The following is a 56,931-nucleotide window of genomic DNA, read 5'->3' on the forward strand; positions in this document are numbered from 1 at the left end:
GACAACCTTCAGGCCAAAGTCAACTGGCAGTTCACGACCAAGGATGCCCGCACCAAGCTCAAAAGGCTTTACCCGACAACTACATCATGACGCGACACTAGGCAGTGTCCCACTTAAACACCTGTCCTAAATTCCGGGTCCACTTCAAAGTCAGTGACAATATCCCAGATACGGCAGCAAAGTGGCACAATCCTTCTTGTTTCTGAAGGTCCTTCCTTGCCACAGTCGCATCCGCTAATCGGTTCAGCCGTGTTGCGGAAGGTTAATCAACCAAGCTTTAACCAGCTAATGTTTCCCTAAGGGAAACGGAGGTCAGCGGATATGAGTTCAAACTCGCAGTCATCTGCGTCTGTCTATACAGCCTATCAAGGCAATACCCATCTTTTTGGCGGCAATGCGCCTTATGTCGAAGAGATGTACGAAAACTATCTTGCCAATCCCGGGAGTGTGACCGACAACTGGCGCGAATATTTTGATGCGCTTCAGCATGTTGCGGCAACCGATGGCAGCAACGCCAAGGACGTTCCACATTTGCCGGTGGTCAATGCCTTTGCCGAGCGGGCCAAGCAAGGGCAAACCAAGGTTGTGGTTGCCAGCGGTGCAGACTCCGAAATGGGCCGCAAGCGCACCTCCGTTCAGCAGTTGATTGCTGCGTACCGCAACGTCGGTGCGCGCTGGGCCGATCTTGATCCACTCAAGCGTGCCGAGCGTGACAACATTCCCGAACTGGACCCCGCTTTTTACGGTTTCACCGATGCCGACCAGGAGATTGTGTTCAATACCAGCAACACATTCTTTGGCAAGGAAACCATGAGCCTTCGGGAATTGCTCAATGCACTTCGCGAAACTTATTGCGGCACGATCGGCGCCGAATACATGTACGCCACCGACCAGAATCAGAAGCGCTGGTGGCAGCAAAAGCTCGAAAGCATACGCAGCAAACCGAATTTAACCAAGGAAAAGAAGCTTCATCTTCTGGACCGGCTCACCGCAGCTGAAGGGCTTGAGCGGTTCTTGCATACCAAATATGTTGGACAGAAACGTTTTTCGCTGGAAGGCGGCGAAAGCTTCATTGCTAGCATGGACGAGTTGATCCAGCGTGGCGGCGAAATCGGCGTGCAGGAAATCGTGATCGGCATGGCGCACCGGGGGCGCCTTAATGTGTTGGTCAACTCCCTGGGAAAAGTTCCGGCCAACCTGTTTGCCGAGTTCGACCATACAGCGCCTGAAGACCTGCCCAGCGGCGACGTGAAATATCACCAGGGTTTCAGTTCTGACGTGACGACGCCTGGCGGTCCGGTTCACCTGTCGCTGGCGTTCAATCCGTCGCACCTTGAAATCGTGAACCCGGTGGTCGAAGGCTCTGTCCGTGCCCGCATGGACCGCCGTGCCGACCCGAAAGGCCTGCAGGTGTTGCCGGTGCTGGTGCATGGCGACGCGGCGTTTGCCGGGCAGGGCGTGGTCATGGAAACACTGGCACTGGCTGAAACCCGTGGTTATTCCACGGGTGGCACGGTCCACCTGGTCATTAACAATCAGATTGGCTTTACCACCAGCGATCCGCGCGACAGCCGTTCCACCTTGTATTGCACCGACGTTGTCAAGATGATTGAAGCGCCTGTGCTGCACGTCAATGGCGATGATCCGGAAGCGGTGGTACTGGCGACACAGCTGGCGCTTGAGTTCCGCATGGAATTCCAGAAAGATGTCGTGGTTGACATCATCTGCTTCCGAAAATTGGGCCACAACGAGCAAGACACTCCAGCGCTGACCCAGCCGCTGATGTACAAAAAAATTGCGCAGCATCCTGGCACGCGCCGCATCTACGCCGACAAGCTGACGGCGCAAGGCTTTGGCGAAACGCTGGGCGACGACATGGTCAAGGCCACGCGCGCCGCGCTGGATGCAGGCAAGAGCACGTTCGATCCGGTCCTGACCAATTTCAAGAGCAAGTACGCCGTGGACTGGAGTCCCTACGTTGGCAAGAAGTGGACCGATGCGGGCGACACCGCTATTCCCATGGCCGAGTGGAAACGACTGGCCACAAAGATCACAACCATTCCTGCAACCGTGTCGCCGCATAACCTGGTCAAGAAAGTGTACGACGACCGTGCCGCGATGGGCCGGGGCGACATTCCGGTGGATTGGGGCATGGGCGAGCACATGGCTTTTGCATCCTTGGTGGCCAGCGGCTATCCGGTGCGCCTGTCAGGTGAAGATTGCGGGCGGGGAACTTTCACGCACCGCCATTCCGTGATTCACGACCAGAGCCGTGAAAAGTGGGATACGGGCACCTACGTGCCGCTGCAGAACGTGGCGGACAATCAGGCTCCGTTTGTCGTCATCGACTCGATCCTTTCGGAAGAAGCTGTGCTGGCTTTTGAGTATGGCTATGCGTCCAACGATCCCAGCACCATGGTGATATGGGAAGCGCAGTTTGGCGACTTCGCCAATGGCGCACAGGTAGTGATTGACCAGTTCATCGCGTCTGGCGAAGTCAAGTGGGGCCGCGTCAACGGCATCACGCTGATGCTGCCACACGGTTATGAGGGTCAGGGCCCGGAGCACAGTTCGGCGCGTCTTGAACGTTTCATGCAATTGTCGGCTGATGCCAACATGCAGGTGGTCCAGCCGACCACCGCCAGCCAGATTTTCCATGTGCTGCGCCGCCAAATGGTGCGCAACCTGCGCAAGCCGCTGATCATCATGACGCCGAAATCGCTGTTGCGTAACAAGGACGCGACCTCGCCGCTGTCCGAGTTCACCAAGGGCGCTTTCCAGACTGTTATTCCTGAAAACAAGGAAGAAATCACCAAACGAGCCGACAAGGTCAAGCGCGTCATTGCCTGCTCGGGCAAGGTCTATTACGACCTGGTGAAAAAGCGTGAAGAAAAAGGGTTTGACGATGCCGTGATTTTGCGTGTGGAGCAGCTCTATCCTTTCCCGCACAAGGCTTTCGCTGGTGAGCTGAAAAAGTACCCGAACGCTACGGACATCGTATGGTGCCAGGACGAGCCGCAAAATCAGGGTGCCTGGTTCTTTGTGCAGCATTACATCCATGAGAACATGCTTGATGGCCAAAAGTTGGGCTATTCGGGACGCGCTGCGTCGGCTTCCCCTGCCGTCGGTTATTCACATCTGCATCAGGAACAGCAAAAGGCGCTGGTGGACGGCGCATTTTCCAAGTTGAGGGGTTTTATCTTGACCAAATAAGGGTCAATTTATTTCCTGAAATACAAGAAAACACTCGAAAGAATCAAAATGGCTATCCTTGAAATTAAAGTTCCCCAACTGTCCGAGTCCGTAGCCGAAGCTACTATGCTGCAATGGAAAAAGAAGGCGGGCGACGCAATCGCGATTGACGAAATCCTGATTGAAATTGAAACCGACAAGGTCGTCCTTGAGGTACCAGCGCCTTCAGCCGGCGTGCTGGTTGAACTGGTGGTTGCCGATGGCGGCACGGTGGTGTCGGACCAGGTGATTGCAAGAATCGATACCGAAGGCAATGCAGGCACTACTGCACCCGCTGCGACGGCGCCTTCAGCCACGACGTCTTCCGTGCCGGCATCCATACCGGTCTCATCTGCCGGCGGCTCCATGGCGGGCGTTCCAATGCCCTCCGCTGCCAAGTTGATGGCAGACAACAGCCTGGTCCCCGGCACGGTACCAGGCACGGGTAAGGACGGCCGCGTCACCAAGGGTGATGTTCTGGGGGCGACTGCTGCAGGAGCTCCTAAAACAGTAGCTGTCAATGCAATACCAACGGGCGCGCCGACCGTTTCCTTGCCTAAAGTGGCATCGCCAGTGAAAGCTGCTGACCTGGGTGACCGACCCGAGCAGAGGGTTCCCATGAGCCGCTTGCGCGCCCGTATTGCTGAGCGTCTTTTGCAGTCGCAATCGACCAATGCCATTTTGACAACCTTCAACGAAGTCAATATGGCGCCCGTGATGGAAATGCGCAAGAAGTTCCAGGACGCCTTCAGCAAGGAGCACGGCGTCAAGATCGGCTTCATGAGCTTCTTCGTCAAGGCTGCGGTGCATGCGCTCAAGAAGTTCCCGATGATCAACGCATCGGTCGATGGCAACGATATCGTCTATCACGGCTACTTTGACATTGGCATTGCGGTAGGTTCGCCGCGTGGCCTGGTGGTGCCGATACTGCGCAATGCAGACCAGATGAGTTTTGCAGAGATTGAGAAGAAAATTGCTGAGTTCGGCCAGAAAGCCAAGGACGGCAAGCTGGGCATTGAAGAAATGACCGGCGGCACCTTCTCGATTTCCAATGGCGGCACTTTTGGCTCGATGCTTTCAACGCCGATCATCAACCCGCCACAGTCCGCCATTCTGGGCGTGCATGCCACCAAGGACCGTGCGGTGGTCGAAAATGGCCAGATTGTGATTCGTCCAATGAATTACCTCGCCATGAGCTACGACCACCGCATCATTGACGGCCGTGAGGCCGTGCTGGGTTTGGTCGCCATGAAAGAGGCGCTGGAAGATCCTGCCCGCCTGCTGTTTGATATCTAAACCCTGTTGGGGCAGCGCCAACAGCCATGCGGCTGCGCGCCCTTGCCCCCTATTTACTGGAAAAGAACATGTCCAAACAATTTGACGTGATCGTCATCGGCGGCGGTCCCGGCGGCTACATAGCGGCCATTCGCGCTGCCCAGCTGGGCTTTAACGTTGCCTGTATTGACGAGTGGAAGAATGCCAAGGGCGGCCCTGCCCTTGGTGGAACCTGCACCAATACGGGTTGCATTCCCTCCAAAGCGCTGCTGCAATCCTCGGAGTATTTTGAGCATGCGGGCCACCACTTTGCCGACCATGGCATTGAGGTCAAAGGCCTGGGTCTCGATGTTGGGAAAATGCTTGGCCGCAAGGATACGGTCGTCAAGCAAAACAACGACGGCATCGTTTACCTGTTCAAAAAGAACAAGGTCACTTTTTTCCATGGTCGCGGCTCTTTTGCTGCCGTCAAGGATGGCATCTACGAGGTCAAAGTCGCAGGCACAGCAGAAGAAACCATCTCTGGCAAGCACATCATTGTGGCGACAGGCTCCAATGCCAGAGCCTTGCCGGGTGCGCCTTTCGACGAAGTCAACATTTTGTCGAATGACGGTGCCCTGCGCATCGGCGCGGTTCCCCAGAAACTGGGTGTCATCGGCTCGGGCGTCATTGGTCTGGAAATGGGTTCGGTCTGGCGTCGCCTGGGTTCCAACGTGACAATTTTGGAAGGGTTGCCCACTTTCCTCGGCGCGGTTGACCAGCAGGTTGCCAAGGAGGCCCACAAGGCACTCACCAAGCAAGGCTTGAAAATTGAGTTGGGGGTAAAAGTCGGTGAGATCAAGAATGGCAATAATGGCGTGTCCATCGCTTATGCCGATGCCAAGGGCGAAGCGCAGATGCTGGAAGTTGACAAGCTCATCATTTCCATTGGCCGCACTGCCAATACCATCGGATTGAACCCGCAAGCCGTGGGCTTGAGTCTGGATGAGCGCGGTGCGATTGTGGTCGACGGCAATTGCAAGACCAATTTGCCCAATGTGTGGGCAGTAGGCGACGTCGTTCGCGGTCCGATGTTGGCGCACAAGGCCGAAGAAGAAGGTGTGGCGGTCGCTGAGCGCATTGCCGGCCAGCATGGCCATGTCAATTTCAACACCATTCCGTGGGTGATCTACACCAGTCCCGAGATTGCATGGGTTGGCCAGACCGAGGAACAACTGAAGGCAGAAGGACGTGCATACAGGTCCGGCTCTTTCCCTTTCATGGCCAATGGCCGGGCAAGGGCGCTAGGCGATACCACTGGCATGGTCAAGATGCTGGCAGATGCCGCGAGCGACGAAATCCTAGGGGTCCACATTGTCGGACCAATGGCCAGTGAGTTGATTGCCGAATGCGTCGTGGCGATGGAATTCCGCGCCAGCAGTGAAGATATCGCCCGCATTTGCCATGCCCATCCTTCGCTTAGCGAGGCCATTAAAGAGGCCGCGCTTGCTGTTGACAAGCGCACGCTCAATTTCTAGGGGCTAAGCGCAGTGTCAAATCCGGTTCGGTCAGCTTACGACGCTGAACTATCAGCACGGGGCTATACAAGTGACCCCGCCCAGTTGCTTGCGATTGATGCGCTGGAGCGCTGCGCCACAGAGTGGGCAGCATATAAAGGGCAGAGGTCAAATGCGTTCAAGAAACTGATCCATCGCCCGCCCATCCCGCGTGGTGTTTACATGTTCGGAGGGGTGGGGCGCGGTAAAAGCTTTTTGATGGACTGCTTCTTCAATGCAGTGCCACTCAAGCGAAAAGTACGGCTCCACTTTCATGAATTCATGCGAGAAGTCCACCGCGAACTGCTGGATCTGCAAGGCACTTCCAATCCCCTGGATGCACTGGGAAAGCGGATTGCGAAGCGGTTCAAATTGATCTGTTTTGACGAATTTCATGTAGCCGACATCACCGACGCCATGATCCTTCATCGCATGCTTGTGGCTCTGTTTGACAATGGCGTTGGATTCGTGACGACATCGAATTTTCATCCTGACAAGCTTTACCCCAACGGCTTGCATCGGGACCGCATTCTTCCGGCTATTGAACTCTTGAAGATGCATATGCAAGTCATCAATGTTGACAATGGCACCGACTATCGCCGGCGCACGCTGGAACAGGCCAGGCTCTATCATTCTCCGCTAGGTCCGGAGGCCGATGCTGAAATGACGGAAACTTTTAACCGGCTCGCGGCCTCGCAGGATGAAAATCCGGTGCTTCAGATCGAATCCAGACAGATACTGTCAAGGCGAAAAGCAGGCGGAGTGGTATGGTTTGACTTCAAGACTTTGTGCGGAGGGCCGCGTTCTCAGAATGATTACCTTGAAATTGCAACCCAGTTCCATACGGTTTTGGTCAGTGACGTGCCTTGGATGCCGGTCCGAATGGCCTCGGAAGCCCGGCGTTTTACATGGCTCGTGGATGTGCTGTACGACCGTCGGGTAAAACTGATTCTTTCTGCCGCTGTGCCGCCTGAAGCTTTGTACACCGAAGGTCCTCTAATGCATGAGTTTCCTCGAACTGTTTCGCGGCTCAATGAAATGCAGTCCATGGAATTTCTGGCTCTGGAGCACAGAACGGTGGATACGACGTTGACATGAAATCTTTCGTCATTGCATCTTTGCTATTTACGATAGGTGGTTTTGCCGCATCGCAAATCGGTCCTGTGAACGTTCAAACTGCCGATATCGACGCGCAGCGAGTCGCTATTGCCACCGAGCGGAACAGACTGGAAGCTGGTTTCATGAGCGAAGATGCTGCCTGCTACAAAAAATTTGCCGTCAACAATTGTCTTGAGAACGTCAATGCCAGGCGCAGGGCCGTCATGGCAAACCTCAGGAGGCAGGAAATCTTGCTCAATGACGCGGAGCGAAAAAGCAAGGCTGAACAGCAGATCCGGAAAAGCCAGGAAAAGTCATCTCCAGAAAGCTTGCAACAGGACAGCAACCGCCGTACCCAAGCCATTGAAGATTTTCGAGGCCGGCAAGGGCGTCACCAGGAAAATGCACAGCAGCACAATGCCGCTGTTGCGAATGAAGTGGAAGCCCGCGATGCAAAAGCGGTACGGCTTGAAAAACACGAGAAAAGAATTCAGGGACGCGCAGACAAGCAGGCCACTGCAGTGGAAGAAGCAAGAAAATTCAAGGACCGTCAGATCCAGGCGCAGGAACGTCGAGCCCAACACAAAACTGATCAGGAAAATCGTGTCAAACCTGCCTCGAAACCGTTACCCCTGCCCCAGTAGCAGAGGTGGCTTACTCTAGCGCCTCGAACTTGACAATCACCAGCGACAAGTTGTCGCCTGCGCCCCGTGCGCGCTTGCATGCTTTCTGAATCAGGAATTCGGTGCCTTCGCGTGGCGACAGCATAGACAAAGCAGACCCCATTTCACTGGTGTTGAAGTAGTGCCAGACGCCATCGCTGCAAGCCATCAACACGTCATCTGGCTGAAGTTTTGGAATGCAATGCTGGGCAATCGGAGGGGCTTCTTCCGCTCCCAGGCAACCCATGAGAATATTTGACTGTGGGTGGTTATTGGCTTCTTCCTCACTGATCTCGCCTTTGTCCACCAGCGTTTGAACATAGGAGTGGTCCACAGTTCTGTGGACCAGCTTACTGCCATGGTAGTGGTAGATCCGCGAATCCCCGGTGTGCACCCAATGGCATTCACCCCTGGGATTAATCAGGAACGCCGCCAGCGTACTGTGGGGTTCCTGTTCTGAGGAAATCGCTGTCAACTTGATGACAATATGAGCTTCTTCGACAATCTGCCTGAGCATCGAAGGGCCGTCGTCTGTATCAGGTGAATAGCGGTCAAAAAGCTGCTTTGCCGTAAGCATCACCTGGTCGGATGCTTTGCGTCCTCCGCTCCGACCGCCCATTCCATCGGCCACGATGCCTAAAATACACTCAGGAACCCGGTGATGGCTCAACAGGCTGACCTGGTCCTGCTGATAGTCACGGTCTCCCTTGTGGATACCCGTAGAGGCTGTAATGCGATAACTTTTGGTCATTATGAGAGTGGCAGCTTCGCTGTTTCGCGTTGTTTATGATAACAACGGCAATCAACCTATTATCAAGTGGCGTAAACGGAAAAATTCATTGATCCTAAATCATTCCACTCCCCATCGGCTGCTGATACAGCTCAAAATCGAACATGCAAACCTGAACGCACTCGCAGACAAAGCAGTGCACGCTCCGCACATCGACGAATTACTGCTCAAGCGGCTTAAAAAACGCAGGCTTCAGCTTCGTGACCGCATCTCACGGCTAGAAGCTTCCTTAACGCCTCCCGAGCCTGCCTGATGAATCTCACCTCCCAAGTGGATCAGGCGTTTTCGCCTGAAGGCGTCTTGTCGCGGACGACAAAGCATTTTGTTTCCCGCAGTGGCCAGAAGGAGATGGCACAGGCGGTTTCGCAGGCCATTGAGGGTGGGTATTCGCTTGTCGTTGAGGCGAGCACCGGTGTTGGCAAGACGTTTTCGTATCTGGTGCCGGCCCTGCTCAGCGGCGAGCGGATACTTTTGTCCACTGCAACCAAGGCCTTGCAGGATCAACTGTTTGCACGCGATTTGCCTCGTCTGGTTGAAGCGCTTGAATTGCCAGTGAAGACTGCGTTGCTCAAAGGCCGGGGCAGCTACCTTTGCCTCCATCGGATGGAGATGGCCAGACAGGAGCGTTTTTTGCCTGAGGGCGTATCGATACGTTCGCTTGCCCGGGTGGAGGAGTGGTCGCAGGTTACGCGAACAGGTGATCTGGCCGAACTTCCCGGCCTTGATGAGCGTTCACCCATGATTCCCCTGATTACTTCGACACGGGACAATTGCCTAGGTTCGCAATGTCAGCGTTTTCGTGCCTGTCATGTCAATATTGCCCGCAGGGAAGCCATGGCGGCGGATGTTGTTGTCATCAACCATCATCTTTTTTTTGCCGATCTGGCTGTTCGTGAATCAGGCGTGGCAGAGTTGTTGCCTTCGGTGCGGATTGCCATTTTTGATGAAGCGCATCAGCTGAATGAAACCGGCGTGCAGTTTCTGGGAAATAACCTGAGCACTGGCCAACTGCTTGATTTTTCTCGAGACATGCTGGCAGCAGGCTTGCAACTGGCGCGCGGGCTGGTTGACTGGCAAGAAGTGGTCGCGGCCACCGAACAGGCGGCCCGGGAATTGCGCCTTTGCGCCGGAAAGCACTCTCCCGGCACGAAGCTTAGATGGACTGCTTCGGTGCCCGAAGGTTTGTCCTCAAGTGATTGGCATCAAGCCCTGCACTCTGTTTACTCTTCATGCCTTCTAGCTTGCGCAGCACTTGACACGGTTAACGAGATTGCACCTGATTTTGTCAGGCTTCATGAGCGGGCTGTGCAGTTGGTTGAACGGGCCGAAAGCTTTTCCAATGCCTGCCAGATCGGTTTTGTTCGCTGGGTTGATGTGGGCACACAGCTGCGGCTGGTCGAGTCGCCGCTCGATATTTCGGTAGCTGTGAAAAGCAAAATGCTGGGCACGTCAGGCGATGATGTGAAGACATGGATATTTACCTCGGCAACCCTGGGCGATGATGAAAAACTCAGTTGGTTCACACAGCCTTGCGGGCTTGAAGAAGCCAGCGTGTTGCGGATTGGAAGTCCATTCGACTACCAACGCCAAGCTGCTCTCTACGTTCCGACCAGCTTTCCCAAGCCTGGCGACCCGGCTCATCCTGTCAAGGTGGCCGAATCTGTGGCGACATGGTCACGCCAGTTGGGCGGACGCACAATGGTGCTGACAACGACCTTGCGCGCATTGCGAACCATCGGAGAGGCGCTGGTTGCTGCTCTCACCCAGGCAGAGGACCCGTTGGTGCTAGTGCAAGGCAGCATGCCAAAACGTGCACTGATAGAACGTTTCCGCGAAGGCGATTCACTCGGCGGGAAAGGCTGCGTCCTAGTGGCATCAGCATCGTTTTGGGAAGGCATTGACGTTCCCGGCGATGCACTGCAATTGGTGATCATCGACAAACTCCCGTTCCCTCCGCCCAATGATCCACTGGCCGAGGCCCGGGCCAAGATGCTGGAGTCGCAAGGGCGCAGTGCGTTCACCGATTATTTCCTGCCCGAAGCCGCCGTCGCGCTTAAGCAGGGTGCGGGTCGCCTGATCCGCAGGGAGACAGATCAAGGCGTGCTTGTGGTCTGCGACAGCCGGCTGGTTTCTATGGGGTATGGACGACGGCTGATCAGGGCATTGCCACCGATGCAAAGACTTGCATCTGAGCAGGCGCTGATGGACAGGCTGGCCAGTCTCACCAGAACTTGTACCACGGGTTCTCCGCCGTCCTGAAGCCTTTGCTCATGTACTGGCTTTGGGGATAGCTTTTTTCCAGGATGCGGCGCATATCGTCGCGCAACTCGGTCATGCCAAGGGCGTCGTAGGATTTATAGAGAATGAAGGTGGCTTCTTCAAGCGCCGGAACGTCGCGATAGTCGGCAATGGCGCTTTGCGCGCGGTTGATGGCGGCCACATAGGCGCCACGTGAGTAATAGTAGCGCGCCACATGGACTTCCGACTGTGCCAGGGAATTGACAATGTAATTCATCCGCAGACGTGAATCAGGCGCATAGCGTGAATCGGGAAACCGGGCGACCAGTTCCTTGAACGACTCAAACGACTCCTTTGCTGCATTCTGGTCACGCTCGGAAAGGTCCTGACGCGAGATGAATCCGAAAAGGCCCAGGTTGTCATTGAAGTTCACCAGCCCCTTGAGGTACAGGGCGTAGTCCATGGCCGGGCTGGCAGGGTGAAGCTTGATGAAGCGGTTCAGCGTGGCCAAGGCTTGAGCCTGTTCTGCGCCTTTATACTGGGCATATGCCTTGTCGAGTTGCGCCTGCTGCGCCAGGGGTGTTCCAGCCGCGCGGCCTTCGAGCTTTTCGTAAAGCGGAATGGCTTTGTCGTAAGCGCCAGAACTGGCTTCATCCTTCGCTTCAGCGTAAATCTTGTTGGGACTCCAGGTTGCGGTCTTGTCGGGTGCAGGTGTGGTCGAGCAGCCTGACAACACAAACAATCCTGCGCAAACGGCTGTTACAAGCGGCGATGCTTTCCGAAAATCCGACAATCTGGCAAAAAACATAGCAATCGACCCTCTTGATGACTGATTCAGAACTGAGAAAATTTATTATATCGGGCAGCGTTGATGTCCAATCGCCTGAAGACGATGCCCAGGAAGAGGTGGACGCCGCTGCCGAAATGGAATTGCGGCATGTCAGCGTTCCGGTCGAGAGCCACGGCAGCCGTCTCGACAAAGCGCTGGCAGGATTGGTGCCGGAGTTTTCACGCAACTACCTTCAACAACTGATCGAGGCTGGAGGTGTATCGGTAAAAGGTCTAAAAACCGTCAAAACCTCCGCAAAGGTCAAGGCGGGTGATGAATTGTCCATCGAGTTGCGGCCTACACCCCAGAGTCAGGCCTTCAAACCCGAAGCCATGGCACTCAACATTGTTTATGAGGACGCGCATCTCCTGGTGATCAACAAACCCGCCGGGTTGGTGGTTCATCCGGCGCCCGGCAACTGGAGCGGCACCTTGCTCAACGGCTTGCTGGCATACGATCCTCAGGCTTCCTTCATGCCGCGTGCCGGCATTGTGCACCGGCTTGACAAGGACACCAGCGGCCTGATGGTGGTGGCGCGCCAGCGTCAGACCATGGACCAGCTGGTGGGCATGATTGCCGCCCGCACAGTGAGCCGGGAATACATCGCGCTGGCGCATGGCGCATGGCAAGGCGCAAAAACTCGCCAGGTCGAGGCATCCATCGGCCGCGACCCGAGAAACCGGCTGCGCATGGCGGTGGTTGATCTGGAGAAAACTTCGGGCAAGACGGCTTCCACCGTGATTTCACTGATGGGCAACGCTGAAAAGCATTGCTTGGTCAAGTGCAAGCTGCACACCGGCCGCACCCACCAGATCCGGGTTCATATGGCATTCCTGGACCATCCGTTGGTATCGGATGCGTTGTATGGCGGCGCTCCTGCGGGCGACATGACGCGCCAGGCGCTGCATGCCTGCCGATTGGCATTTACCCATCCGGCAACTGGCGAGCCGATGGAATTCAAGTCGGCGCCGCCGCCCGACCTGCTGCGCGCGATGGATGTTTTGGGCCTGAGATACAATTGTTTTGTGTAGTTTTCTGCTACCGGTAATATGGCTTCCTGATCCAGGAAAAGCCCACATGAATGCGATGCGCTGACAGAAGCGCCTTTATCCGCTTTCCTCCCGTTTATTTCGGAATAACCAATCATGAATACGACGGATGCCAGGCGCATCCTCGAAACAGCCCTTATCTGCGCACAGCAAGCCCTGACGCTGCGCGAGCTTGGGGTTTTGTTTAACGGGGAGCTTGCCGCCGACAGCATTAAACTGGCGCTCGGCGAATTGCAGGACGAGTGGTCAGGCCGAGGTGTGGCACTGGTGCATGTGGCCAGTGGATGGCGCTTTCAAAGCCGGCCGGAAATGCGTGAATACCTGGACCGGCTGACACTTGAAAAACCGCTCCGTTATAGCCGGGCGACTCTGGAAACGCTGGCCATCATTGCCTACCGGCAGCCTGTCACCCGGGGTGATATGGAAGATATTCGCGGCGTGACCATTAACAGCCTGTTGCTCAGGCAGCTGGAGGACCGTGGATGGGTTGAGGTCATCGGCCACCGCGAGACGGTGGGCCGCCCAGCGCTGTATGCGACGACCCGCCAGTTTCTGGATGACCTGGGCGTTGAATCCCTGGCCGGACTGCCGCCGATGAACGATACGCCGGCGCAGATCGCAAAGCTTGAACAGTTCGAACTAGGCATGGAGGGAGCGCCAGGCTTTTTTTCGCCCCTGTCCACGCCGGAATTGAAAATTTCGACTTGTACCGAGGACCTGGCGTTGGATGCCGGCAAAAGTTCTCAACCTAATCCGCAGTGATCCGTCTGCCCGCTATCCACCCGAACGAATGTAAAAGCATGAACTCAAATGACAACCCTGCCAGCAAGCCATTGGCCATGCCGGAAAATGAATCAAATACTGCTCCAGCGCATGACCTGCCTGCACAAGCAGCTCCTGAATCCATAGCAAACGTGGCCGGTGACAAGGCAGCGGCGCCGCAGGCGGGTGCGCGGCGGCATGGCCCGAAACCATTGCCGGCGACCCTTCGCTTCGAAGACGTGATCACCGGTCAGTTCGATGCCGACGAAGACGACGCCGCACTTGACCTGCCCAAGCGGGTTCTGTTGCCTCAGCCAGAAACGCCCAAGCTGCACAAGGTCCTGGCCCAGGCCGGTTTGGGTTCGCGTCTGGAGATGGAGCAACTGATTCTGGAAGGGCGGATTTCCGTCAATGCGGAGCCGGCGCATATTGGCCAGCGTATCCAGTTTGGCGACACCGTCAAGGTCAATGGCAAGCCCATTCGCGTTCAGATTGATCCGCCGCCGCCCCGCGTCATTGCCTATCACAAGCCTGCCGGCGAAGTGGTGACGCACGATGACCCGCAAAACCGCCCGACCGTTTTCCGGCGCCTGCCCAAGCTGTTTCAGGGAAAATGGCAGTCCGTCGGACGGCTGGATCTGAACACCGAAGGTCTGTTGCTCCTGACGAGTTCTGGCGAGCTGGCCAACAAGCTGATGCATCCGCGCTTCGGCCTGGAGCGCGAATATGCCGTGCGGGTGCTGGGTGCGCTCAACAACGAAGAGAAAAAACGCTTGCTTGAGGGCGTGACGCTGGACGATGGCATGGCGCAGTTCGGCTCGATCGAGGCCGGTGGCGGTGAAGGCGCCAATTGCTGGTACCGGGTCACGATTTCTGAAGGCCGCAACCGCGAGGTTCGCCGCATGTTCGAAGCTGTGGGCCACGCGGTGAGCCGCCTGATCCGTATCCGTTACGGTGCTATGGTGCTGCCTCGCGGATTGAAACGCGGCGCGTTTGTCGAACTCGACGAAAACGACATCTACGGATTGACCAGTGCCGTCAGCCGTTCGGAATCGCGGCCCGACCCGCGTGGCGAAGCAGTCGTTCCGGGCCAGCGCGACGGTGAAGGCGGCGCGCCGCAGCGCCGCGGGCCACGCAGGAATGATGGTCCACGAAATAGCGGTAGCCGGCCCCGCAATGCGGGCGCAGGCCAAACCGGCATCGTCCAGCCGCTCGATGATTCGCAGCCGCCCATGAACCGGAGCGATGCGGCGCAGCGAGGCAATCGACGCGGTGCCAATCCTGGCCCTGGCGGAGCAAGAGGTCGAAGCCAAGGCGCAAATGCCGGTCCGGCGACGCGTTTTGGACCTCCCGGTGCGGGCGCGCCGCAAGGTCAGAAGCGTCGGGATGACCGGGGTCCGCGCAATGACAAATCCGCGGGAGCCGCTCAGCCCGATCCCATGAAGACATCGTTTGGCTATATTGGCGCGGACACCTTCACCCGGCAGCGGCAGGACCAAGGCCAGCAGCGTCGGGGCGGCAGTGGCAATGCCGGCGGCTTTGGTGGTGGTGGCAGCAGTGGGGGACCGCGACGCAATGGTGGCAATTCTGGCGGTAATCGCAGCGGTGGTAACCGAGGTGGCAACCGCTGACGCAGAATCTGCTCGACTGGCAATCATTGCATGTAATTAAGCGGTATTTGCTACCGAATTGATAGCTTTTAACACACGTGGTTACTGCGCAAGAGGCGGATTTGATGATGAAAACTGGTTTGCTGGCCAGAATGAATGCGCTCCAGCGCTTCTACGGTAGTACACCATTTCGCAAGGTTGCCCTGGAAGAGGCAAACCAGCGGGTTAAAATCATAGGCTTTATTCAGCCTCTGAATAATTTAAAAACCCAATAACTCCAACACTCTCTAGGAAAACACATGGCCATCGAACGCACACTCTCCATCATCAAGCCTGACGCCGTCGCGAAAAACGTGATTGGTCAAATTTATGCTCGTTTTGAAGCTGCTGGCCTGAAAGTCGTCGCTGCCAAAATGGTTCACCTGTCACAAGGCGAAGCCGAAGCTTTTTACGGCGTGCACAAGGCCCGTCCTTTTTTCAAGGACCTGGTGTCTTTCATGATTTCCGGACCGGTGATGATCCAGGCGCTCGAAGGCGAAGGCGCTGTACTGAAAAACCGTGACTTGATGGGGGCTACCGACCCCAAGAAAGCCGATGCCGGCACGATTCGCGCTGACTTTGCCGACAGCATCGATGCCAATGCCGTCCATGGTTCCGACGCCGTCGAAACCGCCAAAGAAGAAATCGCTTTCTTCTTTCCGGGCCTGAACGTTTACTCGCGCTAATGCACACCGTCCCCATGCTTTGCCACCCTCTGACAGGGTCGCCGCTTGTGTGGGGCGACCAGACACATTGCTGCCTGCGATGACCACCAATCTTCTCGATTTCGATTTGGAGGGCATGGCAGCGTTTTGCGAACAGCTGGGCCAGAAGCGCTTTCGCGCGACCCAATTGTTTCGCTGGATTCACCAGAAGGGTGCCTCCAATTTCGAGCAGATGACCGATCTCGCCAAGGCACTGCGCGAAAAGCTTGCAGTGTCGGCCCATATCACGAGTCTCAAGGTGGTATCGCGCCATGAGTCAACAGACGGGACCATCAAGTGGCTCTTTGACGTGGGCGCAGGCGATGTGATCGAAACGGTTTTCATCCCTGAATCCGACCGTGGAACCCTGTGTATTTCATCCCAGGCGGGTTGCGCTGTGGGCTGCCGTTTTTGCTCGACCGGCCATCAAGGCTTCAGCCGCAACCTGACGACTGGCGAAATCATTTCCCAGCTGTGGTTTGCCGAGCACTTCCTGCGCAAGCATCTGGGCAAGGGCGAACGGGTTATTTCCAACGTGGTCATGATGGGCATGGGCGAGCCACTGCAGAACTATTCGCAGTTGCTGCCGGCGCTCAAAGTCATGCTGGATGACCACGGCTATGGCTTGTCGCGTCGCCGCGTCACGGTGTCGACCTCCGGTGTGGTGCCGATGATCGACCGCCTGGCCAGGGATTGTCCGGTTGCCCTGGCCGTTTCGTTGCATGCGCCGCACGATGCGTTGCGCAGCGACCTGGTTCCGCTGAACAAGAAATACCCAATTGCTGAATTGCTGGAGGCCTGTACCCGCTATCAGTCGGCGGCGCCTCGCGACTTCATCACGTTCGAATATTGCATGCTTGATGGCGTGAACGACCAGCCCGAGCATGCACGCCAGCTGGTGGAATTGATGAAGATACACGCTGTTAACGGCCTGTCGTGCAAATTCAACCTGATTCCCTTCAATCCATTTCCGGCTTCGGGTTTGGTGCGCTCGCAAATGCCGCACGTCTTGGCATTTGCCAGAACCCTGCTGGAGGCCGGCATCGTCACCACCGTGCGTAAAACGCGTGGCGATGACATCGACGCGGCCTGTGGTCAACTTGCTGGCGATGTGCAGGACCGTACCGGCGTTGGGCAGCGCATGGCTGCGCAGCGCCAGGGCATGCTGGCCGGCATCAAGGTCGTGGTGCTCGACAAGGATGCGGCATGAAGAAGGCTCCGGCTCATGCCTGGATCCTTGTATGCTGGACGGCCATGCTGCTGGGCGGCTGTGTCAGCCAGCCTGGTTCCGTAGAAGGGTTGGGCAGCCGAACCGACCTGATCACTGATTCCGATGAAACCGACCAGCGGCGTCGCGCGCGCTTGCGCGTCGAACTGGCAAGTGGATATTTTGAACAAGGCCAGACCAAGGTGGCCCTGGATGAAATCAAGCAGTCGCTGGCAACCGATCCAAATTTTGTCGATGCCTACAATCTGCGCGGTTTGGTTTATATGCGTCTCAACGACATTCCGCTCGCAGAAGACAGTTTTCGCCGTGCGCTCGCCCTGAATGCTCGGGATGCCAGTGTGGCCCACAACTATGGCTGGCTCCTGTGCCAGCAGGCACGCTACCCAGAGTCTTTCAAACTGTTTGCCCAGGCCGCTGCCAACCCGACCTACACGGGCAAAGCCAAGACCCTGATGGCTTTGGGTGTGTGCCAGGTGAACGCCGGGCAGTTAAGCGAGGCTGAACAAAGCCTCATGCACTCGTACGAACTCGATGCAAACAATCCCGTGACCGGCTACAACCTGTCGAAACTGCTGTATGCGCGTGGCGATTTGACGCGTGCCCAGTTTTACATCCGCCGCCTGAACAACAGCGAACTGGCAAATGCCCAGACGCTCTGGCTGGGCATCAAGACGGAGCAAAAGCTCAACAATCAGGAGGCGATGGTGCAACTCGCTAGTCAATTGAAGAAACGCTTTGCGCAGTCTCCCGAGGCTGCAGCGTATGAAAAGGGTCTGTTCAATGAGTAATGATGAAGCGGTGCTTGAGCCTGAAATCACGTCAAATCGTGATGCGGCGGGCCAGCAGGACACCGCCGGTGCCATGCTTCGTACGGCCCGGCAGTCGCAGGGTCTGGACATTGCCACGCTGGCAGCAATGTTGAAGGTTCCGGTTCGCAAACTGCAGGCGCTTGAACAGGACCAGCCAGAGGTTTTGGCCGATCCGGTGTTTACGCGCGCGTTGGCCGCCAGCTTATGCCGCATTCTCAAGCTGGATGCGGCCCCTGTGTTGCATCGGCTGCCTGCGATTGCCGCATTCAAGGTGACTTCCCAGAACCGGGGAATCAACACGCCGTTTCGTGCCCGCAGCAGCAGTAGCAGCAGAAATGTGGTTCCCTTCTGGTCCCATATTTCGCGGCCAGCCGTCATGGTGGGTTTGGCATTGCTGCTTGGCGCACTGGTGCTGATGTTCTTGCCGTCCATTCAAAAGGAAATTGCCAGATACCGGCAGGCAGGCCCGCTTGAAACCGTTCCAGGCCAAGTTGTGGAATCTTTCCCGGCCACGACGACCGTGATAACCCCCACCTCTGTGGGCAACGATGTACCAGACACGTCCGTGTTGACACCTGCCGATGTCCCCGTTGCTGCGAAAAGCGCGCTGGCGTCAACGCTCGCCACTGCTTCTGCAGACGCCGAAATTGCCCCTGTTGAACCCCCGATGATCATCAGTGCAAAAGGCGCATCAAAAATAAAGGTGACAGACGCCAGTGGCACGGTGGTTCTTGATCGGACGCTTAGCGCCGGCGAGTCTGTCAGCCTGTCGGGCACTCTGCCGCTGGCCGTAGTGGCGAGCCGTGCCAATCTCATACAGGTTCAGGTGCGTGGCCAAGCCTTTGATCTTGCCAATTTCACCAAGAACAATACTGCCCGTTTCGAGGTGAAATAGTGCAAACCTGCCTTCCTATCGCTTCTGCTTTTGCGAAGCCGCATCATTCCATCCAGACCCGGGTTGTCTGGGGTTCGCGGGTGGTGACCGTTGGCGGAGACGCGCCCGTACGTATCCAGTCCATGACCAATACCGACACCGTGGACGCCATTGGCACGGCCATTCAGGTCAAGGAACTTGCCTTGGCCGGTTCCGAAATGGTCCGCATCACGGTGAACACCCCTGAAGCTGCTGCTGCGGTCCCCTATGTGCGCGAACAGCTCGACCGCATGGGTGTTGATGTTCCCTTAGTTGGAGACTTTCATTACAACGGCCACCGACTTTTGACCGATTACCCGGCCTGTGCTCAGGCGCTGTCCAAGTACCGGATCAATCCTGGAAACGTCGGCAAAGGCAACAAGCGTGATACCCAGTTCGGCCAGATGATTGAAGCGGCCATGCGCTGGAACAAGGTCATCCGCATCGGGGTGAACTGGGGCAGCCTTGACCAGGAACTGCTCGCCAGCCTGATGGATGAAAATAGCACGCGAAGCTCGCCCTGGGATGCCCGGCAGGTGATGTATGAAGCGCTGATCACCTCGGCAATTGATTCCGCCAAGCGGGCCGAAGAGATGGGCATGCGACGTGACCAGATCATCCTGTCCTGCAAGGTCAGCGGCGTCCAGGACCTGGTGTCGGTGTACCGGGAACTGTCCAGGCGGACCGATCACACGCTGCACCTGGGACTGACCGAAGCCGGCATGGGCACCAAGGGAACCGTCGCTTCAGCCACGGCGCTCTCCATCTTGTTGCAAGAAGGCATTGGCGACACGATTCGCGTTTCCCTGACGCCCCAGCCCGGCGAGGCGCGGACGCAGGAAGTGGTCATTGCCGCCGAAATCTTGCAGGCGCTGGGTTTGCGGACCTTTGTGCCCAGCGTAACGGCATGCCCCGGTTGCGGGCGCACCACCAGCTCCACGTTTCAGGAACTGGCCAAGCAGATCGACGACTTCCTGCGCGCCCAGATGCCCGTCTGGCGCGAACAGTATCCGGGCGTTGAAGGCTTGCGCGTGGCCGTGATGGGCTGCATCGTCAACGGACCTGGCGAAAGCAAGCATGCCGACATCGGCATCAGCCTGCCCGGATCGGGCGAAGCCCCGGCTGCACCCGTGTTCATCGATGGCGAAAAAAGACTGACGCTGCGCGGCGACAACATTGCGCAGGAGTTCCAGGTGATCGTCGAAAACTATATTGAAAAACGCTTTGGCCCGCACGCGCTGGCCCAGGCTTCCTGAACGACATGCCTGAAAAAATGAATGCCGGTCCGGCGGAAAAATCCGTGCCGGTCAAAATCGAAAAACTCGCTGCCGTCAAGGGCATGAACGACATCCTGCCGCCGGACTCGGCGCGCTGGGAATGGCTGGAGGACAAGGTTCGCGCACTCATGGCGCGTTATGCCTACCGCAACATCCGCACGCCGATTCTCGAGCACACCCAGCTTTTCGTGCGCGGCATTGGCGAAGTCACCGACATTGTTGAAAAGGAAATGTATTCTTTCGAAGACCGCTCAGACAAGCATGGCGACCACGACCACCTCACGATGCGTCCGGAAAATACCGCCAGCGTGGTGCGTGCCGTGACAGAGCACAACCTGCTTTATGACGGTGGCAAGCGGCTCTATTACATGGGGCCGATGTTTCGCCGCGAGCGGCCGCAACGCGGGCGCTACCGCCAGTTTCACCAGATCGGCGCCGAAGCACTGGGGTTTGCCGGCCCCGAAGTCGACGCCGAACTGATCTTGCTGGCTGCCGCGCTCTGGAAGGAACTTGGCCTGAGCGACTGGCGCCTGGAACTCAACAGCCTCGGCCAGCCTGATGAGCGCGCCCAACACCGCGCGCAACTGATCGCGCACTTTGAACGGCATGTCGACTTGCTCGACGACGAGGCGAAAAGGCGCTTGCACAGCAACCCGCTGCGCATTCTGGACACCAAGAACCCGGCAATGAAGTCGGTGGTGGAAAGCGCCCCGCGCCTGATCGATTTTCTCGGCGCGCAATCGAAGGCGCATTTCGACGGACTCAAGGCCATCCTGGATGCCAATGGCATTGCCTGGACACTGAACCACCGGCTGGTGCGTGGACTGGACTATTACAACCTGACGGTCTTTGAGTTCGTCACCGACCGCCTGGGCGCGCAGGGCACCATTTGCGCAGGCGGCCGTTACGACGACCTGATCGCGCAGATGGGCGGCAAGCCGGCGCCTGCCGTCGGCTGGGCGCTGGGCGTCGAGCGCGTGCTCGAACTCCTCAAGGAGGAGGGCGCCTTTGGTGAACTTCCGCTACCCGATGTTTATGCGGTGGTTCCCGAAGCCTCGGTCCTTCCGGTCGTGATGAAAACCCTGCAGGCCCTGCGAAGTGCCGGAGTCAGCGTGCAGATGCATGCCAGTGCTTCACCGGGTGGCATGGGCAGCATGAAGTCGCAGTTCAAACGCGCCGATGCCAGCGGCGCACGCTTTGCGCTGATTTTTGGTGCAGCCGAACAGGCCGAAGGGCGCGTTGCCGTCAAACCGCTGCGCGGCGATAAAGACCGGTTGGCAGATGGCCAGACGCTTCAACCGCTGAACGACGTGGCCGCATGGGCCGGCATGCTGCGCAGCAGCCCCGCGATTTGAGCAGCAGTTCAGCGCTCTACAATCCTTTTTCAATTTAGCCTGTCAGCATCGGCTAGAAACTCCCGGAAATTTATGGCAAAACACCTCGATTTGGAAGAACAGGAACAGCTTGACGAGATCAAGCATTTCTGGAAGCAGTACGGCAATCTGATCATCTGGGTGCTGATTGTCGTTTTGGGTGCATTTGCATCCTGGAACGGATACCAGTATTGGCAGCGCAGCCAGGCTGCAAAGGCCTCGGCGATGTTCGACGAGATAGAGCGCGCCATTGTGTCGGGTGATACCGCGCGGATTGACCGTGCGCTGGCCGACATGAAAGATCGTTTCGCCAGCACCACGTATGCCCAGCAGGCGGGCCTTCTGGTGGCCAAGGCGCATCACGACAAAGGCAATGACGATGCAGCCCGCGCAGCGCTGGTCTGGGTGGCCGGCGAGGCATCCGATCCTGGCTACCAGGCAGTTGCCAGACTTCGGCTTGCCGGACTGCTGCTTGAAAAGAAATCCTATGATGAAGCCTTTCAGCAGCTTTCCGCTGCTTTTCCGAAAAACTTCGAAGCGCTGGTGGCTGACCGGCGTGCAGACATCCTGATGGTACAAGGCAAAAAAGCCGCAGCCAGGGTCGAATACGAAAAAGCCTGGAAGGCCTTTGACGAGCGTACTGAATACCGGCGCCTGGTCGAGGTAAAGCTCAATGCCCTGGGTGTTGATCCGACCATTGGTCAGGTCAAGCTGGCTACTGCCGACAATGTCGGAGCAAACAAATGAAAATTCAGTCATTTTTGGCCTTGGCGCCAGCTGCACGTGCCTCTTTAGCTATTATTATAATAGCGCTTCTGGCGGGTTGTTTCGGCGGTGTCAAAAAACCCCAGCCTACGGAACTCCAGCCGGTGACAGCGCTGGTTTCCGTGCGTCAAAGCTGGACCCAGCGCATCGGCCCGGTCAATTTCCCGCTTGATGTCGGTGTTGCTGGCAACGGCGTGGCGATCGCGAGCGACGACGGAACGGTCGCGCTTCTCGATGCCCAGTCTGGTCGCGACGTCTGGCGCCTGGCACTGAAGACGCCGATTGCTGCTGGCGTGGGCAGCGACGGCAAGGTTCTCGCCGTCGTCACCAAAGACAATGAAGTGATCGCCATGCAGGCCGGCCGCGAGTTGTGGCGTCAAAAACTCACTGCCCAGGCGTTCACCGCCCCGTTCGTGGCCGGTGAGCGTGTGTTCGTGCTGGCCGCTGATCGTTCGGTCAATGCTTTTGACGGGCAGACCGGCCGAAAGCTGTGGGCGCAACAGCGTCCAAGCGAACCGCTGGTGCTGCGTCAATCCGGTGTGATGCTGGCCGTTGGCGACACGCTGGTGGTTGGTCTGGCCGGTCGGCTAGCAGGATTCAACCCTTCGAATGGCAGCATTCAGTGGGAGGCGCCCATTGCCACTCCACGCGGGATCAATGACATCGAGCGACTCGTGGACCTGGTCGGCAGCGTCAGCCGTATCGGTGACAGCGTCTGCGTGCGGGCGTTCCAGTCCAGCATCGGTTGCGTGAACACCACGCGGGGCAACGTGCTCTGGACCCGGCCTGCCAACGGCGTGCAGGGTATTCAGGGCGATGACCGGTATCTGTTTGGCACAGAAGCTGATGGCACCGTGCTGGCCTGGAAACGCAGTGATGGCGAACGTGTCTGGTCCAGTGACCGGCTTCGTTACCGGGGGCTGACCGCCCCGTTGCTGGCCGGTCGTTCCGTGGTGATCGGCGATGCCACCGGATTCATTCATTTGCTGTCGCGCGATGATGGTTCCTTGCTCAACCGCTTGAGCACCGATGGCTCGGCCATTTCGGCTGCCCCGGTGCTGGCAGGCAACACCCTGGTCGCCGTCACCCGCAACGGCGGCATTTACGGCTTTCAGCCCGAATAACGGCATTCTCGCCAGAAACTGATTTACTCATTTTGATGAAACCTGTCATTGCGTTAGTTGGCCGCCCAAACGTGGGCAAGTCAACCCTTTTTAACCGGCTGACCAAGACGCGGGATGCGATCGTGGCCGACTATGCCGGACTGACGCGTGATCGTCACTACGGCAACGGCAAGCTGGGCCCCCATGAGTACATCGTCATCGACACCGGAGGTTTCGAGCCGGATGCTGTCGCCGGCATCTACAAGGAAATGGCAAGGCAGACCCGCCAGGCCGTTGCAGAATCCGATGTGGTGATTTTCGTGGTGGATGCGCGAGCCGGTATCAGCGCGCAGGACTACGACATTGCCAACTACCTGCGCAAGCTCGGAAAACCTACCGTGCTGGCGGCCAACAAGGCCGAGGGCTTGCCCGAAGGCACGCAGGTTTCGGAGTTCTTCGAGCTCGGGCTCGGTGAAATGCTGGCGGTGTCCGCATCGCACGGGCAGGGCATGAGAATGCTGGTTGACTTGGCACTGGCACCACTGAATCTGCCCGATCCGTCGGAATCCATCGAGCAGGAAGACCCTTCTGTCATCAAGCTTGCGGTGGCAGGCCGACCCAACGTAGGTAAATCAACACTAATCAATACCTGGCTTGGGGAAGAGCGCCTGGTGGCCTTTGACCTGCCCGGCACCACCCGCGATGCCATCTCAGTGCCCTTCGAGCATGCCGGCCAGCGATTTGAACTCATCGACACCGCCGGACTGCGCCGCAAGGGCAAGGTTTTTGAGGCCATCGAGAAATTCTCCGTCGTCAAGACCCTGCAGGCGATCGAGAACGCCAATGTGGTGCTGCTACTGCTCGATGCCACCCAAGGCGTGACAGACCAGGATGCGCACATTGCTGGCTATATTCTTGAAAGCGGCAGGGCGGTGGTGCTCGCCGTCAATAAATGGGATGCGGTTGATGCCTACCAGCGTGAATTGCTGCAGCGCTCGATTGAAACGCGGCTGGGTTTTCTGAAGTTTGCATCCATCCACCATATTTCGGCCATCAAGCGCCAGGGTCTCGGGCCTGTCTGGAAATCCATTATTCAAGCCCACGCGTCAGCCAACCGTAAGATGTCCACGCCAGTTTTGACCCGTTTGCTGATGGAAGCGGTGCAGTTCCAGCAACCCCAGCGTTCCGGCGTTTTCCGCCCCAAGCTGCGCTATGCCCACCAAGGCGGCATGAACCCGCCCATCGTGATCATTCATGGAAATTCGCTGGAGCACGTGACCGAGTCTTACAAGCGCTACCTTGAGGGTCGGATACGCAAGGAGTTTGATCTGGTGGGCACGCCTTTGCGTATCCAGCTGAAAAGTTCGCACAATCCTTTCACAGATAAGGAATAGACCTAATATTACAAGGCCACTGAAATCGCTGTGGTATGGTCAAACCCTTATCAACTTTTGAACACGGAAAATATCGTGAGCAATAACAAAGGCCAGCTTTTGCAGGACCCATTTCTCAACACTCTGCGTCGCGAGCATGTTCCTGTTTCTATTTATCTGGTCAATGGCATCAAGCTTCAGGGTCAGATTGAATCATTTGACCAGTATGTGGTCCTGTTGCGCAACACCGTCACCCAGATGGTTTACAAGCATGCAATTTCAACCATTGTTCCGGGCCGCGCTGTGAATTTCTCGACCTCCGAGTCCGAAGAGTCACCGACTTCCTGAAAAGCCATCAAGCAACGGTGAAAACACAAGCACTCGCCCTTCTGGTGGGGGTCGATCTGGGCCTTCCCAACTTTGATACGGAATTGCTGGAACTGGGTTTGCTGGCGCAAACCGCTGGTCTCGAGCCTGTAGCGCGTGTCACGTGCAAACGCAGGGCGCCTGATGCCGCCTTGTTCATCGGATCCGGCAAGGCCGACGAGATCAAGATGCTGGCACTTGACACTGGTGCCACCGAGGTCCTCTTCGATCAGTCGCTGAGCCCAGCGCAGCAGCGTAATCTCGAACGACATCTTGAAATGCCGGTCAACGACCGAACGCTCCTGATCCTGGAAATATTTGCACAGCGTGCCCGCAGCCACGAGGGCAAGCTCCAGGTGGAACTCGCTCGACTGCAGTATGTCTCAACCCGGCTGGTTCGCCGCTGGTCGCATCTTGAGCGCCAGACGGGAGGCGCCGGCGTGCGCGGCGGACCGGGCGAAAAACAGATTGAACTTGACAAGCGCATGATTGGCGATGCTATCAAGCGAACCAAGGAACGCCTGACCAAGGTTAAAAAGCAGCGCCAGACGCAGCGCAAGCAGCGCGAGCGGCGCAATTCATTTTCGGTCTCGCTGGTGGGCTACACGAATGCCGGAAAATCCACCCTGTTCAATGCCCTGGTCAAGGCCACTGCTTATACCGCCGACCAGCTTTTTGCAACACTGGATACCACCACTCGCCAGCTTTACCTGGGCGAGGCCGGACGTTTCGCATCGCTGTCGGATACCGTCGGCTTCATTCGCGACTTGCCGCACGGCCTGATTGATGCATTTGCGGCAACCCTTAAGGAAGCGGTCGATGCCGATTTGCTGCTGCATGTGGTCGATGCCTCCAATCCCGACTACCTTGAGCAGATCGAGCAGGTCCAGCGGGTGCTTTCTGAAATCGGTGCCGAGGATGTTCCGCAAATACTCGTATTCAACAAGCTCGACGCTATTGAAAATAGCGTCTTGCCGCTGCACCTGCATGACAGGTTCGAACTCAGGGATGCATTTGAAGGTGCTAGCCGGAGTGTTGAACGTGTATTCGTGAGTGCCATGACTGGTGAAGGCCTTAATCTGCTGCGCGAATTGCTAGCGTTCCAAGCTTCACGCATACAGTTAGGCAATAGTCCCCAAACACCCCAATGATATTGCCCGGCCGGGCAGCTTCGTTAGGCACAATGTCGGTGTAACAAAAAAGCGAGTTTTTTTCCATGAATTTGAATCCCGTGCTGCAAACGCTGACAAACTTTCCGGGTCGGCTTAGACAACGCGCCCAAGGAATATTCAATCTGAATGATCCGCGCTGGGGCCGGGATGAAGACAAGTCACCTTCCGATGGCTCTAGGCCCGAGGCGCCGCGGGATGACCGTCAGCCGCCCAAGCCACCGAACCGTCCCCAAGGCCTCAATCAGGGGCCCCCTGACCTGGACGAGTTGTGGCGGGACTTCAATCGCAAACTTGGCAACCTGTTTGGCGGCGCAAAGAACGGCGGCAACCGCGATGGATTTGGCGGCGGGGGCAACAAAGGCGGGGGAAATTTTCAGCCCGACATGAAAAATGCGGGTATCGGCGTGGGCCTGGTTGCCGCCGTGGTGGCCTTGATCTGGCTCGGCACCGGCTTTTTTATCGTGCAGGAAGGGCAACAAGCGGTGATCACCCAGTTTGGCAAATACCGCTCCACGGTCGGTGCCGGCTTCAACTGGCGCTTGCCCTATCCGATACAACGCCACGAGATCGTCGTGGTCACCCAGATCCGTTCGGTCGATGTGGGGCGCGACACCGTTCTCAAGGCGACCGGCCTGCGCGATTCGGCCATGTTGACGGAAGACGAAAATATTGTCGAGATCAAATTCGCGGTTCAATACCGCCTGAACGATGCCCGGGCCTACCTGTTCGAAAGCAAGGATCCCGCCGCTGCAGTGGTCCAGGCCGCCGAAACTGCCGTGCGCGAAGTCGTCGGCAAGATGAAAATGGACATGGCGCTGGCCGAAGAGCGCGACCAGATCGGTCCACGCGTCCGGGTGCTCATGCAGACGATCCTGGACCGCTACAAGGTCGGTGTCGAGGTGGTCGCCATCAATCTGCAGCAAAGCGGAGTGAGACCTCCCGAACAGGTCCAGGCGGCTTTCGATGATGTGCTGAAGGCTGGACAAGAGCGTGAACGCGCCAAGAACGAAGCCCAGGCCTACGCCAACGACGTGGTTCCCCGCGCCGTTGGTTCGGCGTCCCGCCTGAAGGAAGAGGCTGATGCCTACAAGGCCCGCATCGTAGCGCAGGCGCAGGGTGATGCGCAACGTTTCAGTTCGGTCTTGACCGAATACCAAAAAGCCCCGCAGGTCACCCGCGACCGGATGTACACCGATGCAATGCAGCAGGTGTACACCAACGTGACCAAGGTGCTGGTGGAGTCTCGTCAGGGTTCCAACCTGTTGTACCTGCCACTCGACAAGATCATGCAGATGACCGGAACGGGCGGCGCGGCGTCAAGCAGCGATGCAACGGCGCCCCTGTCGGCAGCGCCTGCAGCGCAAGCCCCGCTCAATGGGGTTCCCGTGGACTCTCGAGCCCGGGATACTTCCCGCACCCGCGAACGTGAAACCCGCTAAGGAATACAAAAGTGAATAGAGTTGGACTCGTCGTTTCTTCATTGCTGGTGCTTCTGGCATTGCTCAGTTCCACGCTGTTCGTGGTGGACCAGCGCCAGTTTGGTGTGGTGTATGCCCTTGGACAAATCAAGGAGGTTGTACTTGAGCCAGGCCTCAATTTCAAACTCCCGCCTCCATTTCAGAACGTTTCCTATATTGACAGGCGTCTGCTGACGCTGGACAGCACTGATTCCGAGCCAATGCTGACGGCCGAAAAGCAGCGTGTCGTGATCGACTGGTACGTGCGGTGGCGGATCATCAATCCTTCCGAATACATCCGCAACGTCGGGCTTGACGAAAAGGCTGGTGCCAACCAGTTGAATCGCGTGGTTCGCAATGCGTTTCAGGAAGAGATCAACCGTCGCACCGTCAAGGATCTGCTGTCGCTCAAGCGCGAGGCACTGATGGCCGATGTCAAGAAAGAAGTGCTTGCCGTGGTGCAGGGCGCCAAGCCCTGGGGCATTGATGTGATCGACGTGCGGATCACCCGCGTCGACTACGTGGAAGCCATTACCGAATCGGTCTATCGCCGTATGGAGGCCGAGCGCAAGCGGGTGGCCAACGAGTTGCGCTCCACCGGTGCGGCAGAAGGTGAAAAAATTCGTGCCGACGCCGACCGGCAGCGCGAGATTACCGTTGCCAATGCCTACCGCGATGCACAGAAGATTAAGGGCGAGGGCGATGCCGAAGCGGCTGGTACCTTTGCACAATCCTTTGGGCGGGACCCGCAGTTTGCCCAGTTCTATCGCAGTCTTGAGGCGTACAAGGCCAGTTTCAGCAAGAAAAGCGATGTAATGGTGGTTGATCCCTCGTCGGACTTTTTCAAGGCCATGCGAGGAGCAAACAGTGGCAGCGCTTCAGCGCCAGCATCGCGCTAGCACACCTCAGCCTTGGAGCATCCAGACGACCTGGATGGCTTGCACTAAGGGTGGTGTTCATCAGTAAAAGGGCGGTCTGCCCTTTTTCTGTTTGTTCATCCAGCCTGTGCCGGTAAAATCCTGTTTTTAACAGCTTACAGAATCCACAATGCCCGCTTGGTCGTCATCTTGGCAATTGCCTGATCAAATTGCCGATGTCCTGCCTTCCGAGGCGCGTCACATCGAAGAGCTGCGCCGTCTGTTTCTGGACGCCGCCCGCAGCTATGGCTATGAGCTGGTCATGCCGCCGCTGCTTGAACACCTGGAATCGCTGCTGACCGGAACCGGCGAAGCCCTGGGCCTGCAGACCTTCAAGCTGGTCGATCAGCTGTCGGGACGCACCTTGGGATTGCGCGCCGATACCACGCCCCAGGTCGCGCGTATCGACGCGCACCTGCTCAACCGCAGCGGCGTGGCGCGTCTTTGCTATTGCGGCCCGGTGCTGCATACGCGTGCCGACCGGCCGCATGCGACCCGCGAACCGCTGCAATTCGGCGCCGAAATCTATGGCCACGCGGGCCTGGAAGCCGATCTTGAAACTCAGCGGCTCGCACTGGACTGCCTGAAGGCCTCGGGCGTCACCGACCTGATGGTGGACATGGCCGACGTGCGCATTGTTTCCAGTCTGCTTGCCGGGGCGAGCTTGGGCGCATCGACGCTTGAGCGCATCCATGCCGCGCTGGCTGTTAAGGACGCCGGTGAACTCGATGCGCTGCTGGCCGGACTTCACGACAGCCTGTCTTCAGAGGCCCGCGAAGGCATGAAGGCGCTGCTCCAGCTCTACGGTGACGAACAGGTCTTGCTTGAGGCCGAAAAAGTCCTTCCGCGCATGCCTGGCGTACATGAGGCACTAAAAAATTTGAAGTGGCTCGCATCGCATGTGCTGGATGTACGGGTCAGTTTCGACCTGGCCGACCTGCGCGGCTATGCCTATTACACGGGAACGCGGTTTGCCATTTACGGCCATGGCGCCGAGTTGGCGCGCGGCGGCCGTTACGACGAGGTTGGCGCGGTCTTCGGCCGTAACCGCCCTGCTGCAGGTTTCAGCCTGGACCTGAAAGAACTGGTCAGCGTGCTGCCGCCGCGTCCCCTGAAGGCGGCCATTTGTGCGCCCTGGGGTGACGATGCCATGCTCAATGCCGCCATTGCCCGGCTGCGGGCTGGCGGTGAAACCGTGACCTGCGTGCTGCCCGGCCATGAAAATGAAGTCAATGAATTTGACTGTGACCGCGAACTGGCTTTTGCCGCCGGCCACTGGGTGGTCCAGGCCCGCCTCTAAGCGCCACCAACCATCGGCAAGAAATGCCGCACGCAGGGACTAACCCTACAGCGGCTTTATCCATTTGATCCTTAAAGAGAACTGAAGATGACAAACAAATCAAGCGCAGCCACCGGCCGCAACGTCGTGGTCGTGGGCACCCAGTGGGGTGACGAAGGGAAGGGAAAGCTCGTCGACTGGCTGACCGAAATGTCACAGGGCGTGGTGCGCTTCCAGGGCGGCCACAATGCCGGCCACACGCTGGTCATCAACGGCGTCAAGACCGCCTTGCACCTGATTCCAAGCGGCATCATGCGGCCCGGCGTGAAGTGCTACATCGGCAACGGCGTGGTGCTCTCGGCTGCCAAGCTGTTCGAGGAGATCGAAGGGCTGGAAAAAGCCGGTGTCGAAGTGCGCTCGCGCCTGCGCATCAGCGAAGCCTGCCCACTGATCCTGCCGTTCCACTCGGCCATTGACATTGCCCGCGAAAATTTTCGCGAAAAAGGCGGCACCGAAAAGATCGGCACCACCGGCCGCGGCATCGGGCCGGCTTACGAAGACAAGATTGCCCGCCGCGCGCTGCGCGTGCAGGACCTGAAATACCCCGAGCGTTTTGCCGCCAAGCTACGCGAATTGCTCGACCTGCACAATTTCGTGCTGACTGGCTTCCTGAATGCGTCCGCGATCGACTTCAACACGGTATACGACGAAGCCATGCGTCATGCCGAACTGCTCAAGCCGATGATGGCCGACGTGTCGCGCGAACTCAATGACGCGCACCAGGCCGGCGCCAACTTGCTGTTCGAGGGCGCGCAGGGCACGCTGCTCGACGTGGACCATGGCACCTATCCCTATGTCACTTCGAGCAACTGCGTCGCCGGTAATGCGTCGGCCGGCGCCGGCGTGGGGCCGGGCATGCTGCACTATATCCTGGGAATTACCAAGGCCTATTGCACCCGCGTGGGCGGCGGGCCGTTCCCGACCGAACTAGACTGGGAAGCCGAAGGCACGCCGGGCTACCACATGAGCACCGTGGGCGCCGAAAAAGGCGTCACCACTGGGCGCAGCCGCCGCTGCGGCTGGTTCGATGCGGCGCTGCTCAAGCGCTCGGCACAGGTCAATGGCCTGTCGGGCCTGTGCATCACCAAGCTTGACGTGCTCGATGGCCTGGTCGAGTTGAAGCTGTGCACCGGCTATGAACTCGACGGCCAGACCACCGACATCCTGCCGATGGGCGCCGACGACATTGCCCGCTGCGTTCCGATTTACGAAACCATGCCTGGCTGGAGCCAGAGCAGCGTGGGCGTGACGCAATACGATCAGCTGCCGCCCGCCGCCCAGCGCTACCTGCTGCGGATCGAAGAAGTCACCGGCGTACCGATCCACATGATCTCGACCAGCCCGGACCGCGACCACACCATCCTGCTGCGCAACCCCTACGCGCTCTGAAGCCGTAAATTTTAGACAAACAGGCCGCTTGCGCAGTGAAAACGTGCGCAAGATGCTAATAAATCAGGAGCAATTTCATGTTGACCGAAGACGGCAAGCATCTCTATGTCAGCTATGACGAATACCACAACCTGATTGAAAAACTGGCCATCAAGATCCACCAGTCCGGTTGGCAGTTCGATACCATTCTGTGCCTGGCGCGGGGCGGCATGCGTCCCGGCGACATCCTGTCGCGCATTTTCGACAAGCCGCTGGCCATCATGTCCACCAGTTCCTACCGTGCCGACGCCGGCACGGTGCAAGGCAAGCTGGACATTGCTCACTACATCACCACGCCCAAAGGCGAGATCGCCGGTCGGGTGCTGCTGGTTGATGACCTGGCCGATTCGGGTCATACGCTGAATGCGGTCATTGAGCAGCTGCGCAACAACTACCAGCCGATCACCGAACTGCGCAGCGCCGTGATCTGGACCAAGGGCGTTTCAAGCTTCCAGGCCGACTACTCGGTCGAGACACTGCCGACCAACCCGTGGATTCATCAGCCTTTCGAGAGTTACGATGCGCTTTCTCCGGAGCAATTGATGGACAAGTGGAGGGTGTAGTTGCCCCCACGGTCGCTCCCTTCGTGTAGCTCTCTGCACCCTGAAGGGGCCACTGCGCCTGCGCACTGGCAAAGCCAGATCCCCGGCCCCTGCTGAAATGAAGCCGGAGCCCCCGCTCCCACTGCATTACTGTGCGCGGTTGCCGCGAGGGCACGCCGTTGGCTTGGGCTTGTCGCTATTATTGGAGCATGAGCGAACTCTCCACCAAACTGATTCACCATCCCTACACCCCGCCGGAAGGCTTCGAGTCGGTTGCTCCGTCCGTCCACAAGGCCTCGACGATCATCTTTCCCACTGTGGCAGCCCTGCGCAGCCGCGACTGGAAGCACAAGACCGGCTACACCTATGGCCTGCACGGAACGCCGACCACCTTCACCCTGGAAGAACGCATCGCGACGCTCGAAGGCGGAAAGTTCTGCACGCTGGTTCCGAGCGGGCTGGCCGCGGTGGTGCTGGTGGACATGGCCCTGCTGAAGGCCGGCGACGAGGTCCTGATTCCGGACAATGCCTATGGCCCGAACAAGTCCTTCGCGCAGGCCGAACTGGCGTCCTGGGGCATCAGCTGCCAGTTCTACGATGCGATGAACCCGGCCGACCTGGTCGCGCGGCTGAACGGCCGGACCCGCCTGGTCTGGCTGGAGGCGCCCGGATCGATCACGCTGGAGTTTCCGGATATTCCGGCGCTGGTGGCCGCTGTCAAGGCGCACAACGCATCGGGCGCAGCGCATCCTCAGGCCGCCATAACGGCACTCGACAACACCTGGGGCGCGGGCCTGGCGTTCAATGCCTTCACGCTGGGCGCCGATATCTCGGTGCAGGCGCTGACGAAATACCCGAGCGGCGGCGCCGATGTGCTGATGGGCTCGGTGGTAACAAACAGCGAAGCGCTCCACCAAATGATGCATTTCTGCCATATGCGCGTCGGCTACGGCGTCAGCGGCAACGACGCCGAGCTCGTGCTGCGCGGCCTCAACAGCATGGCCCTGCGATATGTCGCGCAGGATGCTGCCACGCGCCAGCTCGCCAGCTGGCTCCAGGGCCAGCCGCCGATTGCCGCCGTACTGCATCCGGCCTTGCCCGACTCGCCAGGCCATACCCAATGGAAGCGCGACTGCCTGGGCGCAGCCTGTCTGTTCAGCGCAGTCTTCCAGCCTGAAGTCACTCCCGCGCAGATTGACCGGTTTTGCGACAATCTGCAGCTTTTCAAACTCGGCTATAGCTGGGCCGGGCCGATGAGCTTGTGCGTGCCTTATAACATGCAGGCTTTGCGTGTCGTACGCTCCTGGCCCTACCAAGGCGGGCTGGTGCGCTTTTCAATTGGTCTGGAAGCCGTTGCCGACCTGCAGGCCGACCTGGCCCAGGCGCTGGCCGGCTTGTCCGCAACGCCTGATGGCAATGCATTACAGTAAGGGTTACCTATTCACGAAAGCAAGCTGTGGCAACTCCCAATTACTCCTATGAAAAGCGTCAGAAGGAGCTGGCGAAAAAACGCAAGAAAGAAGACAAGCTCAAGCGCAAGGGCGAAGGCAAGCCGGAAGAGGGCGATGTGTCCAGTGACGGGGTTCCAGATCAGGACAATATCAGCGAGGCGCAGATTGACATACCTCCTGCTGGCTCCCCTCCCTGAGTGCTGAATTCAAGAAAATAGCTTTCTTGCGCGACAGGGATGTAGGCAGACAGTTATTGATTCGATATCGAAATGAAAACTGACCCGGTATCACCACCAGTGGTGATACCGGGTTTTTGTCGTCAAACCTCAGCCAGCATTGAACCGGCGAGTTCGGTCATAGCCTGCACAGTGTGGTCGCGCGGTGCCAGGGAACGTGCCGCTTTGTACTGGATGAAGTTGCGCTGCATCGACTGCAGGTAGCCCGGGTCGTAATGCTCAAGCAGCAGTTCCAGCACCACCGACGCCACGTTGCCATTGCGGGCGCGCGCCTGCCAGTCGAGCACCGTGGCCTTGCCGCGTGCCTCGGTCAGTGCACCGAGCCGGTCGCAGAAAAACTCGATGTCGCGAACAAAAAAATCATAGTCTTCGAGCAGCAGGGCCACCCGCTCGTGCTCAGGCAGGTCCAGCTGCAGGCAGGGACTGGCGCGCATGGCGGCAATCAGTCCTTCGGGCACCGCCACATTGCCAACCTTCTTGCTTTCGCTTTCAATATAGACCGGCCGTGCCGCATCGAAGCTGCGCAGCGCAGTCCAGATGCGGCTGTCATAGGCTTTCTGGCTGGGCTGGGCGACGCCAGGGATCAAGCCGAGCACCGAACTGCGGTGGTTGGCCAGCGCTTCCAGATCAAGCACTTGCGCACCCTGCGCCGCCAGTGCCTGCAACAGCCGCGTCTTGCCCGACCCCGTGGGGCCGCACACCACAAGGTAGCGGTGCTGCGCGGCGAGTTGCGGCAGGTCCGCGACCAGCGCCGCCCGAAAGGCCTTGTAGCCACCGTCGACCAGTGTCACCTTGAAGCCGATCTGGTCCAGCACCAGCGCCAGAGCACCGCTGCGCTTGCCGCCGCGCCAGCAGTAAAGCAGCGGCTGCCATTGCCTGGGCTTGTCAAGCACATCGCGCTGGATGTGATCGGCGATGTTTTTGGCGGCCAGCGCCGCGCCCAGCTTTTTAGCCTCGAACTGGTTGATCTGCTTGTACCGGGTGCCGACAATCTTTCGCTCATCGTCGTGCAAGCTAGGCCAGTTCACCGCGCCGGGAAGGTGGTCTTCGGCGTATTCGCTCTCGGAGCGGGCATCGATCACGGTGGAAAATTGACCCAATCGGGCCAAGGCTTCGGCGGCGGAAATGCGGTCAAGGCTCACGGGATGATTTTCTTCAGTTCTGGCCAGACATTGGCCAGCATTCTGGCTTGCGATGACTCGTTGGGGTGGATGCGGTCGGCCTGGAAATTACCAGCGGCATTGTCGCCATCGGCAATGCCCTTCAGGAAAAAAGGCACGATCGCGACTTTTTCCTCTTTGGCGACTTTGGGGAAAAGGCCGGAAAAGGTGGTGGCGTAGGCGGCGCCATAGTTGGGCGGCACCTCCATGCCCAGCAACAGCACGCGGGCGCCAGCTTTCTTGGACGCCTGCACCATGGCGCGCAGGTTTTTGGCGGTCATGTCCAGCGGCAGGCCTCGCAGCGCGTCGTTGCCGCCCAGCTCGATCACCACGGTGGCGGGTTGGTGCTGCGCCAGCAGGGCTGGCAGGCGCGATCGGCCGCCCGAGGTGGTGTCGCCGCTGATGCTGGCATTGACCACCCGGACAGTTTTATTTTCGCTGGCCAATTGCTTTTCAAGCAGCGGAACCCAGCCGGTGCCACGCCTGAGGCCGTATTCAGCGCTCAGCGAGTCGCCCACGATCAGCACGGTCGGCTGCAACCTGGCCTGTGCCGGCGCTTGGGCAAAGGCGGGCACCGCCAGCATGGCACTCATCAACAGGGTTCCCAAGGATTTGGCCCAGCGGTTTTGCATGGCCAGACCGGGCTTGCTACAGTCGGCAGCAATTGATTGATCGTTTACAGAGAGGGTTGTCATGTTTGAACCTGTGGTTTCCGGGATGGGTGAAGTTGCTTCCAGGCTGTCTCGCCCATTGGAGCCTGCCAGCACTCCAATTGTTTCCGTTGCGCATGTTTTCAAGTCGGTCACCGACTCGACAGGGACCTTGACCATTTTGCGCGATATCGACTTTGCGTTGAATTCGCGCGAGACCGCTGCCATTGTCGGTGCATCGGGCTCGGGCAAAAGCACGCTGCTGACGATCATTGCCGGGCTCGATACACCCACGACGGGAACGGTACGTCTGGCGGGCCAGGACATCTTTGCCATCAGTGAGGACGACCGCGCCGCCCTGCGGGCGCAGAAAGTCGGCTTCGTGTTCCAGAGCTTTCAGCTCATGGCCAACCTGACCGCGCTGGAAAACGTCATGCTGCCGCTCGAACTCTCGGGAATGAAGCAGGCGCGCGCGCTGGCAACCGACATGCTCAAGCGGGTCGGCCTAGGCCAGCGCCTTGGCCATTATCCCAAGGTGCTATCGGGCGGCGAGCAGCAGCGGGTGGCGCTGGCACGGGCCTTTGTCGTCAAGCCTGCCGTGCTGCTGGCCGATGAGCCGACCGGCAGTCTGGACTTTGCGACCGGCGAAACCGTGATGAAGCTGATGTTCGACCTTAACCAGGAACTGGGCACCACGCTGGTGCTGGTGACGCACGACCCGGCCATTGCCGCCCGCTGCCAGCGGCGCATCACCATTGAGGCCGGGCAGGTGATCGAATCCTGATTTTTCAGCGAAATATGGCTTTTGCGCCTGCTTGGCTTGCGTAATGCGCTATGAATAGCGTAGCAAACAGTGCGCTGATGATTCTGATCGTTATATGCGCTGAACGCTGGCTGCAAGGCCAGCAGCGATAATTGCCGGATGTCTTCTTCCCCCAAAGTTCTTTTCGGTTTTCATGCCGTCGGTGTCCGCCTCAAGACCGCGCCCAAGTCGGTTCTTGAAGTTTTTTATGATGTCTCGCGCCGCGATGCCCGCATGCGCCAGTTCACCGACCGCGTTCGCGAAGCCGGCGTTCGCATGGTCGAGTGCGACGGCCTGCGCCTGGCTAAGATGTGCGGCAGCCACGGCCACCAAGGCGTCGTCGCTCGCGTTGATGCGGTTGCGCAGGTTACCTCGCTCGATGAATTGCTGGAGCAGTTAGAGGCGGCCGGCACCACCCAGCCTTTGCTGCTGGTGCTTGACGGCGTAACCGATCCGCACAACCTGGGCGCCTGCCTGCGGGTGGCCGACGGCGCTGGTGCGCAGGCGGTGATTGCGCCCAAGGACCATGCCGCCGGCATCAATGCCACGGTGTCCAAGGTCGCCAGCGGCGCGGCTGAAACTGTGCCCTATTTCATGGTGACCAACCTGGCTCGCACGCTCAATGAGCTCAAGGAACGCAACATCTGGTGCATCGGCACCAGTGACGACGCTGAAAAGACGATTTACGACGTGGACCTGACCGGCCCGGTGGCCTTGATACTGGGCGCCGAGGGCGAAGGCATGCGCCAGCTGACCCGCAAGACCTGCGACGAGCTGGTGCGCATTCCCATGCACGGCGCGGTAGAAAGCCTGAATGTGTCGGTGGCCAGCGGCGTTTGCCTGTACGAGGCGTTGAGGCAACGGCGCTGAAAGCCAGCCAGCTGGCTGCTGAAGCTGCTAGCCAGAAGTGCTGGACAGCAGCTTTTTCAGTACTGCCGACTGAAATTGCCGCTCGACACTGATGGCATAGAAATTTTCATAGACCTTCGGCACGACGCAGTATTGCTGCAACACACCGCTGTGCAACTCGTCTTGCACGACCACTGCCGGCACCAGCGCCACGCCGCCCGAATCGCGTGCGAGCAAACGCAGCATTGCCATGTCATCAACTTCTGCAAACACGTTGATCTTGATCTGAAGGTGTTCGCAAAGCATGTCGAACTCGGTGCGGATGTCGCTGCTGTGCCCTGGAAGCAGGAGTTTGACGTCTGGCAAATCCTCCGGAAAGCGAAATGCATGCGAAGCAGGGCGCGGCTTGCCCACCAGGCAAACCGGCTGACGGGCGATACGGCGGCAGTGCCAAGGCTGTTCGGCATCTGCGCTGACCGGGCGATTGGACAAAACGAGGTCAAGCTTGTGTACCGCCAGGCGCGGCAACAACTCGTCAAGGCTGCCCGACTCCAGCACCAACTGCACATCTTCCATGCCCATGACGGGGCGCAGGAAATTTTCCTGAAAATTGCGCGAAACATTGGCGACGCCGCCCACCTTTAGCCGCTGTATTTTCTGCCCCCCGCCCGCGGCTACCGCCGCCACCAGTTCCGTGCCGAGCGCAAAGATGCCATCGGCATAGCCCAACACCACACGGCCCACTTCGGTCAGCTGCAGGCTCCGGCCCTGGCGCAGGAACAGCGCATTGTTCATTTGTTCTTCGAGCTGGCGAATCTGAGAGGAAAGGGCCGATTGCGACACATGCAACTGGTCGGCAACACGTGTCAGGTGTCCTTCCTTGGCGACCATCCAGAAGTAGTAAAGATGGCGGTAATTGAGTCGAGAAAACGGCATGGTTCTGTTTTAAAGAAGTATTTATAAAAATTTATCTATTTTACTTATTGCTGGCCTGCAGGCAAAGTCACGTCATATCAAACAAGAGAGGGGTCTGGATGACCGAATTCAACACTGGCGCACTGCTTTGGTATGTGCCGCTGGCCTATGTACTGGCCTGTTTACCGGTTGCGCTCGGCGCTGGTATTTCCCGTTCATGGGCCGTAGCCGAAGGCGCTGCACTTGCCGCGCTCGTGATGGCGCTGGCCGCCGCTGTGCATCAAGCATTCAGCAGTGCGCACAACGACAAGCTGGGGCTTGCCATGTTGATGCTGGTCAGCCTACTGGGCTGGGTCGTCATCCGCTACTCCCGACGCTACCTGAACGGCGAAGCAGGGCAAAAGCGCTACCTGCTCGCCATGCAGCTGACATTGGCATCCATTGGCATCGTGGTGGTGACCAACAACCTGGGTGTGCTGGTGCTTGCATGGATCGCGAGCAGCATTACGCTGAACTATTTGCTGACTTTTTACCGCGACCGTCCCGCCGCGCTGGTCGTCGCGCACAAGAAATTCATCGCCAGCCGTCTTGCCGAACTGTGCCTGCTGGCTGCCTTGACGTTGATTTATAGGGAAACCGGTACCCTTGCGTTTCAGGGTATTGCCGACCACGTCGCGGCGGTCCATGCCCTGTCCGCGTCACTGAACTCCGCCATGGCATTGGTGGTGCTGGCGGTGATTCTCAAATCTGCCCAGTTGCCGGTCCACGGCTGGCTGATTCAGGTGATGGAAGCACCCACACCCGTGTCAGCCCTGCTGCATGCGGGCATCGTCAATCTTGGCGGCTTTTTGCTGATTCGCCTGGCCGAGATGCTGTCGGCTTCTCCCACGGGGCAAACCTTGCTGGTCGTCGTTGGCAGCCTGAGTGCGGTGCTGGCCGGTCTGGTGATGATGACGCGCATCAGCATCAAGGTGCGCCTGGCATGGTCAACCTGCGCGCAAATGGGCTTCATGCTGCTCGAATGTGGCCTGGGTCTGTATGAACTGGCTTTCTTGCATTTGGTGGCGCATTCGCTCTACAAGGCTTACGCCTTTCTGGCTGCCGGCGAAGCGGTGCTGGAGAGCCGTCGCCGTGCGTTTTTTCCGGAAGAGGCCAAACGTTCGTCTGTTGCCAGCGTCGTGATACGACTTCTTTGCGTCCCGTTTGCTATCGCGCTACTGGCTGGCAGCGTCGCGGTTTGGCAAATCGGCTTGCCTGGACTGGCAATTCCACCCCTGGCAATCCTGATCGTGGGGCTGGGTCTGGCTCCATTGTTGTGGCGCGCCGATGGGTGGTGCATGGGCACAGCGCGCGGCGTCATCGCCATTTTGGTGCTGGCGCAGTGCTACATCGCAGGGCACCTCGTTTTTGGCGTTCTGGTGAATACGCCCGTAGCTTCTGCATCGTTGCCATTGACCCTCTGGGCCGGCAACTGCCTTGCAGCCCTCTATCTGGTGCAAGTGTGGTTGCTTGCCTTCCCGCGCGGGCAGTTTGCCAAAGTCTTTTATCCATGGGCTTATGCCGGCTTTTACCTTGATGAGCGCTTTACGCGGCTAACGTTCCGCATCTGGCCGATATGCCTGCCCGCGGTTTCGCTGCGGCCCCCTCATTCAACTGCTGCTCTGCTGAGCGAAAAATCATGAACGCTGCTGCCTCCTTGCGCCATCCTGTCAAGTCTTCCGTCGATTCGGCCGTCGAGGTGGCGTGCCGCCTGATCGCGCCTACCTGGCCTTTGGACCGCTTCATTGCGGTCAATCCTTACTGGGGATGGGTTGACTGTCCCATTGAAGAGGCGGCCGCGCAGCTCAAGCAGTTGGGCGGCAGCCGCATGCACATGCCGCAGGCGTTTTACCGCGATGCCTGGAAGACCCAGGCTTTGCAGTCCGAACACCTGGCGCAGGCCATGGCAGAAGCAGGGATACCGGTGGACCCAACTGCAGTGATTGCCGCGCTGGATGGTGCGCAGGAATCGTCCAGCGCGCTGCCCTTGCTATCGGACATGCTTGACGCGCAACGGCAATTGTCACGCGAGCCTGCCTGGCGCTCTACCATCACCCACCAGGTCAGCCAGTACTGCGCCGCGTATTTTGATGCCGAGCAGGCCGACTGGCATCCCGCACAGAGCTGCGGGCTGTATGGTGGGTGGCGCCATTCGATAGCGCACGACCATGGTGTGGCGCTGCTGATGAAAGCACCAGAGGTACTGCGACGTTCACAAGCGCTGCCTGCCGACGCCCTGCAGGCGATCACGTTTGTTCTCGATAAATTGGGCGTGCCTGCGGATGGCCTGAACGACTTCCTGTGCGCTGTGTTGCAACGGATTAACGGCTGGGCCTCCTGGTGCGCCTATCTGCGCTGGCAAGCTCGCCTTAAAGGCGACGACGACAACCAAATCGTCGAGTTGCTGGCGATTCGTCTTTCTTGGGAATATTTGCTGGACGATGGCTCGCGCGCTGAAAAATCTCCCTGGATGCGCTGGCGAAACGCCTGGCAACGGCCACGCATTTGCAGCAACATCACAACACCAGACCACGCCGCATTGCTGCATCGTGCGCTGGAAATAGCTTACCAAAAGCCGCTTGCTGCAGCATTGGCGCAGCCCTCTGCCGCTTCAACCGGGCGCATTTACGCGGTGCAGGCCGTGTTTTGCATCGATGTGCGTTCAGAAGTTTTTCGGCGCGCGCTGGAAAGCGTCACGCCCGAGCTGCAGACGATGGGGTTTGCCGGCTTTTTCGGCTTGCCCATTTCCTACACGCCGCTGGGAACCACAGCCACGCGTCCCCAGCTGCCAGGGTTGCTGGCGGCCACACTGTGCGTTACCGACTCATGTGGCAATGATGACAAAGACGCTGCGTTGGCCAAGGCCAGGCAAGCAGGTGTTGCCGCCAAACAATCGCGGCAGCCCTTTGGGCGCCTGCCGGGCTCGGCCTTCACGCTGGTGGAAGCGATAGGCCTGGGCTACCTGGGCAAGCTGATCACGCGCAGCTTGCCCTCCACCAGCGCTGCACCGCCTGCCGATCATGACGGCCTGGGCACACATTACGGCGCGCGGCCCGCCTTGGCTGTGAGCGCTGGGGACACGCTTGCGCAGCGCGTGTCTCTGGCCGAAGGGGTTCTCAAGGCAATGGGCCTGCGCTCCGGCTTTGCGCGCATCGTGCTGCTCGCAGGCCACGGCAGCCAAAGCGCCAACAACCCGCATGCGGCGGGCCTGGACTGCGGCGCCTGCTGCGGACAAACCGGTGAAGTCAATGCCCGCACTTTGGCGGCATTGCTGAACGACCCGGCGCTGCGAAAAGCACTCGCCGAACGCCATCTGGTGGTGCCCGAAACAACGCACTTTCTTGCTGCACTGCATAACACCACCACGGATGAAGTCCAGCTCTTCGATGTCGATCTCGTTCCTGCCAGCCATGCGCAAGACCTGATGCACCTGCGCCAGGTGCTGCTTGCGGCCGGCGCAAAGACACGCGCCGAGCGCGCGCCTTTACTCGGTCTGGGCGATCTTTGCGCCCAGCCTGATGCCTTGCTTCTAGCCCTGAAAAAAAGGGCCAATGACTGGGCGCAAACGCGGCCGGAATGGGGGCTGGCCAACAATGCCGCCTTCATCGTCGCTCCGCGTTCCCGCTCCCGGGACGTCAACCTGGCCGGTCGGTCCTTCCTGCACGACTACGACTGGCAAAGCGATGCCGACGGCAGCATTCTTGAACTCATCATGACCGCGCCCATGGTGGTGACGCACTGGATCAACATGCAGTACTTTGCCTCCACGGTGGACAACGCGCGTTATGGCAGTGGCAACAAGGTGCTTCACAACGTGGTTGGCGGCCATATTGGGGTGTTCGAAGGCAATGGAGGCGACCTGCGAATTGGCCTGCCCCTGCAGTCCGTGCATGACGGCCAGAAATGGATGCACACGCCGTTGCGCCTGTCAGTCTTTATCGAGGCGCCGCAAGCCCGCATTGAGGCGGTCATGAACAAGCATGAAACGGTTCGCCAACTAGTGGAGAACCGCTGGCTTCATCTTTTTCGTATTGACCCGCAAACGAATGCCGTTGAGTCCTGGTCTGGCGGCCGCTGGGAAACCTGGGTAGCCGCCCTGGATTCGGCATGCACGTCTTGACGGATCAACCAATGCACCAATTTACCAATGCGCGCGACATGTACCAGGGCCGACATGCAGTTTTACTGACCCAGCACGGCAAGGAAGCCATCATCGGGCCTGTTTTACAGGCGGAGATTGGCTGCCAGGTAGACTTGGTCGGGGGCTTTGACACGGACCAACTCGGCACTTTTACCCGCGATATTCCCCGCCCTGGTTCGCAATTGCAGACGGCCTTAAGAAAAGCCCGAATCGGCATGCAACTGGCTGATTCGCGCATCGGCTTGGCAAGCGAAGGCGCTTTCATTGCCGACCCTTACACCGGTTTGATTCCCTGGAATGTAGAGCTTGTCGTTTTCATCGACGATGACAAGGCCCTTGAGCTCACTGGTATTGCACAGGGGCCAGCGAAAAGTGAACATCGGGCAGTCAGCAGCTGGAATGAAATGGTGACTTTTGCCGAAGATGCTGCATTTCCGTCCCATCACCTCGTTGTCAGGCCAAACGACGAACACGATTTGCGAACTTGCAAAGGCCTGAGCGACTGGACTGCGCTGCAAAAAGCCTATGTCCATGCAACCAGCCTCTCGGGCAACGGCGTTGTCGTCGTCGAAAACGACCTGCGCGCGCATTGCAATCCGACTCGCCAGAAAATCATCGCTGCCGCAGCCAACAATCTTGCGCAGCGGCTCAATTCATCCTGTCCGGTTTGCGCAGCGCCAGGCTACTGGATGACCCGGACGATCACCGGTCTGCCATGTGCCATCTGTGCAGCTGCTACCCGACAGCCTTTAGCCGACATCTGGTCTTGCTGGCATTGCGGTCATGGCGATGAAAAGCGCCGGCTGGACACCGACCATGCCGATCCATCCCGTTGTGACTACTGCAATCCCTGAGCCGGTTGGTTGTCGTGCTTTGAACTAGAGTCAAGACGCACGAGCCCAGCAATGCGCCGACGCCCGGGCGCCACATCAAATAAATTTTCTTGCCCCAGGCGATCGCAGCGCTGGCCGACGCCAGCAGTCCGTCCGGGCAGTTGATGAAATTAGCCGCCAGCTTCAGTGAATGCCTTGGTTGTCTTGATACCTTTTCAAACATTAACTCCCATCGTGTTAAGAAAACTCTCTAAATTTTTTCGTAAACTGCCAACGGCTTTTCACCTTAATTAGGAGTTCAGATGTACCAAGATGACACGTCTCGACGGGCTTTTTTCCAGCGAAGCTGCTGCGGGGCGGTGGGCCTTGCCGGATCCTTCAACCTTTTGCCGGCCTATGCTGCCGAAGGAAAAAGGACGAATCTCACGCCCAGTCAGGCGCTCGAAAAGCTCAAGCTCGGGCATAAAAATTTCCTGGATGACAAGCCAACGGCTGCTACCACTCGCGACAGTGACCGGCGTGTGGAAATAGCCCGGGGTCAAATACCATTTGCAGTGCTGGTGGGTTGCTCCGACAGCCGCGTGGCGCCGGAAGTGCTCTTCAATACCGGACTCGGTGAGCTGTTCATCGTGCGCAATGCGGGCAACACGGTAGACACCGTGGCGCTCGGCAGCATCGAGTATGCCGTGCAGGTACTCGGGGTGCCCTTGATTCTGGTACTTGGCCATGAACGCTGTGGCGCCGTGGAGGCTGCGCTGTCGGTGGTTGAAAAAAATACGGTGTATCCCGGCAGCATTGGCCGGATGGTCGAGCCAATCATCCCCGCTGTGCTCAAGGCCAAGGCCTCGGGCAAGTACAAGGGTGAAGAAATGCTTGATGCGGCGGTGCATGAAAATGTACGGCGCACGGTCGATCGGCTTCGCACATCCGAGCCAACGTTTATCGATTCATTACGCTCGGGCAAACTGATGGTCGTTGGCGCCTCCTACGACCTGGATGACGGAAAAGTCGACTTTTTCGTATAACGTCCAGGCGTCTTTACGATCTGCCTCGATGCTTGAGGGCGAACCTGGGTCGAAGTCAAAGCGGAGATCTTTTCGTTTTCCTGTTTCGTTATACGAAACCAAACCAGCCGAGCAGGGCACCAGCGCTCAGCAGCCAGAGCAGGTGCGTCCTGGTGCGCCAGACGATGACAGCGGTGGCTGCCGTCACCAGCCACACAGGCCAGTGTTGCAGTGAACTGCCGTTGGCGCTGGCAAGAATCCAGCCGGTGGCCATCAGCAGTGCTACGACGATGGGCGCCATGCCATGCTTGAAGGCGCGCACCGCGCGCAACTCGCGGTTGCGGTGGCCCCATTGGGCAGCGGCATAGGTCAGCACCGTGCTCGGGATCAGGATGCCCATCAGCGCCAGCACAACGCCGAGCAGGCCCGTCAACATGCCGCCGGCATTCAGGCCGACATTCCAGCCGAGCAGGGCGACAAACAGCACGTTCGGGCCGGGCGCGGCCTGGGCGATGGCAATCGAGGCATTGAACTGTGCGTCGGTCAGCCAGTGCTGCTGGTCCACCAGGAAGCGGTGCATGTCGGGCGCGGTCGTGATGGCACCGCCGATCGACAGCAGGGACAGCGTCAGGTAATGCAAAAACAGGTTGATCCAGTCCTGCAGACCGAACACAAGGGTGAGCGGTTCAGTCATGGCTTGAGCTTTCGATAGGCCAGGGTGCAGGCCACGCTGCCCAAGCCGAACAGCACATAAAACAAGGGCCAGCGCAGCAGCGCTATGGCGACAAAGCACATTACGCCAAAAGCTATGCACAGACGAAGACCGAGTACATTTTTCAGCAGCGCGCCAAACAGTTTCAGGCCGGTCGCCGCAATCAGTCCGGCCGCCACGGCGCCCATGCCGCGCAGCGCGCCAGCCACGCCGGGGTGGTCGGCAAACTGGGCATAGACCAGCGCCAGTAGCAGCACCAGGATCAGCGGTACGGACAGCATGCCGGCCAGCGCCGTCATCGCGCCCTTCAGGCCAAAGTAACGCCCGCCAATCATCAGGGAAAGGTTCACCACGTTGGGGCCCGGCATGATTTGCGCCACCGCCCAGTCTTCGATGAATTCCTCGCGCGTCATCCAGCGCTTTTTCTCGACCAGTTCGCGCTGCACCACAGCCAGCACGCCGCCGAAACCCTGCAGCGCCAGCAAAGTGAAGGAAACGAACAGATCAGTCAGGGATCGGGGTTGCGGAGGGTCTTGTACCGGCAGGGAAGGCATGCGGGAATTATCGCTGTTAGCCTGGAAAACGAAGGCGAGGCTGGATGACGTGAACAGGCGCTGAACATTTAAAAATGATAGCTGCTAGTGCCCGTCCAACATGCGCAAAAGGCAAAAAACACCAAAAAAACCAAGATAAACCGTCTGGACCGGCGATGCGCGGCTTGCCGCCACGCCATTCACGCTAGCGGCCATCGGGTCTTAAGACAGGCAGGCCGGCGCTCAAGCTGTCCCTGTTGGCGTCACGCGTCGCAGCAGACAAGCGCAGACTCAGGACCAAAGCGTCAAACCGTCATGCCGCCGGACACTTCAATCACCGCGCCATTGACATAGCTGGCCTCGTCACTGGCCAGGAAGGCATACACGTTGGCAATTTCTTCCGGCTGGCCCAGCCGCTTGAGCGGCACGCGGGTTTCCATTTCCTTCAGGACGTTTTCAGGAATCGTGGCAAGTATCGGCGTGGCAATGAAGCCGGGCGCCACAGCATTGACGCGGATTCCCTTGGGGCCAAGTTCGCGGCTCCAGGTCTTGGTGAAGCCGATGACGCCGAATTTGGTCGCAGCATAGTTGGTCTGGCCAAAGTTGCCGTAAATGCCAACCACCGAACTGGCATTGAAAATCACGCCCTGGCCCTGCGAAATCATGGTTTCGGCGACCGCCTGCGCGCAATGGAACACGCCGCGCAGGTTGACGTCGATCACGCGGTCAAATTGCTCCAGCGTCATCTTGACCAACCGCGCATCCTGCGTGATGCCTGCGTTGTTGACGAGTGCGTCGATGCGGCCAAACTGTGCCTTGACCTTGGCAACGACTTCATCGACCACGACGCGCTGCGTCACGTCCATGACATGGCCCACGGCCTGCGCGCCAAGCGCCTTGCATTGGCAAACCGCCTCTTCAATCGCCGCCGGGTGAATGTCGCAAACGATGACGATGGCGCCTTCGCTGGCGAACTTGAGCGCGGTGGCCAAGCCGATGCCCTGTGCTGCACCGGTGATGAGGCTGACTTTATTCTGGAGTCTTGGCATGGAGATGCTTGTAAATGGCTGTATGGAGAGGGGAGTGCGACAGCCGATGGGCCGGTGCGGGCGGTTTCAGGCGCCTATGGTAAACGGGCTCCGGCTGTCGGCATCGCTGTCGCCCGACCGGGCCATCGCCATGGCATCGTCGAGCACCTTGGCGCCGGCTTCGCGCATGGCCAAACCAGCGCGCCGAAGAGCCGCCGAATTGCTTGTAGCCGGTCAGGTAAGCGAGTTGTTCCACCCCGTGGATCAACCTTACCCGGCCGCCCGATTCCCTGGCCATCTGCAGTGCGGCGACCAGTTTCTTGCTGGCGCTGCCACTTTCGTCGACCGGGACAAGTATTCGCTGGTACATGGGCTGCGCCTTGTGCAAACCGGTCGGGCCAGGCTTGCGGCTTGCCGCGTTGACATGCATCAAGTGGCGCGCAGCGAAGGCCGGGTGCCGAAGGACCCGGTTGCCGGCGCTGGCAGTAGGCGCTGCTTGATCTGGGTCAATCCGCAGCGGCTTGCCAGCCTGTATGGTTGCAGCATCACCACTTGCTGAGGGAGCCGGCCATGAACAAAGCGCTTGCACAACTGCTGGTACACATGGACGCCTTGCCGAAGGCGCAGCAGCGACTGCAAGCCGCGCGACGGCTTGGCCAGGCGCAAGGCGCTGCGGTGACGGCGCTGTACGGCGTGATGTCGCACTTCGTCGGGCTGCCTTTCTCGCCTGAAATCGGTCCAGGCATCGCTTCGGCACTCCAGGACATCGATGACCAGCGGCGTCAGCTGGCGCGCAGTGCCTTCGAACAGGCGCTGTCAACGCCCGGATCGGCCGTTGAATGGGCCGAAATCCACCAAGACCCGATGATGGCGGCGTTTGCGCAACAGGCTTTTTATGCCGATCTGTTGGTGCTGGGCCAGCATGACCCGGCCACTGCTTCATCGTCCGGCGTGCCGCACGATTTTGCCGAGAACATGTTGCTCATGAGCGGCAAGCCAGCCCTGATCCTTCCGCATGCTGGCATTCCTCCCGACGTGATTGGTGAAACCGTGGTGATCGCCTGGAAACCGGCGCGCGAAGCGGCCCGCGCCGTGAGCGCGGCCATGCCACTGCTCAAGTGCGCGCGGCGCGTCGTCATCCTGTCGTGGTCCGGCGACGATGAAACCGTGTTGGGCAAGCGGCTCGACCTGCGCGGCTACCTCCGGCTGAACGGCGTCCAGGCAAGCGGGCTGGAGCAGGGAAGCGAGCCTTCGGCGCTGGGTGAATTGATTCTCTCGCGTTCCTACGACATCGGTGCCGACCTGCTGGTGATGGGCTGCTACGGTCACAGCCGGGCGCGTGAGTGGGTGCTGGGCGGCACCTCGCGCACCGTGCTGGAGTCGATGACCTTGCCGGTCCTGATGTCACACTGACTTTCACTGCCCGGCCGCCGCATGCCGACAGGCGCCGGGTGCGCAAGGTTCAGGGGCTGCGCAAACGACCATCTAGCGCAGACCATTTGGCTGCCAGCAGTTGCGCTTTGGCTTCGCAGCGGCTTCGCCAACGGAAGGCTCATGTGATTGAAGAAGCGGCCCATGGAAGTGTTGACGGTGTCGCTGATGTCGGAACCAAGTAAACGCAGCTTGCACTTGATGATCTTCGCTGGGTTGATTGAAGTCTAAGAATTGAGAAGCCGGAATTTCCAGCTGCCGACATCCAGCTTGTCCACGACGCGGGAAATACCTTGCGCCGGGATCGCAGCGTCAACGGACGCTTCACGCTGCGCCATCGAAGGCACCGCGCCTTTCAGTTCTACCACGTCCTCCTTGAGCTCGACAGGGGCATGCTCCGGCTGGTAGCGCGTTCTGGGAACCAGCACCGCCGCCCTGTTGGCAGGGCTGTCGCACAAGGCCGGCTAAGCCATGTTGGCATCCTGCAGCGCAATGCCTGCATACGGGCTTGCACTGGATACGCATCAATCTGGCGCAAAACGCGCAGCCGCCGCAGGTGCCGCCCCGCCAGGGAATGACTACCCGCTGGCCGGTGGTCAACCGGCGAACCGGATGGTGTTGCGCCAGGACAAACGCCTTCAGGCGGTGCAGCAGGATGCCGTGCAGGACTGCGGTCACAAGGCCGAAATTGCACCTTTCACCTGTAACCCCTGCCGGGCGAGCAGCGGCAAGTGGCCGCTGTGGTCAATGAGTGCATGGTTGAGGATGACTGCAACGATGCTGGCCGGATCGATGGAAAGAGGCGCACAGTTGCATACGCCCAATTGCTTGTAATCCAGGCGCCGTCCGCCATCCGCCGGATCGCTTGGTTGGCCCCGCCGACGCAGGTACTTGGAACCATTGACGCTGCCAGCCCCACCCATGAAATGGAATCGCATGCCCGCCTTCATGACGACCGGCAACAGTTCGGCTTGAATGCATCAAGTCCATCCGTTGGTGGACAGTGCTTGAGAATTCACTTCCGTACAAAGCCTAGTAAACTGGCTGTTTCATCTCAGGCTGGCCCAGGATTGCGGCAAAAAATCATGACCACCTTCCTCAAAATCGACTTTGTTTCCGACGTTTCATGCCCCTGGTGCGCCATTGGCCTGAAGGCGCTGGACCAGGCGCTGGCGCGCGTGGCTGGCGACATCACGGCCGAACTGCACTTTCAGCCCTTCGAGCTCAATCCGAAGATGGCACCCGAAGGCCAGGAAATCACCGAACACATCACCGAAAAGTACGGCATCACGCCTGAACAGGCCGATGTCAACCGTGAAAACATTCGACAGCGCGGTGAGCAACTCGGCTTTACCTTCAGCCGGGCGGACCAGCCCGGAGGAGGGCGCAGCCGCATCTACAACACGTTTGACGCCCATCGCCTGCTCCACTGGGCAGGGCTTCAGGAAGCCGGCTTGCAAAAGGTCTTGAAGGAAGGCCTGCTAAAAGCCTACTTCACCGACGGCCACAGTCCTGCCTCACATGCAGTGCTGGTCCGGGTTGCAGGCGAGAGTGGCCTTGACCCGGTGCAGGCTGCCGAGATACTGGCAAGCCATGCCTATGCCAAGGAAGTGCGTGAACGCGAATCGTTTTACCAGACGCAGGGGGTGCATTCGGTGCCTGCGGTCATCATCAACGACCGCCACCTGATTTCCGGCGGCCAGCCGGTCGAGGTGTTCGAGCAGGCGCTGCGACAGATTGCCGCGGCGGGCTGACTCCCCTCGGCATCAGTCCGTCTGCTTTGCAGCGGCCGCATCACGTTGACCGTTGCCACAGGCGGTCGCATGGCTGGGTTTCACGGTGCCGTCGCTGTCGCGGCGCAGCGTTTTTGGAGCCGATGGGCTGTCTGACCCGGAATCGCCACCGCCCTGGCCTCCTTCCTGGCTCGAACTGCCGGCGTCCCGGCCGAACGAATTATCAGCGTGACCATAGCCCCCATATTCCGCGCCGGCCTGGTCGGGGTGGTTTTGCGGCCCGTCCTGCAGTTCCTTGTCTGGCAAAAGCTCGTCCTGGACAGCCGGCCGTGTCTGGCCTTTGCGCTCGCTGGGGTTCATGTCAGATTCCTTGGTGAAAGTGGGAATGTACAAAGGTTGCCCCGCAGGTACCAGGCCAAATTGTCGAGCGAAAGAAATGCAAGCCCATGGACACCCAGCGAACCGAGGGAAGGAGCATGGCATTGACTTTACGAAGTGGGCGTGAAAACCCGTGTCGGACCCGGATGAACCCGGTGTAGGACAAGCCAGGGGTTTTAGACATGAATGAAAGCAAGTCCCCAAGAGTCTTCTTGCTATCGAATAAATAGCTGTTAATGTAGGCAGGCTATGCGCTGGATTGACATGTTTTAAAAAAATCATTCAAAGTCAGCGCATGGCCTGTCAGCTGTACCACTGGCTTGGCATCCAGGGTCGTGGCGCGTTGGTGCGGCTGACGCTGGAAGTGCCCGGCGAGCCCTGTGTCGACGTAAGTAGGCCGGAACGAAGTGAACGGTGAGGGCGTTGGCGCGCGGGAGGAATTCATGCAGGGTCCGACCTTGGCGCAGCGGCATTTTGCGCTGCCGTTCCTGGTCACCTGAACCTTGACTGCTGCTATTTTTTTTGGCTTCAAGTGATTTCTGGGGGTGGATTTTTCGGAGAATTGGTATCAAGCCCGCTCGCTTCAAGCGACACATGTCCCGCCAAAGGCCGGATGTTTTCCAGAACTGGGGAATGGCTTTGGCCTACAACACGGCCTGTGGTTGCCTGACCACGGTTGTGTTTTACGCGGGCGATCATGGCACTTGCACTGAAAAGCGCCGTTGAACGGCTTTGCTTGTGAGCATTGAGTTGATGCACAGATCCATGCGTCCATCGGATTGCACGGTTGCACGAGCCACTGCCACGGCGCTATCAGGCAAAATTTTTGTTCATCACCTTACCCAACGGAGCAAATACCATGACGGCTATCAACGACGATGTAATCAACACGCTGAACGACTTGCTCGAATCCTGCCGCGACGGCGAGTATGGATTCACCACCTCTGCCGAACATACGGAGACATCTGAGCTCAAAAGTTTGTTGATGCGCCACGCCAACGAATGTCAAACCGCTGGAAAAGAACTGCAGGCGCTGATCCGCCAGTCCGGAGGCGAGCCGGATGAAGGTGGTTCGATGTCCGGTGCGCTGCACCGCGGATGGGTGTCGGTACGAGGCATCTTGAGCGGCCATAGCGACCAGGCCATGCTTGACGAATGCGAGCGAGGCGAGGATGCTGCTGTGGCCAGTTACCGCAAGGCGCTCAAGCAGGACCTGCCCCCGGCCATTCGCAATGTCGTCGAAAAGCAGTCCCAAGGCGCGCAGAAGAACCATGACGAGATCAAGGCCCTGCGTGATTCATACAAAGGACGGCACTGAGTCAGGCGGTGCATTTCATTTTGCTTGCCGCTGTCTTTTGATAAGGCAAGGCGGGGGCTGCAACAGGACTTTCCGTTGCAGTCCCTTTTTTTTGACGCTCTGTTCCGCTAGTTTCCCAAACCTCCTGAACACGTGACCTGCGCATCAAATTGTGTTCCCTGACGCGAATAGTCACTGTCGGTCACGCGGCAGCCGGACACCATTTCTACCGCTTGTTGTAGGCGCGCCGTTGCGGTGGGGCTTTTTTCCAGTACTTTTGGTCTTGGGGATGCGCTGGCGGTCCAGGTGCTGTCCGTGATCTGGCTGAGCTCATAGGAGTGGCCACCCAAGGTCACATTTCGTACCCCAGGCTCTGCCTTGGCTGAGAGCATGGCGCAACCGCTAAACCCGAGGCTGGCCAATGTAAGTCCCCACGAGAAGTACTGTTTCATGAATAGCGAGAGGTGAAGGGCATGGCAGCAGATGACTGATGCCATGCAATGGCTCTTGGCAAGCCATCATGGCCTGCCGTATTCTGGGCTTTGGGCGTGGGCACTGTCGGTGTGGGCGTTGGCAGCTTGGCATCGGGACAGCCTGAAATCAGCAGGGCTGAGCAGGCCAGTGGCAATACTACAAAAAGGCGTTTCATTGAGTTCTCCAAGCGCAGACCTTCTGCAGTGGCAAATCATAGGCGGTCATTTGGTGGCCTGCCAGAAGCCCAGGCGATGTTGCGGCCCAGGCCTACAAAGGAATTGAACCGGCCCGCCTGGCGCTGAAGAGGCGTCAGGCTCTAGGACCAAAACTCATCTTTTTCATGGGTCAAGTCAAGCCCTTGCGCGATACCGCACACGCGTTCTAGCCTGGACCGGCGAGGGCAGGCGTCCGTCCAGGCTCTGGCAGCTCCGGTGGGCCACGCTGGACAATTCGCCAGTTCGTCCTGCGCCAGTGGCATCGACATGCCCAAGGCCAAGCCCACGCCAAGTCGGGCGGCGACCGTCGTCACGCGAAAGCCGCTGCGCAGGTCGTCGATAAAAATCCTGTTGATCTGTTTCTCAGCGACGCTTTTGTCATCAGAACGCAGTGGAAGGCTGCCCGCCAAGTGACATGAAAAGGGCACGGGAAAAATCCTTCGCGCCCTCAAACGAACGGGTAATCCTGGGCCGCGCGACCACATGCAGCCTGTGGCCGCCGCTGGTTTTCAGGAAGCAGACAAGCGCCACTTCCTCCTGCTTCGTGAGCGACTGTTGCACATGCATTGCTGCAGGTCATCCCATGAAACGCCTACGTCCGTTCCTTGCTGGTCGGGCTAAGCAGTGCCTTCGAAAGCAGCGTAGGCCAGCGGATGGTTATCGACCTGCACAGCCATGCGCTTGACCGCTGGATTCCGGCTCGTTCCCTTGAGCGGCACCCAGTTTTTCAGCCTGCCATTCAGTTGCAGCCGAACGCCTTAATGCAGGGTTCGCGCCGCATGCTTGCGGACATCGCAACACAGCGCCTGGCCAGCGTCTGAATGCCGGCGGCCTGACTTCAGTCGCGGCGTCTGGCAAACGTCGCGTTTGATTCGTTAAGGATCAGGCGGATGGTTGGTGGCCAAGACTGGCGCTGTCGGGTTTGACGCGATTACGCAGCCTTGCGGCTGCCGGGCGAGTGCGGGGATGTGTCATCGGTCCCGTCAAGCGTTTGCGCTTTTTTCTTGGCGGGTAAGTCACGTGCCCTGGATTTTCCCTTGGGGATATTGCCATTAGACGGGGTATCGGACGTTCCACCGTGGCGCAAGCTGCGCTGCAGCAAGTCGCCGAGGTCCAGGATTTGTGCGCCAAAAGGAATCGTTTCCTCCGCGTCGGCTTCAGGCTTCGCCGCGGATTGCAACTGGCCGGCCTTGACCTTGCGGTCAACCAAGGCAAGAATTTCTTTCTTGAAGGAATTGCTGAACTGGTGAGGGTCCCAGTTCCCGCGCATGTCCTCGATCAGCGCCTTGGCCATGGCCAGTTCCTGGCCGCTGACGCCGGCTGCCTGGGGGCCTTCGGGCGGCAGGTCCAGATCTTCCCAAGAGCGGATTTCTTCGCCCCAGCGCAGCAGGTTCAGCACTAAACCCTGTCCCGAGGGCACCAGCGCTGCCAGGTGCTGCTTGTTTTGCAGCACCACCCGTGCCACGCCCACCCGTCGAGACTGCAGCAAGGCGTCGCGCAGCAGTGCATACACCTTCTCGCCCTTGTTGATCGGCTCCAGGTAATACGGTTTTTCCAGGTAAACGAAGGGAATCTGGGTATTGGGCACAAAGCTGTCAATCGCGATGGTCTGCGTGATCTTGGGGTAGGCCGCTCGGATTTCCTCGTCGGTCAACACCACATAGCGGCCATTTTCGTATTCAATGCCCTTGATGATGTTTTCTGCCGCGATCTCCTCTCCCGTGACCTTGTTGATGCGCCGGTAGCCGACCGGGTCTAGGCTGCGCTTGTCCAGCCAGTCAAAGTCCAGTCCAGTATTGATCGTGGCCGAATGCAGAGCCACCGGGACATGCACCAGCCCGAAGCTGATGGCGCCTTTCCAGACCGCGCGTGTCGCCATGGGTTTTCCTTCGTGTTGTTTTAGCAGCGCAACCTGAGGGGCTCGGCCGCGTTCTCCGGCATAAGATGAATATCTTTGGACGAGCCCTGACTGTGATGGCGCGTGCGCTGGGTCAGGATGCCTTTGAATGCCGCGTTAAAGGCAGGCGTGTCCTCAGGCGTGCGATTGCTGACCCAATCGCGAAGCACCAGGACCTCCTCCTCAAGCCAGTGCGCGCCGGCTCTTTCAGGGTCGAGCTTCGCGTCAGGCGAACTGGTCATCTTGCGGCTGTGCACCAAGCCGGCCAGTGTCAGTAGCCATGGCGGGCAATTCGCGGTGAAAGCCGCGGACCTGGCCGTTTTTGCCGGTCAGCACACGAATCAACACCCCGGATTCTTCAAGGGCCGCACGTGGCTCGGTCATACTGCCTGCTCAAAGCCATCGCGCAGCACCATGCCAATGCCTAGGCCGCCCAGCCGGTGTTGCGGTGAAGTGCATATGGATTCCTCAAGGCTTGAACATGATCTGACTTTGATATGCGCCACCATGCCCGCTTGTCGGTGCGTCGGGGACTGTGGCGTAGGAGAAAAGCCTAAATGCAGCCCGCGCATGCCTAGATGTAGAACCATGCCTAGAATCGGGTTTATCCTGTCGCGGCACCTGCGTGCAGGACCGCAATTATTTTTTTAACGATCGGGAGACCCCATGATTCAACGTCGCCAAGCCCTCCGCCTTTCCCTTGCCATGCTGACTGTGTCGGCGCTTGCCGTCATCAGCGGCTGCGGCATGATGAAATCGTCATCGACCTCGATGCCGGACGCCAACCTGGTGGCTTTGAGCACCCAGCTGCGCGCCTCCAACGAGGTGCCGCCCAATGCAAGCCAGGCCAGCGGGACCGTCGATGCCGTGCTGAACAAGGACAGCAACCAGCTGCGCTGGAAGGTCAGCTACACCGGTCTGAGCGGGCCCGCCACGGCGGCGCATTTCCATGGCCCCGCCGCCGCCGGCGCGAATGCCGGCGTGGTGCTGCCGTGGGCAGGTCCCGTCACCAGCCCAATGGAAGGCACCGCCACCCTGACCCCTGCACAGGCTGCCGAACTGGTTGCCGGCCGCTGGTATGCCAACATCCACACCGCCGCAAATCCGGGTGGTGAAATTCGCGGCCAGATGACAGTGCGCAACTGATCCGTAATCATTGACTTTGCTATTTTTTAAATAGCTGAAAAAGACCACTGGACGTGCGCCAGTGGTCTTTTTAGCTTGAAAAGCGTTATGCATGAAAGTTTGTGAATGCATGGTTTTCGAATTTGAAAAAAGTACGCAGCCGAGGCTGGGCGGTTGCTTCGTTTTGAAGGGCCGATGCTGCCATCCCCCGGTGCATCCTCACGCGGCTTAATTACGTTCCTGAAACCTGCGCCACAGGTAAATCCCAAGCTGGCAGCGACCTGCCCTGAAGACCACCAGCGTTTTTCGCTGCCGCAATGGCTCCCGCAAACAGTCTCCCAGCGATGACCATTGCGAGGAGCATGGCGGGCAGCTGGTGTGCATGGTGAATCGCGGTCTTGCCGAGGATCGTTTTTGCCGAGCTTTTGTCCAATAGCCTGCTATTGGACAAAAGGCGGTGAAAAACGGACCGGCGCGGCCGCTCTTCAGCGCACGTTCTTTCTGCCGCCCAGCCTCTTAGGGCCTTGCCCCAGTGAAATACATCTTCAGTCCCGACAGCGAGATTGCATTGCGCGCGGCCGTCAGCACCCTGCGAATCGACCAGCTCGACTGATGGCAATCAACGCCCTGCTTGGGACCATCGGGCAGGCTGCTTCAAATTTTATAGCAGTCCTCAAAGGCCAGTATTGCGCCAAAGCCAGTTTTTATGGGTAATTGACTGGCATGCTGCGCTTTTAAAGCGCCATCGGTGCTTGAATTTGCACCGCGCTGAGTGGCATGGACTTTAATTTACAGGGCGTATGTCATGGCGGGCTCGCCTTGACGCCGCTAAAACCTTAAAATCCTCGGTTAAGCAAAAATCGCAGGCGTTGTCATTCGGCCGTCCGCGCGATTTCAACCAAGAATCGCCCGCCATGAACGCCCCCATCGACGTCTCCTTTTTCAACCGCGCCGCCAAACCGCTGACCAGTTACCGCAAGTACTGGGCCGCCCGTTTCGGCACCGCCAAATTCCTGCCCACCAGCCGCGCCGAGATGGACGCACTGGGCTGGGACAGTTGCGACATCATCATCGTCACCGGCGACGCCTACGTTGACCACCCCAGCTTCGGCATGGCGGTGATTGGGCGGGTGCTGGAAGCCCAGGGATTTCGGGTCGGCATCCTTGCCCAGCCCGACTGGCAAAGCGCCGAGCCCTTCAAGGCGCTGGGCAAGCCCAACCTGTTCTGGGGCGTGACCGCCGGGAACATGGACTCGATGATCAACCGCTACACGGCGGACCGAAAGATCCGCAGCGACGACGCCTACACGCCCGGCGACATCGGTGGCAAGCGGCCCGACCGCGCCGCCATCGTCTACAGCCAGCGCTGCCGCGAAGCCTATAAAGACGTGCCCATCATTTTGGGCGGCATCGAGGGCAGCCTGCGCCGCATCGCGCATTACGACTACTGGAGCGACAAGGTGCGTCGCTCCATCGTCGTCGATGCGAAAAGCGACCTGCTGCTCTACGGCAATGCCGAGCGCGCGCTGGTCGAGATTGCCCACCGCCTGGCTGCGCGCGAACCGGTGCAAAGCATCACCGACGTGCGCGGCACGGCGTTCGTGCGTCGCCAGGACGACGAAACCGGCCGGGGCTGGTTCGAGATCGACTCGACGCAGGTCGATGAGCCGGGCCGGGTGGAATCGCACATCAACCCCTACATGACCACCAGCGAGCAGGCAGCGGAACAGGGCAGCACGTGCGCCAAGGAAGACAATGAAAAAGCCGCTACTGAAAACATAGCTGTTGGTGCACTGCCAGCAAGCGCTACTGGCCAATCCAGCTTGAAAAATGAGGCCAATCCGGCGATCAAGCCGCTGACCTTCTTTCCCAACCCCGCGCTCTACGGCAAGGGCAGCGTCAAGGTGCCGCCACGCGACCGCACCGTCATTCGCCTGCCGAGCTACGAGCAGATCAAGGCCGACCCGGTGCTGTACGCCCATGCCAACCGCGTGCTGCACCTGGAAACCAACCCCGGCAACGCGAGGGCGCTGGTGCAGGCACACGGCGAAGGCACGACCGCGCGCGATGTCTGGATCACGCCGCCGCCCATCCCGCTGACCACGGCCGAAATGGACTACGTGTTCGACCTGCCTTATGCGCGC

At 58.8% G+C, this 56,931-nt stretch carries 57 protein-coding genes and 1 pseudogene (1 of these 58 only partly in view); 40 read left to right on the forward strand and 18 right to left on the reverse strand.

Annotated elements, in window-relative coordinates; genetic code table 11:
* Positions 1-321: 321 nt before the first annotated feature.
* The 5 genes from IWX85_RS15800 (at position 322) to IWX85_RS15820 (ending at position 7,783) form a co-directional block, all read left to right on the forward strand.
* Positions 322-3,213, forward strand: a complete 2,892-nt coding sequence (locus tag IWX85_RS15800; protein ID WP_196870363.1) for a 2-oxoglutarate dehydrogenase E1 component — start codon at positions 322-324, stop codon at positions 3,211-3,213.
* A gap of 48 nt (positions 3,214-3,261) precedes the next feature.
* Positions 3,262-4,527, forward strand: a complete 1,266-nt coding sequence (gene odhB / locus IWX85_RS15805) for a 2-oxoglutarate dehydrogenase complex dihydrolipoyllysine-residue succinyltransferase (RefSeq protein ID WP_196870364.1) — start codon at positions 3,262-3,264, stop codon at positions 4,525-4,527.
* 68 nt (positions 4,528-4,595) lie between these two features.
* Entirely contained in the window at positions 4,596-6,023 is a 1,428-nt protein-coding gene (lpdA, locus tag IWX85_RS15810; RefSeq protein WP_196870414.1) for a dihydrolipoyl dehydrogenase, read from the forward strand.
* Between the two features lie 12 nt (positions 6,024-6,035).
* Positions 6,036-7,139 carry a cell division protein ZapE gene (gene zapE / locus IWX85_RS15815; RefSeq protein WP_196870365.1) on the forward strand — a complete coding sequence of 368 codons (1,104 nt, stop codon included), beginning with the start codon at positions 6,036-6,038 and terminating at the stop codon, positions 7,137-7,139.
* Entirely contained in the window at positions 7,136-7,783 is a 648-nt protein-coding gene (locus tag IWX85_RS15820; protein ID WP_036804239.1) for a hypothetical protein, read from the forward strand. The genes zapE and IWX85_RS15820 overlap by 4 nt, the downstream gene beginning before the upstream one ends.
* Before the next feature lie 10 nt (positions 7,784-7,793).
* On the opposite strand, the gene IWX85_RS15825 is transcribed toward IWX85_RS15820, so the two are convergent.
* The gene (locus IWX85_RS15825; protein ID WP_036804237.1) at positions 7,794-8,552 is read right to left on the reverse strand and encodes a PP2C family serine/threonine-protein phosphatase; all 759 of its coding nucleotides are present in this window, start codon (positions 8,550-8,552) and stop codon (positions 7,794-7,796) included.
* Positions 8,553-8,640: 88 nt separating this feature from the next.
* Between IWX85_RS15825 and IWX85_RS15830 the strand changes: the two genes are divergently transcribed.
* Positions 8,641-8,844: a DUF465 domain-containing protein gene (locus IWX85_RS15830; RefSeq protein WP_231379852.1), complete on the forward strand. Its 204-nt coding sequence runs from the start codon at positions 8,641-8,643 to the stop codon at positions 8,842-8,844.
* Complete coding sequence (locus tag IWX85_RS15835) at positions 8,844-10,850, forward strand: ATP-dependent DNA helicase (protein ID WP_196870366.1); 2,007 nt, start codon at positions 8,844-8,846, stop codon at positions 10,848-10,850. The genes IWX85_RS15830 and IWX85_RS15835 overlap by 1 nt, the downstream gene beginning before the upstream one ends.
* Here IWX85_RS15835 and IWX85_RS15840 read toward each other — a convergent pair.
* Positions 10,813-11,637 (reverse strand): outer membrane protein assembly factor BamD, encoded by an 825-nt coding sequence (locus IWX85_RS15840; protein WP_036804234.1) that lies wholly within the window; start codon positions 11,635-11,637, stop codon positions 10,813-10,815. The genes IWX85_RS15835 and IWX85_RS15840 overlap by 38 nt on opposite strands.
* A gap of 17 nt (positions 11,638-11,654) precedes the next feature.
* Between IWX85_RS15840 and IWX85_RS15845 the strand changes: the two genes are divergently transcribed.
* From IWX85_RS15845 to IWX85_RS15950, 22 genes are all read left to right on the forward strand, one after another.
* Complete coding sequence (locus IWX85_RS15845; RefSeq protein WP_196870367.1) at positions 11,655-12,689, forward strand: RluA family pseudouridine synthase; 1,035 nt, start codon at positions 11,655-11,657, stop codon at positions 12,687-12,689.
* A 114-nt stretch (positions 12,690-12,803) separates the two neighbouring features.
* Entirely contained in the window at positions 12,804-13,469 is a 666-nt protein-coding gene (scpB, locus tag IWX85_RS15850; protein ID WP_196870368.1) for an SMC-Scp complex subunit ScpB, read from the forward strand.
* A gap of 38 nt (positions 13,470-13,507) precedes the next feature.
* Positions 13,508-15,100: a pseudouridine synthase gene (locus tag IWX85_RS15855; protein ID WP_036804228.1), complete on the forward strand. Its 1,593-nt coding sequence runs from the start codon at positions 13,508-13,510 to the stop codon at positions 15,098-15,100.
* A 77-nt stretch (positions 15,101-15,177) separates the two neighbouring features.
* A complete protein-coding gene (locus tag IWX85_RS15860; RefSeq protein WP_196870369.1) occupies positions 15,178-15,354 on the forward strand; it encodes a hypothetical protein in 177 nt (58 codons plus the stop codon).
* A gap of 24 nt (positions 15,355-15,378) precedes the next feature.
* Positions 15,379-15,804: a nucleoside-diphosphate kinase gene (ndk, locus tag IWX85_RS15865; protein ID WP_036804226.1), complete on the forward strand. Its 426-nt coding sequence runs from the start codon at positions 15,379-15,381 to the stop codon at positions 15,802-15,804.
* A 79-nt stretch (positions 15,805-15,883) separates the two neighbouring features.
* On the forward strand, positions 15,884-17,032 hold the full coding sequence (gene rlmN, locus IWX85_RS15870) for a 23S rRNA (adenine(2503)-C(2))-methyltransferase RlmN (protein ID WP_036804224.1): 1,149 nt from the start codon (positions 15,884-15,886) through the stop codon (positions 17,030-17,032).
* Positions 17,029-17,838 (forward strand): type IV pilus biogenesis/stability protein PilW, encoded by an 810-nt coding sequence (gene pilW, locus IWX85_RS15875; protein WP_036804222.1) that lies wholly within the window; start codon positions 17,029-17,031, stop codon positions 17,836-17,838. Before rlmN ends, pilW begins: the two co-directional genes overlap by 4 nt.
* A gap of 10 nt (positions 17,839-17,848) precedes the next feature.
* Positions 17,849-18,754 carry a helix-turn-helix domain-containing protein gene (locus IWX85_RS15880; protein WP_370584310.1) on the forward strand — a complete coding sequence of 302 codons (906 nt, stop codon included), beginning with the start codon at positions 17,849-17,851 and terminating at the stop codon, positions 18,752-18,754.
* Positions 18,754-20,028 carry a flavodoxin-dependent (E)-4-hydroxy-3-methylbut-2-enyl-diphosphate synthase gene (ispG, locus tag IWX85_RS15885; RefSeq protein ID WP_036804218.1) on the forward strand — a complete coding sequence of 425 codons (1,275 nt, stop codon included), beginning with the start codon at positions 18,754-18,756 and terminating at the stop codon, positions 20,026-20,028. Before IWX85_RS15880 ends, ispG begins: the two co-directional genes overlap by 1 nt.
* A gap of 56 nt (positions 20,029-20,084) precedes the next feature.
* Complete coding sequence (gene hisS / locus IWX85_RS15890) at positions 20,085-21,404, forward strand: histidine--tRNA ligase (RefSeq protein ID WP_196870416.1); 1,320 nt, start codon at positions 20,085-20,087, stop codon at positions 21,402-21,404.
* A gap of 72 nt (positions 21,405-21,476) precedes the next feature.
* Entirely contained in the window at positions 21,477-22,169 is a 693-nt protein-coding gene (locus IWX85_RS15895; RefSeq protein WP_196870371.1) for a tetratricopeptide repeat protein, read from the forward strand.
* Complete coding sequence (gene bamB / locus IWX85_RS15900) at positions 22,166-23,311, forward strand: outer membrane protein assembly factor BamB (RefSeq protein ID WP_196870372.1); 1,146 nt, start codon at positions 22,166-22,168, stop codon at positions 23,309-23,311. The genes IWX85_RS15895 and bamB overlap by 4 nt, the downstream gene beginning before the upstream one ends.
* A gap of 35 nt (positions 23,312-23,346) precedes the next feature.
* Entirely contained in the window at positions 23,347-24,684 is a 1,338-nt protein-coding gene (gene der / locus IWX85_RS15905; protein WP_036804212.1) for a ribosome biogenesis GTPase Der, read from the forward strand.
* A gap of 57 nt (positions 24,685-24,741) precedes the next feature.
* Positions 24,742-25,011, forward strand: coding sequence for an RNA chaperone Hfq (gene hfq, locus IWX85_RS15910; protein ID WP_081932308.1), 270 nt, complete (start codon positions 24,742-24,744; stop codon positions 25,009-25,011).
* 17 nt (positions 25,012-25,028) lie between these two features.
* On the forward strand, positions 25,029-26,180 hold the full coding sequence (gene hflX, locus IWX85_RS15915) for a GTPase HflX (protein WP_196870373.1): 1,152 nt from the start codon (positions 25,029-25,031) through the stop codon (positions 26,178-26,180).
* A 65-nt stretch (positions 26,181-26,245) separates the two neighbouring features.
* Complete coding sequence (gene hflK / locus IWX85_RS15920) at positions 26,246-27,640, forward strand: FtsH protease activity modulator HflK (protein WP_196870374.1); 1,395 nt, start codon at positions 26,246-26,248, stop codon at positions 27,638-27,640.
* 11 nt (positions 27,641-27,651) lie between these two features.
* Positions 27,652-28,557, forward strand: coding sequence for a protease modulator HflC (gene hflC / locus IWX85_RS15925; RefSeq protein ID WP_036804208.1), 906 nt, complete (start codon positions 27,652-27,654; stop codon positions 28,555-28,557).
* Positions 28,558-28,705: 148 nt separating this feature from the next.
* Positions 28,706-29,875, forward strand: a complete 1,170-nt coding sequence (locus IWX85_RS15930) for an ATP phosphoribosyltransferase regulatory subunit (RefSeq protein WP_196870375.1) — start codon at positions 28,706-28,708, stop codon at positions 29,873-29,875.
* A gap of 87 nt (positions 29,876-29,962) precedes the next feature.
* Positions 29,963-31,303, forward strand: a complete 1,341-nt coding sequence (locus IWX85_RS15935; protein ID WP_196870376.1) for an adenylosuccinate synthase — start codon at positions 29,963-29,965, stop codon at positions 31,301-31,303.
* Between the two features lie 77 nt (positions 31,304-31,380).
* Positions 31,381-31,905, forward strand: coding sequence for a phosphoribosyltransferase (locus IWX85_RS15940; RefSeq protein WP_036804202.1), 525 nt, complete (start codon positions 31,381-31,383; stop codon positions 31,903-31,905).
* A 188-nt stretch (positions 31,906-32,093) separates the two neighbouring features.
* Positions 32,094-33,314: a PLP-dependent transferase gene (locus IWX85_RS15945; protein WP_196870377.1), complete on the forward strand. Its 1,221-nt coding sequence runs from the start codon at positions 32,094-32,096 to the stop codon at positions 33,312-33,314.
* Positions 33,315-33,340: 26 nt separating this feature from the next.
* On the forward strand, positions 33,341-33,532 hold the full coding sequence (locus IWX85_RS15950; protein WP_036804198.1) for a hypothetical protein: 192 nt from the start codon (positions 33,341-33,343) through the stop codon (positions 33,530-33,532).
* Between the two features lie 122 nt (positions 33,533-33,654).
* Here IWX85_RS15950 and mnmH read toward each other — a convergent pair whose 3' ends face one another.
* Together mnmH and IWX85_RS15960 are read right to left on the reverse strand one after the other, a co-directional pair.
* A complete protein-coding gene (mnmH, locus tag IWX85_RS15955) occupies positions 33,655-34,713 on the reverse strand; it encodes a tRNA 2-selenouridine(34) synthase MnmH (protein WP_196870378.1) in 1,059 nt (352 codons plus the stop codon).
* Positions 34,710-35,324, reverse strand: coding sequence for an arylesterase (locus tag IWX85_RS15960; protein WP_196870417.1), 615 nt, complete (start codon positions 35,322-35,324; stop codon positions 34,710-34,712). The genes mnmH and IWX85_RS15960 overlap by 4 nt, the downstream gene beginning before the upstream one ends.
* A 124-nt stretch (positions 35,325-35,448) precedes the next feature.
* Between IWX85_RS15960 and IWX85_RS15965 the strand changes: the two genes are divergently transcribed.
* Positions 35,449-36,165: an ABC transporter ATP-binding protein gene (locus tag IWX85_RS15965; protein ID WP_051983970.1), complete on the forward strand. Its 717-nt coding sequence runs from the start codon at positions 35,449-35,451 to the stop codon at positions 36,163-36,165.
* 138 nt (positions 36,166-36,303) lie between these two features.
* Complete coding sequence (gene rlmB / locus IWX85_RS15970; RefSeq protein WP_036804195.1) at positions 36,304-37,053, forward strand: 23S rRNA (guanosine(2251)-2'-O)-methyltransferase RlmB; 750 nt, start codon at positions 36,304-36,306, stop codon at positions 37,051-37,053.
* Between the two features lie 27 nt (positions 37,054-37,080).
* On the opposite strand, the gene IWX85_RS15975 is transcribed toward rlmB, so the two are convergent.
* The gene (locus IWX85_RS15975; protein WP_196870379.1) at positions 37,081-37,968 is read right to left on the reverse strand and encodes a LysR family transcriptional regulator; all 888 of its coding nucleotides are present in this window, start codon (positions 37,966-37,968) and stop codon (positions 37,081-37,083) included.
* 98 nt (positions 37,969-38,066) lie between these two features.
* On the opposite strand from IWX85_RS15975, the gene IWX85_RS15980 reads away from it, so the two are divergent.
* The 4 genes from IWX85_RS15980 (at position 38,067) to IWX85_RS15995 (ending at position 43,985) form a co-directional block, all read left to right on the forward strand.
* The gene (locus tag IWX85_RS15980) at positions 38,067-39,629 is read left to right on the forward strand and encodes an NADH-quinone oxidoreductase subunit L (protein WP_196870380.1); all 1,563 of its coding nucleotides are present in this window, start codon (positions 38,067-38,069) and stop codon (positions 39,627-39,629) included.
* On the forward strand, positions 39,626-42,106 hold the full coding sequence (locus tag IWX85_RS15985; RefSeq protein ID WP_196870381.1) for a YbcC family protein: 2,481 nt from the start codon (positions 39,626-39,628) through the stop codon (positions 42,104-42,106). The genes IWX85_RS15980 and IWX85_RS15985 overlap by 4 nt, the downstream gene beginning before the upstream one ends.
* Before the next feature lie 11 nt (positions 42,107-42,117).
* The gene (locus IWX85_RS15990) at positions 42,118-42,981 is read left to right on the forward strand and encodes a DUF6671 family protein (protein ID WP_196870382.1); all 864 of its coding nucleotides are present in this window, start codon (positions 42,118-42,120) and stop codon (positions 42,979-42,981) included.
* A 281-nt stretch (positions 42,982-43,262) separates the two neighbouring features.
* Positions 43,263-43,985, forward strand: a complete 723-nt coding sequence (locus IWX85_RS15995; RefSeq protein ID WP_036804185.1) for a carbonic anhydrase — start codon at positions 43,263-43,265, stop codon at positions 43,983-43,985.
* Positions 43,986-44,073: 88 nt separating this feature from the next.
* On the opposite strand, the gene IWX85_RS16000 is transcribed toward IWX85_RS15995, so the two are convergent.
* The 4 genes from IWX85_RS16000 to IWX85_RS20995 form a co-directional block, all read right to left on the reverse strand.
* Complete coding sequence (locus tag IWX85_RS16000; protein ID WP_196870383.1) at positions 44,074-44,658, reverse strand: chromate transporter; 585 nt, start codon at positions 44,656-44,658, stop codon at positions 44,074-44,076.
* On the reverse strand, positions 44,655-45,230 hold the full coding sequence (locus IWX85_RS16005; RefSeq protein ID WP_196870384.1) for a chromate transporter: 576 nt from the start codon (positions 45,228-45,230) through the stop codon (positions 44,655-44,657). The genes IWX85_RS16000 and IWX85_RS16005 overlap by 4 nt, the downstream gene beginning before the upstream one ends.
* 284 nt (positions 45,231-45,514) lie before the next feature.
* The gene (fabG, locus tag IWX85_RS16010) at positions 45,515-46,258 is read right to left on the reverse strand and encodes a 3-oxoacyl-[acyl-carrier-protein] reductase (RefSeq protein ID WP_196870385.1); all 744 of its coding nucleotides are present in this window, start codon (positions 46,256-46,258) and stop codon (positions 45,515-45,517) included.
* Entirely contained in the window at positions 46,239-46,667 is a 429-nt protein-coding gene (locus IWX85_RS20995; protein ID WP_081932307.1) for a universal stress protein, read from the reverse strand. Before IWX85_RS20995 ends, fabG begins: the two co-directional genes overlap by 20 nt.
* A 140-nt stretch (positions 46,668-46,807) precedes the next feature.
* Between IWX85_RS20995 and IWX85_RS16020 the strand changes: the two genes are divergently transcribed.
* Positions 46,808-47,650, forward strand: coding sequence for a universal stress protein (locus IWX85_RS16020; RefSeq protein ID WP_036804177.1), 843 nt, complete (start codon positions 46,808-46,810; stop codon positions 47,648-47,650).
* A 245-nt stretch (positions 47,651-47,895) separates the two neighbouring features.
* On the opposite strand, the gene IWX85_RS16025 is transcribed toward IWX85_RS16020, so the two are convergent.
* Together IWX85_RS16025 and IWX85_RS16030 are read right to left on the reverse strand one after the other, a co-directional pair.
* The gene (locus IWX85_RS16025) at positions 47,896-48,096 is read right to left on the reverse strand and encodes a hypothetical protein (protein WP_196870387.1); all 201 of its coding nucleotides are present in this window, start codon (positions 48,094-48,096) and stop codon (positions 47,896-47,898) included.
* 246 nt (positions 48,097-48,342) lie between these two features.
* On the reverse strand, positions 48,343-48,606 hold the full coding sequence (locus tag IWX85_RS16030; RefSeq protein ID WP_196870388.1) for a hypothetical protein: 264 nt from the start codon (positions 48,604-48,606) through the stop codon (positions 48,343-48,345).
* Between the two features lie 147 nt (positions 48,607-48,753).
* Here IWX85_RS16030 and IWX85_RS16035 point away from each other — a divergent pair, with 147 nt between their 5' ends.
* Positions 48,754-49,422: a DsbA family oxidoreductase gene (locus IWX85_RS16035; protein WP_036811972.1), complete on the forward strand. Its 669-nt coding sequence runs from the start codon at positions 48,754-48,756 to the stop codon at positions 49,420-49,422.
* A gap of 12 nt (positions 49,423-49,434) precedes the next feature.
* Here IWX85_RS16035 and IWX85_RS16040 read toward each other — a convergent pair whose 3' ends face one another.
* Entirely contained in the window at positions 49,435-49,761 is a 327-nt protein-coding gene (locus IWX85_RS16040; protein ID WP_036804164.1) for a hypothetical protein, read from the reverse strand.
* A gap of 889 nt (positions 49,762-50,650) precedes the next feature.
* On the opposite strand from IWX85_RS16040, the pseudogene IWX85_RS16045 reads away from it, so the two are divergent.
* Positions 50,651-51,097 (forward strand): annotated as a pseudogene (locus tag IWX85_RS16045) (PA2169 family four-helix-bundle protein); the annotation flags it as partial.
* 107 nt (positions 51,098-51,204) lie between these two features.
* Here IWX85_RS16045 and IWX85_RS16050 read toward each other — a convergent pair.
* From IWX85_RS16050 to IWX85_RS20515, 6 genes are all read right to left on the reverse strand, one after another.
* Positions 51,205-51,573 carry a hypothetical protein gene (locus IWX85_RS16050; RefSeq protein WP_196870389.1) on the reverse strand — a complete coding sequence of 123 codons (369 nt, stop codon included), beginning with the start codon at positions 51,571-51,573 and terminating at the stop codon, positions 51,205-51,207.
* 573 nt (positions 51,574-52,146) lie between these two features.
* A complete protein-coding gene (locus tag IWX85_RS16055; protein ID WP_196870390.1) occupies positions 52,147-52,326 on the reverse strand; it encodes a hypothetical protein in 180 nt (59 codons plus the stop codon).
* 56 nt (positions 52,327-52,382) lie between these two features.
* The gene (locus IWX85_RS16060) at positions 52,383-52,484 is read right to left on the reverse strand and encodes a hypothetical protein (protein ID WP_196870391.1); all 102 of its coding nucleotides are present in this window, start codon (positions 52,482-52,484) and stop codon (positions 52,383-52,385) included.
* Between the two features lie 212 nt (positions 52,485-52,696).
* Positions 52,697-53,644: a Ku protein gene (locus tag IWX85_RS16065; protein ID WP_196870392.1), complete on the reverse strand. Its 948-nt coding sequence runs from the start codon at positions 53,642-53,644 to the stop codon at positions 52,697-52,699.
* 20 nt (positions 53,645-53,664) lie between these two features.
* A complete protein-coding gene (locus IWX85_RS20510) occupies positions 53,665-53,904 on the reverse strand; it encodes a hypothetical protein (RefSeq protein WP_231379849.1) in 240 nt (79 codons plus the stop codon).
* Entirely contained in the window at positions 53,888-54,046 is a 159-nt protein-coding gene (locus IWX85_RS20515) for a hypothetical protein (RefSeq protein WP_231379850.1), read from the reverse strand. Before IWX85_RS20515 ends, IWX85_RS20510 begins: the two co-directional genes overlap by 17 nt.
* 282 nt (positions 54,047-54,328) lie before the next feature.
* Here IWX85_RS20515 and IWX85_RS16075 point away from each other — a divergent pair, with 282 nt between their 5' ends.
* Together IWX85_RS16075 and IWX85_RS16080 are read left to right on the forward strand one after the other, a co-directional pair.
* Entirely contained in the window at positions 54,329-54,808 is a 480-nt protein-coding gene (locus IWX85_RS16075; RefSeq protein WP_051983968.1) for a CHRD domain-containing protein, read from the forward strand.
* A gap of 893 nt (positions 54,809-55,701) precedes the next feature.
* On the forward strand, positions 55,702-56,931 hold the 5' portion of the coding sequence (locus IWX85_RS16080) for a YgiQ family radical SAM protein (RefSeq protein ID WP_036811960.1). The gene runs 1,158 nt beyond the window's last position; 1,230 of the gene's 2,388 nt are visible here — the first part of the coding sequence; its start codon is at positions 55,702-55,704; the stop codon falls past the right edge of the window.

This window comes from Polaromonas sp. CG_9.11 (genome assembly GCF_015752225.1).
In the GTDB taxonomy this organism is placed as follows: domain Bacteria; phylum Pseudomonadota; class Gammaproteobacteria; order Burkholderiales; family Burkholderiaceae_C; genus Polaromonas.

Excerpts from the sequence above, each read along its gene's own strand:
- IWX85_RS15800 (WP_196870363.1), top strand. The coding sequence starts at position 322 with ATGAGTTCAAACTCGCAGTCATCTGCGTCTGTCTATACAGCCTATCAA.
- odhB (WP_196870364.1), top strand. The coding sequence starts at position 3,262 with ATGGCTATCCTTGAAATTAAAGTTCCCCAACTGTCCGAGTCCGTAGCC.
- lpdA (WP_196870414.1), top strand. The coding sequence starts at position 4,596 with ATGTCCAAACAATTTGACGTGATCGTCATCGGCGGCGGTCCCGGCGGC.
- IWX85_RS15820 (WP_036804239.1), top strand. The coding sequence starts at position 7,136 with ATGAAATCTTTCGTCATTGCATCTTTGCTATTTACGATAGGTGGTTTT.
- IWX85_RS15825 (WP_036804237.1), bottom strand. The coding sequence starts at position 8,552 with ATGACCAAAAGTTATCGCATTACAGCCTCTACGGGTATCCACAAGGGA.
- IWX85_RS15835 (WP_196870366.1), top strand. The coding sequence starts at position 8,844 with ATGAATCTCACCTCCCAAGTGGATCAGGCGTTTTCGCCTGAAGGCGTC.
- IWX85_RS15840 (WP_036804234.1), bottom strand. The coding sequence starts at position 11,637 with ATGTTTTTTGCCAGATTGTCGGATTTTCGGAAAGCATCGCCGCTTGTA.
- IWX85_RS15845 (WP_196870367.1), top strand. The coding sequence starts at position 11,655 with ATGACTGATTCAGAACTGAGAAAATTTATTATATCGGGCAGCGTTGAT.
- scpB (WP_196870368.1), top strand. The coding sequence starts at position 12,804 with ATGAATACGACGGATGCCAGGCGCATCCTCGAAACAGCCCTTATCTGC.
- IWX85_RS15855 (WP_036804228.1), top strand. The coding sequence starts at position 13,508 with ATGAACTCAAATGACAACCCTGCCAGCAAGCCATTGGCCATGCCGGAA.
- ndk (WP_036804226.1), top strand. The coding sequence starts at position 15,379 with ATGGCCATCGAACGCACACTCTCCATCATCAAGCCTGACGCCGTCGCG.
- rlmN (WP_036804224.1), top strand. The coding sequence starts at position 15,884 with ATGACCACCAATCTTCTCGATTTCGATTTGGAGGGCATGGCAGCGTTT.
- pilW (WP_036804222.1), top strand. The coding sequence starts at position 17,029 with ATGAAGAAGGCTCCGGCTCATGCCTGGATCCTTGTATGCTGGACGGCC.
- IWX85_RS15895 (WP_196870371.1), top strand. The coding sequence starts at position 21,477 with ATGGCAAAACACCTCGATTTGGAAGAACAGGAACAGCTTGACGAGATC.
- bamB (WP_196870372.1), top strand. The coding sequence starts at position 22,166 with ATGAAAATTCAGTCATTTTTGGCCTTGGCGCCAGCTGCACGTGCCTCT.
- der (WP_036804212.1), top strand. The coding sequence starts at position 23,347 with ATGAAACCTGTCATTGCGTTAGTTGGCCGCCCAAACGTGGGCAAGTCA.
- hflK (WP_196870374.1), top strand. The coding sequence starts at position 26,246 with ATGAATTTGAATCCCGTGCTGCAAACGCTGACAAACTTTCCGGGTCGG.
- IWX85_RS15930 (WP_196870375.1), top strand. The coding sequence starts at position 28,706 with ATGCCCGCTTGGTCGTCATCTTGGCAATTGCCTGATCAAATTGCCGAT.
- IWX85_RS15935 (WP_196870376.1), top strand. The coding sequence starts at position 29,963 with ATGACAAACAAATCAAGCGCAGCCACCGGCCGCAACGTCGTGGTCGTG.
- IWX85_RS15940 (WP_036804202.1), top strand. The coding sequence starts at position 31,381 with ATGTTGACCGAAGACGGCAAGCATCTCTATGTCAGCTATGACGAATAC.
- IWX85_RS15945 (WP_196870377.1), top strand. The coding sequence starts at position 32,094 with ATGAGCGAACTCTCCACCAAACTGATTCACCATCCCTACACCCCGCCG.
- IWX85_RS15960 (WP_196870417.1), bottom strand. The coding sequence starts at position 35,324 with ATGAGTGCCATGCTGGCGGTGCCCGCCTTTGCCCAAGCGCCGGCACAG.
- IWX85_RS15965 (WP_051983970.1), top strand. The coding sequence starts at position 35,449 with ATGGGTGAAGTTGCTTCCAGGCTGTCTCGCCCATTGGAGCCTGCCAGC.
- rlmB (WP_036804195.1), top strand. The coding sequence starts at position 36,304 with ATGTCTTCTTCCCCCAAAGTTCTTTTCGGTTTTCATGCCGTCGGTGTC.
- IWX85_RS15975 (WP_196870379.1), bottom strand. The coding sequence starts at position 37,968 with ATGCCGTTTTCTCGACTCAATTACCGCCATCTTTACTACTTCTGGATG.
- IWX85_RS15980 (WP_196870380.1), top strand. The coding sequence starts at position 38,067 with ATGACCGAATTCAACACTGGCGCACTGCTTTGGTATGTGCCGCTGGCC.
- IWX85_RS15985 (WP_196870381.1), top strand. The coding sequence starts at position 39,626 with ATGAACGCTGCTGCCTCCTTGCGCCATCCTGTCAAGTCTTCCGTCGAT.
- IWX85_RS15990 (WP_196870382.1), top strand. The coding sequence starts at position 42,118 with ATGCACCAATTTACCAATGCGCGCGACATGTACCAGGGCCGACATGCA.
- IWX85_RS15995 (WP_036804185.1), top strand. The coding sequence starts at position 43,263 with ATGTACCAAGATGACACGTCTCGACGGGCTTTTTTCCAGCGAAGCTGC.
- IWX85_RS16000 (WP_196870383.1), bottom strand. The coding sequence starts at position 44,658 with ATGACTGAACCGCTCACCCTTGTGTTCGGTCTGCAGGACTGGATCAAC.
- IWX85_RS16005 (WP_196870384.1), bottom strand. The coding sequence starts at position 45,230 with ATGCCTTCCCTGCCGGTACAAGACCCTCCGCAACCCCGATCCCTGACT.
- fabG (WP_196870385.1), bottom strand. The coding sequence starts at position 46,258 with ATGCCAAGACTCCAGAATAAAGTCAGCCTCATCACCGGTGCAGCACAG.
- IWX85_RS20995 (WP_081932307.1), bottom strand. The coding sequence starts at position 46,667 with ATGCATGTCAACGCGGCAAGCCGCAAGCCTGGCCCGACCGGTTTGCAC.
- IWX85_RS16020 (WP_036804177.1), top strand. The coding sequence starts at position 46,808 with ATGAACAAAGCGCTTGCACAACTGCTGGTACACATGGACGCCTTGCCG.
- IWX85_RS16030 (WP_196870388.1), bottom strand. The coding sequence starts at position 48,606 with ATGCGATTCCATTTCATGGGTGGGGCTGGCAGCGTCAATGGTTCCAAG.
- IWX85_RS16035 (WP_036811972.1), top strand. The coding sequence starts at position 48,754 with ATGACCACCTTCCTCAAAATCGACTTTGTTTCCGACGTTTCATGCCCC.
- IWX85_RS16040 (WP_036804164.1), bottom strand. The coding sequence starts at position 49,761 with ATGAACCCCAGCGAGCGCAAAGGCCAGACACGGCCGGCTGTCCAGGAC.
- IWX85_RS16050 (WP_196870389.1), bottom strand. The coding sequence starts at position 51,573 with ATGGCATCAGTCATCTGCTGCCATGCCCTTCACCTCTCGCTATTCATG.
- IWX85_RS16065 (WP_196870392.1), bottom strand. The coding sequence starts at position 53,644 with ATGGCGACACGCGCGGTCTGGAAAGGCGCCATCAGCTTCGGGCTGGTG.
- IWX85_RS20510 (WP_231379849.1), bottom strand. The coding sequence starts at position 53,904 with ATGACCAGTTCGCCTGACGCGAAGCTCGACCCTGAAAGAGCCGGCGCG.
- IWX85_RS20515 (WP_231379850.1), bottom strand. The coding sequence starts at position 54,046 with ATGACCGAGCCACGTGCGGCCCTTGAAGAATCCGGGGTGTTGATTCGT.
- IWX85_RS16075 (WP_051983968.1), top strand. The coding sequence starts at position 54,329 with ATGATTCAACGTCGCCAAGCCCTCCGCCTTTCCCTTGCCATGCTGACT.